Here is a 56,801-nt window from a genome sequence, read left to right on the forward strand (position 1 = left end):
GGGCGGGACCGGCTGGGCGGGTTGGGAGTGGAACCTGAGCATCGCGACGTCGGGGCAGACGCCGGTGGCGTCCGCCTCACCGGCGTGGTGAGCCAGTCCGGCGTCCTCAACCTGGCAGAGGCCGAAAGGCTCAACCTCAGCAACGGTGCGGTGGCCAACCTGCTGGGCGGTCCGTCGTCGGAATATCCCGGCCGTCACCGGTATGCGGACCCGGTGGCAGCGCTCCCACTGGGCGTTCCGGTCTATGCCGTCCACGCCACGGAGGACGAGGACGTGCCGCTGGCTATGTCCGTAACGTACGCGGAGGCCAGCCTTAACGGACAGGTGCCGGCGCAGCTGGTCACGGTGCCCGGGGACCACTTCGCACTCATCGATCCGGCCGAACCGGCATACCAAAAATGCCGAGAGCTGGTCCGGGAATTGCTGGGATGACCTGGAGCGCTAAGCCCGCACCCGAGCCGTTGATTCCCTGAATACCAACTCCATTGGCGCCAGGGACAACGCCTCAGTGGCGGGCTGCTGCCCCCGGATCCGGGCGATGAGTTCGGACATGCTCCGGGCTCCAAGCGCCTCCAGGTCCATGTGCACGCTGGACAGGGTGGGGATCAGGAACGAAGACTCGGCCATGTCATCCCAGCCGAAGACGCTCACATCATCCGGCACCGCAAGGCCATGTTCATGCAGTGCCCGGATGACGCCGATGGCCATCTGGTCGTTGGCAGCAAAAACCGCGGTGACGTCCTTGACGGCCGAGATCTTCCGCCCCGCAGCGTAACCGGAGGCCGGAGACCAGTCGCCCACTGCAACCCCCATGGATACCAGGCCAAGCTCGGCCACTGTTTCCTCGTAGACAGCCCGCCGGTTCCGCGCCGACGGCCAGGCTGTTGGCCCGGCGACGTGGAAGAAGTTCCGGTGTCCCAGCGAGGCAAGGTGCTCAACAATTTTTCGTGCCGCAGCGCCGTCCGCCAGGCTGCCCCGCGCACGCATCTTGTTGTCGTACTCGCCGGCCACCACCATGGGAACAGCCGCGGACTGCCGGGCGGCCGGGCTCCCCTTGGGCCTGGGGACGAAGGACAGGATGCCGGCGATGTCCTCGCCGCCCAGCAGGGTTTCCAGCTGGTGCGCGCGGGCTTCGGCGGTTCCCTCAATGGCCACAACGTCCACGCGGTATCCGGCCGAATGGGCGGCCGCGGCGGCTCCATTGAGCATCCGGGCGGGGAAATACAGCGAAGCTTCGGGAACTACCACTACCACCCGGTAATGCTCCCGGGACCGCAATGAGCGGGCTGCCAGGTTGGGTGTGTAGTGAAGCTCGGCGAGGGCCTTTTCCACGCGCTCCAGGGTTGCCGGCTTGAGCCCGCCAGGGGCTTTGAAGTACCGGGACACGGTTTGGTGGGACACGCCGGCAAGCGCGGCCACATCGTAGATGGTTGGCGCTTTTGCCTTGCCCTGTGTCATGGCTTCCTGTGCCACTGCTTCCTGCGCCATGTCCGGTGGTGTCCCTTCACCTGCTGCCGTTGCTGTCCCATTTTTGCAGCATTCCGCACATCCCCAGGACGCGCTCCCCGCTCGAAGGCGCGCTCCGGGTGACGGCGGCATCCTTGAAATGGCTGTACCTGCCTTCCGCAAGGTCCGCAAGCCACCCTTCCGTGCGGGCAGCCTCGGGTGCGATGGTCTCCTTCCACAGCTCCTGCCAGTCAGGTACCCGCGCCTGCACCAGGCGGACGGCGTCACGGTGGAACCGCTCGACGGCACCGACGTCACCCGCCTGCGCGGCCTCCTTCAGCCGCAGGTAGCCGGCCAGCGCTGCGTCCCTCCGGGTGCGCGCCGCAGCAGGCAGCGAGGACGACGGCGAGGCGGGGCCGGCGTCGAGCGTTGCAGCCTGGGCATACCGCTTCGCGTCCGCAACGACCTCCGGCTCGAAAGTGAGGACGGCGTCGCCGGCCTCCGGCAGTCCGCCATTTTGCATAATGGCCAGGATCTCCAGGTTGTCCTCGTTGACCAGCCGGTGGATGGTGCCCGGGCTGAACCAGAGCAGGTCATCGGGGGCCAGATCATAGGATTCGTATCCTGAGGCGCGGATCGTTTCCACGCGTCCGGACCCGGACAGCACCAGGTACGCCTCCGTGGACGCGGTATGCATGTGGGGAGAGCCGCCGCACACCCCGTCACTGGCTTCCCAGCTGTAAACGCTCAGGCGCGTCAGGCCCACGCTGCCGGGGAAGGGGAGTGCCTGGGTCTTCATGCCCTGGTCCGGTCCGCCGCGGCTTTCCGCTGGAGGGTTTCCCCGGCCAGGGTGGCGAGATGGTCCAGCCGCTCCTGGTCCGGGTCGCCGTCCGCGATCACCACGGCATACCGGTTGACCATTGTTTCGCCGGCGGCGAAGGTGACCTCAGTGCTGAAGAACGGGGCAGGACCAAAGCAGGCAAAGGGCTCGGACCGGGCAAACCATTCCGGCGGGTGTTGGGCGTTGGTGGTGGCGTCAGCGATCAGCATTGTGGAAAACCGGCAGGTGTCATCGTGCTGGCCCACGAATGCCAGCCAGGGGCCGCGGGTCCCGCGCAGCGCTTCGCCGCTGGCTCCGCCCGGGCCAACGATGCGGCCGCCGGTAAATTCGCGCGGGCCCCGCCAGAACAGTCCGCCGTACCCGGCGTTCTCCCGCCCTTCGGTGGTGGGCGAGCCGATGTGGATGTCGCCGCCGGAGACGTTCGTCATCTCCGTTTCGAAGACAAGGGTCCAGGCGGCGTCAGGGCCCGGGGTAATCCGGATGGTGCGGGTTTCGTCCACCACGTGCTTGCCGGCCTGCGTCCACCAGCCCAGCGTGTGGCTAAAACGGAACGCGCCGCCGTCGAGCCCTGCTTCGATTACGCGCCCGTGGCGCATGCTTCCGTTGTTGGGCAGCCACGTGTAATCCTTGCCGCGGCGGTAGCTGGGCCCGCCCCAGAAGTTGTCATCGCCGAAGTGGGGCAGGGACCAGGCAATGCCCTTGTGCCAGACGTGGTCCCACGGGCGGTACGCGGTGACCGTTTCGCCCGCCGTGGTGCGCAGCGGGTGGAAGAAGGGGCGCGGCGACTCGCGCTGTTCGTCCGTGGCATCGTACGTGTAGGTGGCGATCTCCACGTCACCGAGCGATACGGTCAGGGACTGGTTGTCGTCGCGCCAGCTGAGTGCGGCTTCGGTACTCATGCTTCGAGTGCTTCCTCTTGTTTCCAGGGTTCCAGGTGTCCGTCCATGCGGGTGAAAAAGGGGCTCGACTCGTCAATCTGGCCGCGCGAAACAGTGGTCCCGCTGACGCTCGACGCGTAGATAGCGGCCGCGAGTTCCATGGTGGCATAGGCGTCTGAGATGGAGACAGCAGCCGGTTCCCCGGCCTGCAGGCTCCGGATGATCGCCGCGTACTGCGCGGGGTGTCCGCTGGGGTGGTCCGCCCCCTCGTTCCAGAGGCCGACGACGGCATCCTGGCCGGGTGCCGGGGTCACCTTCCAATGGTGGTCGCTGTAGCCGTAGAGGTGTTCGAGCTCCACCGTTGCCTTCTCGTAGTCCAGCCGAAGGTAGGAGGTTTCGCGGGGGGAGATGACGGAGTTGACGACAGTGGCGATCGCCCCGGATTCGAAGCGGACCACCGCAGCTGAGGCATCCTCCGTATCTGTTGTGCGGGCCAGCTTGCCCGCGAAGGCCGTCACTTCGGACCATGGACCCCACAGGTGCAGGAGCAGGTCGAACTGGTGGATGCCGTGGCCCATGGTGGGCCCACCGCCCTCCACATCCCAGAGCCCGCGCCAGGGAACATCGAAGTATGGCTGGTCGCGGAACCAGAGGGTGTTGCAAGTGCCCACCAGCTGCCTACCCAGGGCTCCGGATTGCTGGAGTGCGAGCAGCCGCTGCGCGCCCGAGCCGAAGCGGTGCTGGAAGATGCAGCTCAGGGAGCCTGCGGACGCCTGCTCCGCGGCTTCCAGCTGCCGCATCTGGTTCAGGGACAAGGCCGGCGGCTTCTCGATCACGGCATGCAGACCGAAGGACAGCGCTTCCAGTGCCAGCGGAAAGTGGCTGGAGGGGGGAGTGCAGATGGCTGCGAGATCCAGCGCACCGCCGTCGAGCGCTTCTGCCAGGCTTGCCGCGGTCCGGGCGACGCCCCACTTGCCGGCAAAAGACTCCGAACGCGCGGGGTCCACGTCGATCGCTGCCGCGAGTTCGACGCCGGGTTGCTGCTTGAGTGCCTCGGCGTGGGCATTGGCGATGCCGCCGGTGCCGATGACAGCGACGCGAAGGGGGGTACCGGCGTCGTGATTCCTGGGGTGGGTCATATCTACTTCCGGAGTGAGGAGGACAGTTCGTCGATGAAGGGCCGGGCCGCCCTTTCGGGGGTGGTGCGTTCGAAAAGGATGTCCGAGGTGTAGCGGCTGAGGATGTCGGTGATGGTGCTGCCGCCGGCAGGCGTGATGGGCGGGGCGGGCCTGACCTCGTCGGCGATGGCGTTGGTGAACTCGATCGCGGCCTTGTCCGTGGCGTTCAGCTTGGCGGCGATGGCTTCGCGGACTTTTGCGTTGGCGGGTATGCCGCGTTCAGTGAGCATGATGTCGGCCGCGGTCTGGCTGTTGGTGAGGTAGTTCAGGAATTTCTCCGCCGCCTTCTGGTGTTTGGTGCGGGATGAGACGGACCAGAACATGGATGGCTTGTAATAGGCCCCGCGTTCTGCGGCGCTGGACTCGCCGGGCAGGCGCAGCAGCTTCAGCTCCTGCCCGCTGGCGCCCGAGTAGGCCGTGAGCTGGGTGCTGAACACACCGGAGAAGCCCATCTCGTTTTTGGCCAGGGGTGTCTGGTTCAGCGAAGCGGTGGCACTTTCGATGATGGCCGATGGCTTGGCGCCGGCGCCGGATGTGGACAGGTCCCGGACGTTCTGCCAGAACGAGACGAGCGTTTCAGGCTTGATCACCACGTTGCCCGCGTCATCGTAAAGCCGGTCGCCGTGCTGGCGCGCCCAGATATAGAGGTCCTGATCCCCGTACTGCACACCCACGCCGGTGCCTGCCCCGCTCCGGCTGATCTGCTGGCCGATTTCCCGGTAGTCCTCCCACGTCCACGTGGTGTCATCCGGCAGCGCCACCCCGGCTTTGGCCAGGACACTTGGGTTGGCAGCGATGCAGAACGTGGCGATGCCGGTGACCAGGCCAACTAGTTCCCCGTCCACCTCCCCGCTCTTGAGGGTGTCCGGGTCGATGCCGGAGGTGTCCAGGCCGGCTAGTTTTTTGATGTCCAGCAGGGCGCCGCGGTCGCCGTATTCCCGGACGTACTTCTCGTCCATCTGGATGATGTCCGGCGCGTCGTTGGCTGCCACCTGCGTTGCGAGCTTGTCCCAGTAGCCGGTCCAGTCGCTGTATTCACCCACCACAGTGATGTTGGGGTTCTCCGCCTCGAAGGCGTCGATGACTTTCTGGGTGGCTTTCTGGCGGGCATCACCGCCCCACCAGGTAAAGCGGATGGTGACGGGGCCGGACTCCTCGGCAGCGGGGGTGCCGCCGGCCGCGCAGCCGGACAGGGTCAAGGCAGACGCGGCAGCGGCGGCGGAGAGCAACAGGTAAGTCCGGCGGGTTGGTTGGTGGTTCACAGGCAGACCTTTCTTGCCGGAAGGACGGGCCACTGCGGCGTGGAGTTCTTCCCGGATTCCGAAGATGGTGCATGACATTGGGGAGGATGGGTTCCTCAGCACAAGATGTCCGATCGCCGGCCGGCCAGGAAAGTGATCGGTAACACCAGTATTAGTTATCGATCACTTTTCTGTCAACGCTTTAGCGGACTGGTTTTACGGAGCGGGGAAAAGCCGGGTCCCTGCCGTCGCTGCCCATGGCAAGGGGCTCTGCTGCCAAGGACGCTGAAGAACTGACGCGCGCCCTTGCTACGTCAGGCGGGCGACGCTTCGCCTCCCGGGACGGGGCGCTGCGCCGTCGGAGAAAAGTTCAGGGGTGGATTCCTGGATGCGCTGGACGTCCTCGAAGACGCCCCGCAGGTGGAGGCGGAGACTGCTGTCGGCATCGTTAAGGTTGTTTGTCTCCAGGGCATCCACCACGGCGGTGTGCTGCTCGATGAGCGTGGCCACCGGCCGGGTGTCCAGCAGGCTGAGGCGGCGGGCGCGGTCAAGGTGCGCCTTGGCGGAGTTGACGGCCGCCCAGGCGGACTCGTGTCCCGCCATGCGCAGCAGCTCCCGGTGGAAGTCCTCATCCAGCCGGAAGAATTCCTCCACGTCGCCGGCGGCATCGGCCTCCGACTGGGCCTTAAGAATCTCCCGCAGGCCGGCGATGCCCGCGCTGTCCACGGCAAGATCGCGCAGCGACGCGCATTCAATGGCCTCCCGGACAAACTGCGCTTCGGACACCCGGGCCAGGTCGACGAGGGAAACAAACGAACCGATCTGGGGGAAGACCTGGACCAGGCCCTCCTCGCGCAGCAGGATCAGGCTCTCGCGTACCGGGGTTCTGCTGACGCCCAGTTCCTGCGCGAGCTCGTTCTCGGACAGCGGTTCCCCCGGGGGAAGCTGCAGCGAAATGATGCGCCGCCGAAGCGTCTCAAGGGTCTGGTCCCGCACGGACAGCCGCGGGGTCGCGCCTCGTTTATCCCTAGCCATGACCTCATTCTATGCTGTTGACACACTAGAATGGTAGTGCTTGTATGGTAGTAGAACGTGCTGCTGGTCACTGCTGCAGACCCGCCGGCGTCCCCCGTTTTATCCCCTTCGTTCGCATCGCCTGCAAAGGAGCACCTGATGACCGAAAGCATTGCGCCCCCCAACACGAAAGCGGAAGCAAAACCCACCCGCGAACTGGCCAAAGTCGCCGTATCCGGCTGGCTGGGAACAGCCATGGAGTTCATGGACTTCCAGTTGTATTCGCTGGCGGCAGCCATCGTCTTCAACAAGCTCTTCTTCCCCGACGTCAGCCCGGTCATCGGCCTCATCGCCGCCATGGCAACGTACGGCGTGGGCTACGTTGCCCGTCTTGCGGGTGCCGTTTACTTCGGCCGGATGGGTGACAGGATCGGCCGCAAGAAGGTCCTCTTCATCACTATCGCCCTGATGGGTGCGTCCACAACGCTGATCGGTGTCCTCCCCACCTACGCCATGATCGGCATCTGGGCCCCCATCCTGCTGGTGGCCCTGCGCCTGGCGCAGGGCTTCGGTGCCGGCGCCGAGATCGCCGGCGCTACCGTGATGCTGGCTGAGTTCGCTCCCGCCCGCCGCCGCGGCCTCATCTCTTCCCTCGTGTCCCTGGGCACCAACTCAGGAACCCTGGCCGCATCTGCCATCTGGGCAATCCTGGCCGCAACCCTCTCCGAGGAGCAGCTCCTGGCCTGGGGATGGCGCATCCCGTTCCTGTTCAGCTTCGTGCTGATGATCTTCGCCGTCTGGGTCCGCCGGTCCCTCAAGGAAAGCCCGGTCTTCGAAGAGCGCGCCGACGTCGTCGATGGCGTTGCACTGTCCAAAAGCGAAATCGCAGCGACGCAGGAACTGGCAAAGACCAGCACCATCGAAGCTGCGCTGCACCAGCGCAAAGGCAAGGCCTTCCTCATCGCCCTCGGCCTTCGCTTCGGGCAGGCAGGCAACTCCGGCCTCGTGCAGACCTTCCTCGTCGGCTACATCGCCACCGTCCTCCTGGTGGACAAGAGCGTGGCCACCAGCGCCATCATGTACGGCTCACTGCTCGGCTTCCTCACCATCCCCGTCATGGGCCTCCTCGGTGACCGCTTCGGCCGGCGGCCGCTCTACCTGGCACTCAGCTCCCTCACCGCGCTGTTCGCCATTCCCATGATGTTGATGGTAACCAGCGGCAACACAGTCCTCATCACCGTCGCCATGGTGGGAGGCCTCAACCTGGGCGTGCTGAGCCTGTTCGCCATGGAGAGCGTCACCATGGCCGAGTTCTTCGGCGCCCGCACCCGCTTCACCCAGCTCGCGCTCGCCAAGGAGATCGGCGGCATCCTCGCAACCGCCATCGGCCCGCTGCTGGCCGCCACGCTCACCGCAATCACCGGCCACTGGTGGCCGCTGGCCGCGATGCTCGTCGCCTACTCACTGATCACCCTCATCTCGGCCTTCGTTGGTCCCGAGGTCCGCGGCCGCGACATGGTCCGCCTGGAAGACGCAGTATGAAAGCCGTTGTAGTCCACGGCGCCAACGATCTCCGGATCGATGAACGGCCCGAGCCGGTTGCCGGCCCCGGGGAAGTAGTGCTCGACGTCGAATGGGGCGGCATCTGCGGATCTGACCTTTCGTACTGGCGCCACGGCGGCTCGGGGACGGCTGTACTGAAGTCGCCGCTGGTCCTCGGTCACGAGGTGGCGGGCCGGATTGCCCAGCTCGGTGCCGGCGTCACGGACCTCGAAGTGGGGCAGCCGGTCACCGTCCACCCCGCAGAACTGGTGGGCGACGGCAGCATGCCGGAGCGCCTCGCCGGCCGCACCAACCTCTACCCGCAGATCCGGTACTTCGGCTCAGCCGCCTTCGACCCCCACACTGATGGCGGCTTCAGCGAACGCAAGCTCGCCCGCGCCTCCCAGATCCGGCCGTTGCCCGAGGGCGTGGACACCCTGCACGGCGCACTGGCCGAACCCCTCGCCGTCGCCCTTCACGCTGTCGGTCGGATTGGAAACCTGTCCGGCCGGGACGTGCTGGTCAACGGTGCCGGCCCCATCGGATCCCTGGTGGTCGCCGCAGCGAAGTACGCCGGCGCCAGGAACGTGATCGCCACTGACATCAGCGAAGCGTCACTGGCCATTGCGAAGGCCATGGGTGCCGACGAGGTGTTGAACGTCTCGGCGGGCGGCAGCCTTCCGCAGGACATGGAACTTGTATTTGAAGCCACCGGCATTCCAGCCGTCCTCGGCGGGGTCCTGCGCGCCACGGCCCGCGGCGGCACTATCGTCCAGGTGGGCAACCTGCCCGGCGCCCCCGCACCCGCGGCGCTGGGGGACCTGGTAACCAGGGAGATCACCTGGATCGGCTCGTACCGGTTCGTGGATGAGATCACCGACGCCCTCCGCGCCATGGCCGAAGGCCTGGACGTGTCACCGGTTATCACCCACACGTTCGATCTCGACCAGGCGGAGGAAGCCATGCGCGTTTCCGCAGACCCCGCCACCGGAAGCAGCAAGGTCATGCTCCGCCTCAGCACCACCTGACCACCCCACCCAACTGAGTAGCAGTAAGTGTCGTTATGGCGGCTCATAACGACACTTACTGCGACCTACTTGCTCTATCTACCACCCACCTGAAGGACCAACCAGTGAAGATCACCGACGCACGGGTAGTGGTTTCGTCGCCCGGACGGAATTACGTCACGCTCGTTATTGAAACCGAGGACGGCATCACCGGCATCGGCGACGCCACCCTGAACGGGCGCGAGCTGTCCGTGGCGTCCTACCTGTCCGAGCACCTTTGCCCGCTGCTGATCGGCCGGGACGCCCGCCGCATCGAGGACGCCTGGCAGTACTTCTACAAGGGTGCCTACTGGCGCCGCGGCCCGGTGACCATGACCGCCGTCGCCGCTATCGACGTCGCGCTCTGGGATATCAAGGGCAAGGCCGCCGGCATGCCGGTGTACGAACTCCTCGGCGGCGCAGCCCGCGAGGGCGTGATGGTCTACGGCCACGCCAGCGGCTCCACGCTGGAGGACTTGGGCGCAGACTTCCAGCACCACCTGGACCTCGGTTACAAGGCCATCCGGGCCCAGGCCGCCGTCCCGGGCCTGGAAAAGACCTACGGAATCGCCCCGGTGGACGGCAAGCTGTACGAGCCCGCCAGCGGCAACGTCCCACAGGAGGACACCTGGGAGACGACGGCGTACCTGGACTTCGCGCCGAAAATGATGGCCCACGTGCGCGAACAGTTCGGCTACAACGTGCACGTCCTGCACGACGTGCACCACCGCCTGACCCCCATCGAGGCGGGCAGGTTGGGCGCCTCGCTGGAGCAGTACCGGCCCTTCTGGATCGAGGACCCGACGCCGGCCGAGGACCAGTCCGCGTTCCGCCTGATCCGCCAGCACACCACCACGCCCATCGCCGTCGGTGAGGTGTTCAACTCGATCTGGGACTGCCAGCAGCTGATCACCGAACGGCTGATCGACTACATCCGCACCTCCGTGTCGCACGCCGGCGGCATCACCCACCTGCGCCGGATCTTCTCCCTCGCCGACCTCTACGGCGTGCGCTCCGGCTCCCACGGCGCGGGCGACCTCTCGCCGGCTTCCTTCGCCGCGGCCCTGCACGTGGACATGAGCATCCCCAACTTCGGCATCCAGGAATACATGGGCCACCGGGAACCCGCCAACGAAGTCTTCACCACCTCCTACACGTTCAATGACGGCTACATGCACCCCGGGGATGCTCCCGGCATCGGCGTGGAGTTCAACGAGGAAGCCGCCGCCCGCTTCCCGTTCGACCCCAAGTACCTGCCCATCAACCGGCGGCTCGACGGATCGGTGCACGACTGGTGAGCATCCCTACCCAACACCCGAAGCAAGAGCCGTTCGACGTCGTTGTAATGGGGGAGATCCTCGTTGAGGTGGCCACCGACGTGGCGTTCGGCCACGGCGTCCCCGCCCAGCTCGGCATCTCCGGTGACGCCCTGAATGTTGCCGCGGCAGCCGCTGCCGCGGGTGCCCGCGTGGGCCTCCTGTCCGTACTGACCGACGACGACCTCGGCAAGGCGATCGCCGCCAGGATTGTGGAACTCGGCGTTTCCCCCGACCTGCTGAAGTTCCGCCGCGGCCAGCAGGGCGTCTACCTGGTCCACTGTGACCCGGACGGCCAGCGCGAGTTCTCGTATGCCCGCACCGGCAGCGTCGGGTCCACGTTGGGGCCGGACGACGTCGACCCGGCAGTTTTCGCCGCTGCCGGCGCCGTGGTGGCGGGAGGTATCGCCTGTGCCATCTCAGAGTCATCGCGCGCGGCGGTTTTCAAGGCCGCCGCCGTGGCGAAGCGCTTTGTGTTCGATCCCAACTACCGCCCCCGCCTCACCTCCGTGGAGGAGGCGACGGCGGCCCTGCTGGAGCTCGCGCCCCGCGCCTTCCTGGTCACTCCATCCTTCCCCGGCGAAACATCGGCTCTCCTGGACTGCCCGACGCCGGTTGAGGCCGCCGCGAAGCTGCGCAGCCTGGGTGCGCGGAACGTCGCGGTCACCTGCGGTGCCGACGGCATCCAGCTGGACGGCGAAGGCCAGGACAAAACCTGGATCGACTCGATCCCGGCTCCGGCTGTGGTGGACCAGACCGGCGCGGGCGATGCCTTTGTTGGCACCCTCACCGCCCGCCTTGTCCTTGGCGACAACCTTTCCGCCGCTGCGAGGTACGGAGCAGCAGCTGCATCACTGGTGGTGGGCGGCAAGGGCGGCACCGGCTTCATCCCCACCCTGGAGCAAACCCGCGCCCACGCTTCCGTCGGGCTGGCACCGGAAGGAGCAGCGCCATCACACGCCTAAGCGCTGCCTCCCTTGCCGGCAACGACAAACACCGCGCACCCCTTGCGGACCGGACCATCCGGCCCGGCATCGTCCACCTCGGGCTGGGTGCCTTCGCCCGCGCCCACACCGCCGTCTTCACCGAAGAAGCCATGCTCGCCACCGGCGATTCCGGCTGGGGGATCATCGGAGTCACGCAGCGTTCCGACACCGTGGCACGCCAGCTGGCTCCGCAGGACGGACTCTTCTGCGTCGCTGAGCGGGGGAGCGGCGCCGCGCCGCTGCGCGTGGTGTCCAGCATCGTGGAGGCCATCTCGGGCCGGGACCGGCCGGATGCCGTGGTGGACCGCATCGCCGGGGACAGCACGCGGGTGGTGACACTGACGGTCACCGAAAAGGGCTACCGGATCGATCCGCACACCGGTTCCCTGAACCTCGCGGATGACCAGGTCCAGTCAGATCTTGCCGGGAACCCGCCGCTGACCGCCATCGGACAGGTCACGCGCGGCATCCAGAAACGGGCCATGGCCGGCGCAGGACCGCTCACCGTGGTCTCGTGCGACAACCTGCCGGGCAACGGTGAACTGACCGGCACCCTGGTCAGGGCGTTCGCCACCGCCCTGCCTGAGGATGAATCCGGGCCGCTGCTTGCTTGGCTGAAGGACAACGTCACCTTCCCCAGCACAATGGTGGACCGGATGGTGCCGGCCACCACAGCAGATGACCTTGACGCCGTCGAACGTGAACTGGGACTCCGGGATGAGGCCGCCGTGGTGGCCGAACCCTTTATGCAGTGGGTCATCGAGGACAACTTCGCGGGGGACCGGCCCGCCTGGGAAAAAGCCGGGGCGCTGTTCAGCAACGATGTGGCCGCGTGGGAGGCGGCCAAGCTGCGCCTGCTAAACGCGAGCCACTCGATGCTGGCATACCTCGGCCTGGCGAGCGGCAAGGCGACCATCAGCGACGCCATCGGCGAGGACGTATTCCGCGTGGCCTGCCAGCGGATGCTGGCCGAGGACGCGCTGCCCACCATCAGCCTCCCCAAGGGATTGGACGGCGAAACGTACTGCGCCCAGGTCCTCGAGCGCTTCGCGAACCCGGCGCTGGGCCACACCACCGCCAAGGTAGGCAGCGACGGTTCACAAAAAATCGGCCTCCGCCTGCTGACCACCGCACGCGCCGCCCTCGACGCCGGCCGTGAACCGCGCTGGGCCGCGCTCGCCGTGGCCGCGTGGATGCACCACGTGGCCACCACTGCTGCGGCAGACCTGAACGATCCCCTGGCGGACGAGCTCCAGAAGGCCCTGCCCGCTGAGCGGTCCGCCGCCACCGTGGTGCCGGCGCTCCTGGGCGTGCGCAGCATCTTTGGCGCCGAGCTAGCGGCCAACACCACCTTCGCGGACCTGCTGACGCACTGGTACCGCATCATCGACACCGGGCTGGAAGGCCTGAGAAATGAGATCACCCATGGCTGACGCAACCAGTGTCCTGCACGTTTCCCCTGTCATCCCGGTGGTTACCATCGGCGATCCGCAGCACGCCGTTCCGGTGGCGCGGGCACTGGTTGAGGGCGGAGTGCGGATCATCGAGCTGACGCTCCGCACGGACACTGCGCTTGAATCACTGAAGCGCATCGCCAATGAAGTGCCGGACATCCTGGTGGGCGCCGGCACCATCCTCACTCTTGCCCAGGCCGACGATGCCGTGGCTGCGGGCGCCCAGTTCCTGGTCAGCCCCGGCGTGACGCCGACGCTGCTGGACCACATGCTGCAGCTGGACGTTCCGGTGCTGCCGGGCGTGGCCACGGTGGGGGAGGTGCTGGCTGTCCTGGAGCGCGGCCTGACGGCGATGAAGTTCTTCCCGGCCGGACCCGCCGGGGGGCCCGATTATCTGGCCGCCATTGGTGCGCCCATCCCGGCCGTCCAGTTCTGCCCCACGGGCGGCATCAGCCTTGCCTCCGCGCCGGAGTACCTGGCGCTGCCTAACGTCACGTGCGTCGGCGGCAGCTGGCTCACGCCCCGTGCTGCGGTGGAAGGTGAAGACTGGGCGCAGATTACCCGGCTGGCGCAGGGGGCTGCCGCTCTGGCCTGACACAAACTTGCCTGACACAAACTGCTGCCGGCGCCGCTCCTCTGGCAGAGTATGGGCATGCTCACAGTTATTGGCGAAGGCCTTGTTGACGTTGTCCAGCGCGCCTCCGGGATCGAGGCCCACGTGGGCGGCAGCCCGCTCAATGTTGCGGTGGGCCTGGCCCGGCTGGACCACCCCGTGCAGTTCATCGGCCGCTACGGCCGGGACGCGTACGGCGATTCCGTCGCCGCCCACCTGCGCTCCAGTTCTGTGATGCTTCCGCTGGGCCCGGACGACCTTCCTACCAGCGTGGCCACCGCCCTGATTGACGACGACGGCGCCGCTACCTACACCTTCGACCTCACCTGGGAGCTTCCCGGCATCGCCGACCGGCTGGCGTTTATGCTGCAGGGCACCACCCTGCTGCACACGGGCTCGATCGCGACGATGCTGGCGCCCGGCGCCAAGGACGTACTGGCCGCCGTCGAATACGCCCACCCGCGCGCCACCATCAGCTTCGACCCCAACTGCCGGCCCAGCATCATCACCGACGTGGATTATGCGCGCCGCCACACGGAAAAGTTCGTCTCACTCGCTGACGTGGTGAAGGCCTCCGACGAAGACCTCGCCTGGCTCTACCCGGACACGGACGTGCTCGACGCTGCCCGCCGCTGGCTGGAACTGGGCGGCAACGAGGGCCCGGCCATGGTGGTGGTCACCCGCGGAGCAGACGGGCCGTGGGGGATAACCCGGGCCGGCGAGGCGCGGGTGGCGGCACCGCGTGTTCAGGTGGCAGACACGGTGGGCGCCGGCGATTCCTTTATGGCAGCCCTGCTGTCCGGCTTGGTGGACCGCGGCCTGGACGGTGCCCAGAACCGCAAGGACCTGCGCGAACTTCCGGCAGAGGGCATGGCCGAACTCCTTGCCCACGCGGCCAAGGCGGCGGCCGTTACGGTGTCACGGCCGGGCGCCAACCCGCCCACACGGGCCGAGCTGAACGGTTCGTCGGGGGAGGGCTAGGCCGGATTGCCCCTCGTTACCCCTCGTGGTTGTAGTAAGGCCACGGCAGGAAGCGACGCTCACCGCGACGGTCCGGTCCTTCCAGGCTGACTTTGCCCCTGGCTGCCCACTCCACGCCGCGGGGGAACATCCGGATGAACTCGATCCGCCGGAAGGTGTCAATGTCATGCCCGATGGTGATGGTGAAGCTGCGGCCTTCGCCATAGTTGTTGATCCAGGCAAGGGGCTGCAGCGTGTTGATGCCCGGGAGGCCCTCGATGCCCTCCGCCGGAATGGCCACCGGATAGTGGGGCATGGGCCACATCGGCGCGTTCTGGTACGACTCCAGGTCGTCAAACACTGAGAGAAGCACCTCCGCGCCGTCGTACAGCTGGACGCCCGTCAGGATGTCGTCCCCTGTCACCGTCCACGTGTCGCTGATGCCCTCCGTGATGGCATGGCGGGGCCGGGCCGTCTGCAGCACGGCCTCACCCCAGGGACGCGGACGCAGCCCGGTGGGAACGCTGAGCTTCGCGCCCCGCATGATGTTGTACTCCTCGGGGTAACCCCAGTCGTCCTCCTGAACAGCCGAGCCGTGGAACCAGACGATGCCTTTCCCGTCGTCGTGGACAAATTTCAGTAGGGCCGCGTCGGTTTCAGCGCCGAAACCGACGGCTTTTTCGTGGTATCCGTCGCGGCCCTCGAACACGATGATGACCACGTCGTACCTGTCGATGACGTTCGCGCCAAGCCCCCGCGGGTCCTCGATCACTCGAACGCGGAACCGGCCCGTGTCCTCAAGCACCGTGGTGAGCCACTGGTTGTGGGCCCGGAAGCTGCGGAATTCGTTGTCGTGCTCGCAGGTCATATGCCCGGAAAGGATGAGGGCGTTCAACACGTCAGCCACGCGATCTGGGCTCCTTTTATTTGGCAAGTCGGGTTAGGGAGAAAGCTTACATACTTTAGTGTGAAAGCGACATAACGATGCTACGATCGGTGTGCACCTAGAGAGAGTGAGCAACGATGCTTCTCGAAAGAGACCTCATCCAGTCCGTCGGCTTCCGCAACGTCACCGAGGGCGGGCGTGTGACCGGCTTCCAGTTCCGTGTCCGGATGCCTTCCTACCGCGGCATGGCCGCGTCGCTGATCGACGGCATCGCAGTCCGCGTGGGCAACATCGTCGACGTCGGCCCTGAGGTTCCGCTGTGGACCTTCGGCGGGCGGACCTACACGCTGCAGCAGCTCTGGGAGAGCGACGGCGTGCGCTGGCCCCTTGAGGAAGCCGCAGTGGTCACCGTTCCGTTCGACGGCGGCCTGCCGCAGGGCGTCCATGAACTCACCATCGAACTGCGGCTGCGCATGTCCTACATTCCCGTGGAGCACCAGCCCACCGTCCACCGCGTCAGCCGCGCAGTCACGCTGGCCCCGGAGGGCGGCGGGGGCACTTTCCGTTACGGCGTTTCCCTCTACAGCTACATGGGCGACTACGGCACGGTCATGGACCTGGAGACCGCGTTGGCCTCCATCGCGGACGTGGGCGCCACCGGCGTCGAGATCCTCGGCGAGGGCCACGTCCCCGGCTACCCCGAACCCGACCCTGCGTGGATCGACAACTGGTTCAGCCTGCTCGAGAAGTACTCCCTGGAGCCCACGAACTACGGGTCCTGGATCGATACCCGCCTGCACCCGGGCCGGAGCATGACGGCTGCCGAGGGTGCAGGGGCGCTGCAGCGCGACCTGCGGCTGGCCCGCCGGCTGGGCTTCGGCTTTGTCCGGCCCAAGATCGGCGTGGTGTCCAGCGACCTGGTCCCCGACCCTATTTGGACTGAATCTGTGGAGCGTTCCCTTGACCTTGCCCACGAACTGGGGGTCATCATCTGCCCCGAGATCCATTCGCCCACCCCGATCAAGCACCCCGTCGTCGAGGACTACATCAGCCTCATCGAACGGACCGGAACCAAGAACTTCGGCCTGCTCATCGATACCGGCATCTTCCAGGACCGGCCCATCCCGCTGCGCGACGGCGAGACCCGCGAAACCAGGCCCGCCTTCCTGGACGGCATCGGCGTGGACCCGGCCGACTTCGCAGCGATTGCCCAGTACGTGGTGTTCGTCCAGGCGAAGTTCCACGACATCAGCGACCAACTCGAGGACCAGCAGATTCCCTGGCTCCCCGTCCTCAAGGCGCTCAAGGACGCGGGCTACACCGGCTACCTCTCCAGCGAATACGAAGGCGACCGGACGCCGTGGCGGGCCGTCGAGCAGGTACGCCGCCAGCATGCCCTGATCCGCCGCATCACTTCCGAACTTCCCTGACCCCTCCCTCCCAGCAAAGAGAACAGACAATGCCAAACGGACTTCTTGACGATTCAAGCCTCCGCACCCACCCGGACGGCCTGGCCCTGGCCCTGACCCTGCCGTGGTATCGGAGCCTGTGGCTCTCCTCGGTCTCCAGCCTGCGGCTCAGTATCGACGGCCAGGACGTGCCTGCCGAGGACCTGGCCCTGGAACTTGGCGGCACACGCTACGCGCTCGCCGACCTCCCGGCCCAGAGCGAAACCCTCTGGTACCTGCAGGAGCACCCCCTGCTGATCGCCAAGCGGGACACCCCTGCAGCCCTGGGCGAGGAGCACACCGTACAGCTCATCGGGGAGCTGCGCCTGCCTTACATGCAGATCGCCCCGGGCCAGGACGGCGGCCCCGGGATGTATGTCCCCAACTTCGTCAACCAGACACTCAAGCTGACTGTCACGGACAGGGCCGCTGCGGCTCCTGTATTAACGACGGCGGTCACCCCGCCTCCGCCAAAGGCTGAGGACGATCCGTTCTCGCTCGGGCTCACCCTGTACTCGGCCAGCGCCGAGTTCCGGGCCGGCTGGTACGACTTCGACGGCCTGCTGAACCGCGTGGCGGAGCTGGGCATCGGCCCCGGCATCGAGATCGTGGCCTCCCAGGTCCTGCCGACGTATCCGCACGTCTCGGATGACTTCGCGCGGTCCTGGCAGGAGGCCTTCGACAAGCACGGCTTCACCGCCAGCTCCTTTGGCGCCAACCTGGACATGGGCCGGCGCCGCGACCGGGACATGACATCCGAGGAGGAATACGAGTTCACACAGACGCTCTTCCACGGCGCCAAGAAGCTCGGGTTCCCGCTGGTCCGCATCCAGAGCGCCAAGCCGGACCTGCTGCGGCGGCTGCTGCCGCTTGCCGAGGACCTGGAGCTCAAGCTTGCCTACGAGATCCATGCGCCTCTGGGTCCCAACTCGCCGGAGATCATGAAGGTCCGCGACGTGTACGCGGAGCTCGATTCACCGCTGCTGGGCTTCGTGGCCGACTTCTCCTCCACCATGCACAGCATGTCTCCCACGCTCCTGCGTGCCGTCCGCCGGGCCGGGCTCGACGACGAAGCGGTCCAAAAGCTGCAGGCCATCTGGGCCACCGACGCCCCCATGCGGGCGCGGCAGGAGGAGTTCATCGGCTACCTGCGGGCACGGGATTTCGATCCTGCCCGCCTTGGTTCCTTCGCGCACCTGGCCTTCAACATGCACGGCCATGTCAGCCCGAAGGAGTGGGCGGACATCATGCCCCAGATCATGCACGTCCATGCGAAGTTCTACGACATTGACGACCACGGCAACGAGCCAGCCATCGACTACCCCGAGCTCGTCCGTGTGTTTGTGGAGGGCGGCTACCGCGGCTACTGGTCCAGCGAATGGGAGGGCCACGCCTTCGCCGAGCTTGGCGAGGTGGATCCGCTGCTGCTGGTCCGCAAGCAGCACGACCTGATCCGCAAGAGCATGCGCTCGGCGCTGGCGTCGGCCTGACCCCCAGCGTTGTGCATCCCCGGTGCCCGTCCGTTCACCCGGCCGGGCACCGCGGCCTTTAAGCCGGGGACCCTTAACTGCGGCTTTTATGCCGGGGCTTGAGGGGCGTCCTTGGCGGCCGCGGCGGCGACGATATCGGCCGCCTCCTTGAACAGGCCCCGCATCCACTCATGCTCCGAATCGCGGTTGTGCACCGGGTGCCACCACAGGGCGTTCACCAGCGGCGTGGCATCGAAGGGGAGCGGGAGGATCCGCACGCCGCCCACCCGCAGCGCGAAGGGTATCAGCGCCGCCTGGATGAGTGCGATCCGGTTGGTTCCCACCACAAAATGCGGCAAGGACTGGAAGCTCTCCACCACCACGTCCACGCGCGGCTCAACGCCCAGCTGCATGATCTGGCGTTCCGCGGAGGTTGACGCGGACCTGGTCTGGTAGGTCATCACCCACGGAAGTTCGGCGATGTTCTCCATGGTGATGCTCTCGCCGACGGCGTCGTTGGACGCAGAGACCACCGCCACCCAGCCGTCCCGCCACAGGTCCAGGTAGGGGAGCCCGGAAAGGAACCCGTGCGGAATCACCATGCCGTCCACGGAGCGGAGCCGGTTGGCTGCGTCTTCCACCACCATCGGATTGTGCAGCATGAACCGGAACCGGACGCCCGGCGCACGCTCGGCCGCAAGCTCGGAAACCACCCGGCCAACGGTGGTAAATCCATAATCGGAGCCGTAGATGGAGAACTCGCGCTCGGATTCAGCGGGCTCCCACGTGGCCTGGCTCTCGAAGACGCGCCGGGCCGCCTCCAGCGCCGTGGTGGTGTGCTCAGCCAGCCGCAGGGCGAAAGGGGTGAGCTCATAAGCATTGCCGCGGCGGGCCAGGATGGGATCCCCAAAATGGGACCGGAGCCGCGCCAGCGAAGCACTCAGCGCCGGCTGGCTAAGGTGGAGCCGCTCGGCCGCCCTCGTCACGCTCCGCTCGGTAATGAGGGCATCCAGCGAGATCAGCAGGTTGAGGTCGAGCCGGGAAAGCAGGACATTATTCGTCACGGCTTGGCGATCTTTCAACGGTGAACTTTCGTCCCGCCAGTGTATCAGCGGCATCAATAGGGCCAGTGTGACGCATCACGTCCTCCGATGCACACCAAGGGCTTCCGCAGACCTCCGCGAAACTTATGTCTAGCATCCGCAATACTTATGTGCTTTTTCTGCACATCTCCTGCATACTGATGAGTGACCGGGGTCACGGCTCCCGGATATTTTCGACAACGAAGTCAGAAAGGCTGAACATGGCACAGCACCGCCACACCGCGGCTATGAAGGTTATCGGCGCCCTCGCCGTCCCAACCATCGCCGCCCTTGCTCTCACCGGTTGCTCAAGCTCCGCTGGCAGTACCTCATCGTCGAATGGGTCCAAGGAGTTTTCCCTGTCTTTTGCGACGTCCAACACCATTGAGAGCCCGTTCCAAAAGCTGGCCGAGGACTACATGAAGTCCCACTCCGATGTGAAAATCACTTTCAACCCGCAGCCCAACGACTCCTATGACCAGACCCTGCGCACCCAGCTCCAGGCAGGCAATGCCTCCGACGTCGTGGTGACCTCGCCCGGCTCCGGCACCGGACGCAGCATCCTGCCGCTCGCCGAAGCCGGCTTCCTTGAGCCGCTGGACGACGCCGCCAAGGAACTGCTTCCCGAGGGAAGCGGCAGCACCTTCGGCCACGATGGCAAGGTCTACGGCCAGGCCACGGAAATCACCGTCGCTGCCCTTGTCTCGAATGAGACTGCCGCTGAGGCAGCCGGCGGCTTCCCCGCCGACTTTTCCTCCCTCCAGGAGCAGTGCAAGGCTCTGGAATCGTCCGGAAAGTCCCTCTTTGCCCTCGCCGGAGCAGCGCCTCCCAATACCGGCCTGATGGCGATGTCCCTGGCGGCCTCCCGCGTCTATGCGGAAGACCCGAAATGGAACGACAAGCGCGCCGCCAAGGAGACCACCTTCGCCGGTTCCGACGGCTGGAAGTCAGCCCTCCAGGCAGTCAACACCCTTAAAGATGCGGGCTGCTTCCAGAAAGGTGCTGCGGGCGGCGGTTTCGACGCCATCACCAAGGGCCTTGCCGGCGGAACGTCCGTGAGCGGCTTCATCCCGGCCCCCAGCTGGAAGCAGCTGGAATCGGCCGCCGGCGGCGCCAAATTCGCTGTCCGGGCACTGCCGGCTGAAAGCTCGAGCAAGAGCTACGTCTTCGCCAGCGCGAACTACGCTTTCTCCATCAACGCAGCCTCCAAGAACAAGGACGCTGCCAAGGCATTCCTTGACTGGGCTGCCGAGCCGGAGCAGACCAAGGCCTTCGCCGAGATCGACGGCGCCCTTCCGGTCACCGGACTGGACAAGTACGACTTCGGAAGCGGCGCCTACAAGAACGTCGGCGACCTGATCAAGGACGGAAAGTACGGCCCGCTGCCGAACATCCAGTGGCCGAATTCCGCCGTCTACGACGCGCTGGCCACAGGGGTCCAGGGCATCATCACCGGGCAGAAGAGCCCCGACCAGGTCCTGCAGGCCATGGACGCCGCCTGGGGCCAGTAGCGTTTTTCACCATCAACGTTCCGACCACTCAAAGGGACAAGCAAGGAATACCATGACTGCGACGATGCAACCGAAAAGCGAAGCAGCAGAAGCACCCCGGCGAGGCAGGCGCACTCCGGGGGCGGGCCAGAACGCCCGCTCCCGGGGCCACGGCCTGGAATTCGGACACTGGTGGTGGGCCCTGCCCGGGATCGCCCTGGTGTTTGCCATCCACTATGTGGCAACCGGGATCGGCGGATTCTTCGCCTTCACCAACTGGACGGGCATCGGCGCGTTCAAGATCACCGGCTGGGCCAACTTTGAGGCCATCTTCAAGGACCCCACGAAAGTCGGAGCCCTCTCCAACACACTCTTCCTGGCCTTTGGCTCAGTCCTCCTGGGCAACATCGCCGGGCTGGTCATCGCGCTGGGCCTGAACCGCATCCTCAAGACGCGCTACATCCTCCGGACCCTGTTTTTTATGCCGGTGGTGCTCAGCCCGCTGGCCACGGCCTACATCTGGAAATACATCTTCGACTTCGACGGCCCGCTCAACGCCTTCCTCACCGCAATTGGCGCCGGCGACCAGGCCAAGCCGTGGCTGGCAGACCCGCAGTGGGCCATCTGGACCGTCCTGGTGGTGCTGGTCTGGTCTTCCACCGGTTTTGCCATGGTGATCTTTATGGCCGGCCTGGCCGGTGTCCCCGCGGAAGTGGAGGAGGCGGCGGCCATTGACGGCGCCAACCTGTGGCAGCGGTTCCGCAACGTCACCCTGCCCGCCATTCGTCCCGCCGTCGCCATCGCCACCACGCTGGGAATCGTCCAGGGACTGCGCGTCTTCGATCCCATCATGGCGCTCACCGGCGGCGGACCCGCCGGGGCAACCGAAACGCTGGCCACCCAGGTCTACAAGCAGGCGTTTGCACTCGGAAACTTCGGGGGCGGTGCCGCCCTGGCCCTGGTGCTCGCTGCCATCATCCTGATCTTCGCCGTAATCCAGCAGCGGCTGACGCGTTCGAACCCTGAGGACTAAGCCATGTTCCGCTACACCAAACTCACCCTGCTACGCGAAATCGGCCTGTGGGCGCTCGCCCTGCTGTTCCTCACGCCGTTCTACTTCCTGGTGACAACAGCCCTGAAGCCGGACACCGAGCTGTTCACCACCTCGGCCCTGGCTCCGCCCAAAAGCCCGGACTTCAGCAACTTCGTCGACGTCCTCACCGCCACCGGCAACTCCAACGTGGTGATGGGCCTGGTCAACAGCCTCATCATCACCGCGGGCAGCATCGTGGGACTCATCGCCCTCGGTTCCATCACCGGCTACGTCATCTCCCGCAGCACCCGCCGCTGGAGCAAGGGCGCGTACTACCTCTTCCTGGTGGCCATCATCCTTCCCGGCCAGCTCGGCGCCGTCCCCCTGTACATGGGTGCACGGGCCATGGGCCTGACCGGATCCGCGTGGGGCCTGATCGTCCTCTACACCGGCATGCTCCTGCCGCTTTCGATCTTCCTCTACGCAAACTTCTTCCGCGGGCTCGGCACCGACTATGAAGAAGCTGCGACCATCGACGGCGCCAGCAAATCCCAGATCTTCTCCAAGGTGGTGTTCCCCATGATGGCTCCCGCCACAGGAACGGTCACCATCTTCGCCGGGCTCATCGTGTGGAACGACTTCTTCACATCGCTGATCTTCCTGGGCGGCTCCGCCAACCAGACACTGCCGGTGGCCATGTACTACTACATCGGCTCCCTGGTCTCCCAGTGGAACTCGATCTTCGCCATCGTCATCGTGTCCATGATCCCCATCCTCGCCCTGTTCCTGTTCGCCCAAAAGCGCTTCATCCAGGGCTTCTCCGGCGGCCTCAAGGGCTGACCGGCCCGGCCGGAAACGCAAGAACTAATCCAGGCAAACGGCCTGCCGTGATCCTTTGCGCCCAAAAACAGGTGTATCCGGGCAAAGCCGCCCCCACATTCCTACCCATCACTTTCAACTACCCAGGAGCCACGCATGTACCAGCTCGCGCCCAACATCGACCTTTTGTTCTCAGAATCAGGCTCCAGCGCCGCCGACCGTGTCCGCGCCGCAGCCGCCGCCGGCTTCGACGCCGTCGAAATGTGGGGCCCCACGGGCAAGGACATTCCCGCCCTCAAGGAAGCCCTCGAGGAAACCGGAGTCCAGCTCACCGCCCAGCTGGCGGAACCGCGGATGCAGTTCATGATCCCGCCCAAGGACCACGCGCCGTTCTACACCGGGCTGGATGCCGGCGTCGAAGTGGCCCGCCAGCTTGGCTGCCCCCGCATCGTGGTGGGCAGCGGCACCGGCTTCGGCGGCCGCAAGCGGCAGGACCAGCTGGACGAACTGATCGAAATCTTCACCCAGGGCACAGCGCACATCGAGGGTTCCGGCATCACGCTGGTCCTCGAACCGGTGAACATCCGTGTTGACCACCCCGGGGCCCTCCTGGACCGCACGTCCGAAGCTGTCTACGTCGCCAGGGGCGTCAACTCGCCCAACTTCGGTGTCCTCTACGACCTCTACCACTCCACGGTTGAGGGCGAGGACGTGGCGGCGGAGCTCGCCAATGCCGGGGACCTCATCAAGTACGTGCAGGTCGCCGACGCCCCGGGCCGCGGCGAGCCCGGCTCCGGCTCCATCGACTGGCCTGCCCGCTTCGCGGACCTGCGGACCAGCGGTTACGCCGGTCCCATCGGCCTCGAGTATTACCCCACCATCGACTCGGCAAAGTCGGTGCGCCGCATCCAGGAACTGGTGGCGGGGCGGTGAGCAGCAACCGTTATCCGGCCTCGGTCGACGTCGCCATCGTCGGCAGCGGTCCCACGGCTTCGGCCTACGCGCGGATCCTCAGCGAGGAAGCGCCCGGTGCCACTATTGCCATGTTCGAGGTGGGCCCTACGGTCAGCAACCCGCCCGGGGCGCACGTCAAGAACATCGAGGACCCTGAGCGCCGCAGCCTTGCCCAGCGGGCGTCGGAAGGCCCCGGTGCCGGTGCCGCAACGGTGAACTCGCCGGGCGCCGTCAAGAGCGGTGAGCGCCGCGCGCGCCCGGGAACCTACCTGCTGCAGGACGGTTACGCCTTTCCGGGCGAGGACGGCATGCCCGTCGCGGCCATGTCCAGCAATGTGGGCGGCATGGCCGCCCACTGGACCGCCGCCTGCCCCCGCCCGGGCGGCAAGGAGCGCATCCAGTTCCTGCCGGACCTGGAAGAGCTCCTGAACGATGCCGACCGCCTCCTGGGGGTCACCACGCACGCTTTTGATGGCGCTCCGTTCTCGGACCTGGTCCGCGAACGCCTCGCCGGGGTAGTGGATCAGGGCCGAAAGCCTGCCTTCCGCGTCCAGCCCATGCCCCTTGCTGTACACCGGCGGCAGGATGGCGCCCTCGTATGGTCCGGCTCCGACGTCGTGATGGGGGAGGCCACCCGCGATAATCCGCAGTTTGAACTGTTTGATGAATCGCTGGTGACCCGTGTGCTGGTGGAGGACGGCACTGCTGCCGGCATCGAAGTGCAGGACCGCCGCAGCGGTGACACCTATCAGGTGGCCGCCCGTTACGTTGTGGTGGGGGCGGACGCCCTGCGCACACCTCAGCTGCTGTGGGCTTCCGGGATCCGGCCCGGCGCCCTGGGCCGCTACCTGAACGACCAGGCGCAGGTGGTGTTCGCGAGCAGGCTCCGCGATGTCCAGCCCGAGGACGCGCCGGCGGCGGCCAATGGTGCCCTCAGTGAGCAGAGCGGAGTGGCCTGGGTTCCCTATACGGACGAGGCGCCCTTCCACGGCCAGATTATGCAGCTGGATGCTTCCCCGGTTCCCCTGGCCGATGATGATCCCATCGTCCCGGGCTCCATCGTGGGGCTGGGCCTGTTCTGCGCGAAGGACCTGCAGCGCGAGGACCGGGTGGCGTTCGACGACGATACCCGCGACTCCTACGGCTTGCCCGCCATGCGCATCCACTACCGGCTGACCGAGCGGGACCACGAGGTACTGGACCGCGCCAGGCAGGAAATTGTCCGCCTGGGCAAGGCGGTGGGCGAACCGCTGGACGAGCGGCCCTTTGTCCTGCTGCCGGGTGCGTCGCTGCACTACCAGGGCACCACGCGCATGGGTGAGACGGACGACGGCGAGAGTGTCTGTTCGCCCGACAGCCAGGTGTGGCAGGTCCCCGGCCTCTTTGTGGCCGGCAACGGCGTCATCCCCACCGCCACAGCATGCAACCCCACCCTGACGTCGGTGGCGCTCGCCGTGCGCGGCGCACGGAAAATCGCGGAAAAGATCAACAGCTCTTTACTTATGTCCGAATCAGACAATAGACTGTCCAAATAATGAATAAGTGCCGGTAGTCCGGCCACTTCGTTCCAGCACAGGCATTTCACTCACGGCAAGGCATGCCGCAGACAAGGAGGTCTCGATGATCGCCGACCGCATAATCGAGCAGGGAACACTGACCACCCAGGACGGCCGCACCGCCGTCGAAGTCCGGATCCCCTGGTACCGCGCCCTTCCGGGCTCATGCATCGCCGGCGCAGCACTGACGGTTGACGGCGTTGCCGCACCGGAGGACTCCCTGCGCTGGACCATGAACAACCGGACGTTCAGCTTTGAAGAGCTCGTGGATGAAACCGGCGAGTGGTGGTACCCGCTGGACTCGGCCGTCCTTTCCGGGGACCTTCCCGTACGTGACGGTCAGGCCGAGCACGAGGTCCGGGTGGACCTGAAGCTCTACATCCCCTACATCATCACCGACCACGGCGTGCTGCACATCGAAGAGCACGACACCAAGACCATGAAGGTGGCACAGCGATGACCAGCCTCGGCACGCCGATCCAAGGCGTCACCCTATACAGCTTCACCCGGGCTTTCCACGCCCGGCAGTACGACCTCGACGGCCTCATCCGCAAGGTGGCAGCCGAAGGTTTCGGCCCGGGCCTTGAGGTTATTGGTTTCTCCAGCCTGCGCGGCTTCCCGGACCGCATCGATGACACCTTTGTGGGCCAGTTCCGCGACCTGGTGGCCGAGGTGGACCTCGTCCCCACCTCGCTGGCAGTGAACGTTGATACCGGCATCCGGCGGGACCGGCTGATGAACCACGACGAGCTGGTCGAATACATGCGCAAGCAGATCGAAGTGGCCGCCCGGCTCGGCTTCCCGATCGCCCGCGTGCAGATCTCGCTGACCCCCGACGCCATGGAAAGCCTGCTGCCCGTGGCCGAGAAGTACGGCGTCACCCTGGCCCTCGAAGTCCACGCCGACCAGCACGGCGCGCACGAACGCGTCCTGGCGCTGCGCGACCGCTACGAGAAGCTCGATTCCCCGCTGCTCGGTTTCACTGCCGACTGGGGCGCCACTGTCACCGGCTTTGCCCCCTCCCTGCTGGAGGCCTACCGCCGCCGTGGTGCTTCGGAGGACCTGCTCCGGCAGGTGGTTGACCTGTGGGACGGCTTCTATGCCGAAGGACCGCCCAACAACCAGAAGGTCCACGGCGAACGTTTCGGCGCCTTCATTGGCCTCGCCGCCCGGAACGGCCGGCCGGACCTGGGCATCGACTTCGGCATCAACGGAACGGGACTGTTCGGCCCTGCACCGCTGGACACCTGGCTGGAAATCATGCCCTGGGTCCGCCACGTGCACGGCAAGTTCTTCGGCATTGATGAAAACGGCGAAGAGCCCTCAGTGCCCGTGCGCGGCCTGGTCCGGCAACTCGTGGAAAACGGCTACTCCGGCGCCATCTCCAGCGAATACGAAGGCTGGCACTGGAACAACTGGCAGGACCCGTTCGAGATCATCCGCGGCGAGCAGGCCGTCCAGCGTTCAGCAGCCGCCAACGCCGGTTCCGCCATGATCACCGACGCAACGGAAGCTCGCCGCATCCTCAGCAGCCACCTCGCCCAGCCCGTCCGCGGCTGAAAACAAAAGGAATCAAAGACATGTCAGAAGGCATCGCAGGCTCGGGCATCGAGCTTGGCATCACCCTTTACTCACTCACCTCCGAATTCGCCGCCGGGCTCTACACCCCGGAGACCCTGATCAAGGCGGTCGCCGATGAAGGCCTCGGCCCCGGCGTCGAATTCAACATCGCCCAGATGCTGCGCACCTACCCGGACGTGGACGAGGATTTCGTCCGCCTGTGGCGGGACAGCATGGACCGCTACGGCCTGACCCCCAGCGCCGTGGGCACCAACCTGGACATGGGCCGCCGTAAAGAGCGCGACATGACGCCGGACGAGGAGTTCGACTTCTTCGCCAGGCAGCTCAAGACCGCCAACACGCTCGGCTTCAACAAGATCGTCATCCGGTCCGCGGGCAAGGAACTGCTCCGCCGGCTGCTTCCGCTGGCCGAGAAGTACGACCAGAAGCTCGGCTACGAGATCCACGCGCCCCAGGGCCCGAACGATCCCAAGATCCTCCAGATCCGCGAGATGTACGAGGAGCTTGGCAGCGACCGGCTGGGCTTCACGGCGGATTTCAGTTCCACCATGCACAGCCTGTCGCCTACGCTGTTCCGCACCCTGACCCAGATGGGCCTCCCGCAGGAGCACTTCGCTGTCATGCAGGACATCTGGCGCAAGCCCCTGCCTATGCAGGAGCGGAACCAGGAGTTCGAGGACTACCTCCGCGAAAATAACTTCGATCCCGCCCGGCTGGGCCCCTTCACCCGGCTGGCGTTCAACATGCACGGACTGGTCCCGCCGGAGGAATGGCTGGACATCATGCCGCAGATGTTCCACGTCCACGCGAAGTTCTACGACATCGACGAGAACGGCAACGAGCCCGCCATGGACATCCCGCGCATCGTGCGCCAGTTCGTCAAGGGCGGCTACCAGGGCTTCCTGTCCAGCGAATGGGAAGGCCATGCCTTCGCCGACCTGGGCGAATCGGACCCCATCGACCTGGTGAAGAAGCAGCACGCACTGATGCGCCGCGCCATCGAAGAATCCGTCGTTCCGGCCTAGGGGGTCCAAATGCCTACCATCGACACCGACCTCACAGCAGAGGTGGAGCGCCTGCGGGACGAACTTGCTGAAGCCCTGAAACTGGCCCGCCGGGCCAACGACCGGGGCGACATTGAGAACCTGTTCAACCGCTACATGTACCTGCACAATGCCTTTGAGGATGAACAGATTATCCCGCTGTGGGTGAAGCCGGGCACTCCCGGCATCCGGGCGAGGTACACCAACGCCGGCCAATACACGGACTATGAGAGTGTCATCCGCTACCACCAGGGCCGTCCGCGGCCCGAGGGCAAGCTCATCCTGCACTACACCACCACTCCGGTCATCGAAGTGGCCGCCGACGGCAACACGGCCAAGGGCGTCTGGATCATGACCGGCAACGAGTCCGGCCTGACCGACCCGGAAGTGGCCAAAGACAGCCCGGACTACATGTATTCGCCGGGCGAGGTGCAGGGCAAAAAGGTCTGGGCCCACTGGGTCTGGTGCAAGTACGCTGTGGACTTCCTGCGCCAGGACGGGGAATGGAAGATTTGGAAATTCCGCTGCTACGAGCTCCTGCGGGCACCCTTCGAGGAAAACTGGATCAGCTTCGCCGAGAAGAACCAGCATGCCTTCGCCCTGGACCTGATGTACTTCGGCGACGACGGCAAGCCGGTGTTTATGCCGCCCGCGGACGAACCCGTGCCGCAGGAATACCACCCATACAGCCCCTCCACCCGGCAGACGCTTAATCCCCTGCCGCCCGCACCCCACGACACCTTCGTCGACACGTTCAAGTAAGGAAAGCCATGGCAACTCACAACTCCCTGTTCCAGGACGCCGACGTCCGCAGGCACCCCGAGGGCATTTCGGTGTCCGTGCAACTGCCCTGGTACCGCAGCCTCTGGCTCTCCGCTGTGGACGATGTTGCGGCCACGGTCAACGGCGTGGCGATCCCCAAGGAATCCCTCCGCTTCGAACTGCAGGGCAAGTCCTATTCCATCCCGGAGCTGCCCGAGCAGTGGGAAACCCTGTGGTTCGTCGCGGACAAGCCCGATGTCATCATCCCGCTGGACCGCATCCCCGACGCCGGCGAGGAGATCGACGTCGAGGTCATCCTCACCCTCCGCCTGCTCTACATGCAGATCGCGCCCATGCGCTACGTCGGAAACCGGGTGGCGGTTGAGCGCAAGGTAGTGCTGGCATGACAACCCTTCGGGTTGCCATGATCGGTTACGGCTTCATGGGAGCTGCCCACTCCCAGGGCTGGCGGACCGCGCCCCGAGTGTTCGACCTGCCCGCCGAACCGGAAATGGCCGTCATCGTGGGGCGCAACGCCGAAGCGGTGGCGGACGCAGCCCAAAAGTGGGGCTGGGCTGAGTCCGCCACCGACTGGCGCGAGGTGATCGCCCGGGACGATATCGACGTGGTCGACATCGTAACTCCCGGCGACTCCCACGCCGAGATTGCGATCGCGGCCCTTGAAGCCGGAAAGCACGTTCTCTGCGAAAAGCCGCTGGCCAACACGGTGGCCGAGGCCGAAGCGATGGCTGAGGCTGCCGGGCGGGCCGCCGCCCGGGGCGTCCGGGCGATGGTGGGATTCACCTACCGCCGGGTTCCCGCCGTGACGTTCCTGCGGAACCTGATTGCCGAAGGGGCTGTGGGAACCATCAACCAGGTGCGGGCCTCGTACCGGCAGGACTGGCTGGTGGACCCGGAAATGCCGCTGGCCTGGCGCCTGCAGAAGGAACATGCCGGCTCCGGGGCGCTGGGTGACATCGGCGCCCACGCCATCGACCTTGCCCAGTTCGTGACCGGACTGAACCTCGAAAAGGTCTCCGGCACCATCGACACCATCGTCAAGGAGCGCCCTCTTTTGGACTCGGGTTCCGGGCTCTCGGGCACCGCCGGTTCCGGCAAGGGCCAGGTGACGGTGGACGACATCGCCATCTTCACGGGCCGCTTCGAATCCGGTGCGCTGGCGTCGTTCGAGGCCTCACGCTTCGCCACCGGCCGGAAGAACGCGCTGCAGATCGAAGTCTCGGGGGACAAGGGCGCACTGGCCTTCGACCTCGAGGACCTCAACAGCGTCCAGTTCTACGACCGGACAGCACCCGCGGACCGCCAGGGCTTCCGGAAAATCCTGGTCACCGAGGCGGAGCATCCCTACGTCTCGGCGTGGTGGCCGGCCGGGCACATGCTCGGCTACGAGCACGGGTTCTCCCATCAGGTCAAGGACCTCGTGGAAGGAATCGTGGGCGGCACCGATCCGCATCCCACGTTCGCTGACGGGCTGCGGGTGCAGCGGGTGCTCGACGCCGTCGAGCGCAGTTCCGAAAATGAGTCCGCCTGGACACGCGTCGCCGCCAGCGTCCCGGCGCAGGTTTCGTAGGAGGGGAAACAGATGGCACGACCAATTACGCTGTTCACCGGCCAGTGGGCCGACCTGCCGTTTGAGGAGGTGGCCCGGCTCGCCGGCGAGTGGGGCTACGACGGGCTGGAAATCGCCTGCTGGGGCGACCACCTGGACCCCTGGCGCTGGGACGACGATGCATACGTGCAGGGCAAACTCGACATTCTGGAACGCCACGGCCTTAAGGTGTGGACGATCTCCAACCACCTCAAAGGCCAGGCCGTGTGCGATGACCCCATCGACGAACGGCACCGCGACATCCTGCCGGACAACGTCTGGGGCGACGGCGACCCTGAAGGGGTGCGCCGCCGTGCCGCCGAGGAAATGAAGAACACCGCCCGGCTCGCCGCCAGGCTTGGCGTGAAGACGGTAACCGGATTTACGGGTTCGTCCATCTGGAAGTACGTGGCGATGTTTCCGCCGGCCTCCGAAAAGATGGTGGACGCCGGGTACCAGGACTTTGCCGACCGGTGGAACCCCATCCTGGACGTCTTCGACGAGGTGGGAGTCCGGTTTGCCCACGAAGTGCACCCGTCCGAGATCGCCTACGACTACTGGACCACCCAGCGCGCGCTGGAGGCGATCGGGCACCGTGAGGCCTTCGGGCTGAACTGGGATCCGAGCCACATGGTGTGGCAGGACATCGATCCCGTGGGGTTCCTGTGGGACTTCAAGGACCGGATCTACCACGTGCACTGCAAGGACACGAAGAAGCGCCTGACCAACGGGCGCAACGGGCGGCTCTCGTCCCACCTGGCATGGGCCGACCCGCGCCGCGGCTGGGACTTCATCTCCACAGGCCACGGCGACGTGCCCTGGGAGGACGCCTTCAGGATGCTCAACTCCATCAACTACCGCGGGCCGTTGTCCGTGGAGTGGGAGGACGCCGGCATGGACCGCCTGGCCGGCGCCCCCGAAGCGCTGGCATTCGTCCGCAGGCTCTCCAGTTACGAGCCCTCGGCGGCAGCTTTCGACGCCGCCTTCAGCACGAAGTAATTCAGCACCAACTAATTCAGCCCAAAGCCCGGCCCCGGAAAACCCCGGGGCCGGGCTTTCGGCTATTCCGGCTTGACTGCGTAGGCGCTGCTGATTGCTATCCGGTTGTAGGTATTGATCGTCATAGTCAGCCATGTCACGGCGGACACCTGTCCCGGAGTCAACTGCCCGGCCGCTGACTGGTACCAGCCCGCATTTGTGTGGGAGTCCTGGATCAGCGTGATGTATTCGCAAAGGGCCAGTGCCGCGCGTTCCTGATCGTCGAAGTACAGGCTCTCCCGCCAGGCGGGCAGCACACTCAGCCGCTCAGGGCTCTCACCTTTCGCCAGCGAGTCCTTGGTGTGGATCCGCAGGCAGAATGCACAGCCGTTGATCTGGGAGGCGCGGATCTTTACCAGCTCAATAAGCAGTGGCGAGAGTTCCTCTCCCAGGGCGGCCCGGTCCGCCCTCAAGGCTGCGGAATTGATGGTTTTGTACAGTTCCGGGTGCTGGGCACCCACATCGGTCCTGGGGAGGATTGCTGTAGCGGTCATTGTGTGTGGGGTTCCTTGGCTCGAGAGGGAGTGCGCTTCTGCGCTGGTTCCACAATCTGATCCCTGCTGCGGTGGGAACCACTGAATGGGACGAATTGCCACCAGACGTTCCACCTCTGGTGGCGCGGGAGCAGCGGCGGCCTACGTCCTTGCCCGGCCGCCGTCCAGGTATTCGGGGGTTGCCATGCCGGCAACGGCGAAGCCGGACAGGTTCCGCAAGAAGGCTCCGTCGATGTCCTGGCCTGTCGCAATCAGCCGGTGATGGATTGCCCCGTAGAGGGCATCGATAACCATGCCGGCGTCGATGTCGCCCCGCACCTGCCCCCGGTGCTGGGCCCGCTGAATGATCGTCAGGAATCCTTGCCGACGCTCCCGAAGCATTGTCTGCCGAAGATGGACGGCGAATTCTGCGTCCCTGATGGCCTCAGCCAGCAGGTTGGCGACTGTGGACGCCGCTCCGCCCACCTTCAGGCAATAGGTCAGCGCCACGAGGTAGGCATGCAGGTCCCTGGCCACATCGCCGGTGTCGTGAACGTCGGTGAGCAGGTTCGTTTTATAGGTGAATGCTTCCAGGACCAGCAGCTGACGCGATGGCCAATAGCGGTACAGCGTTGATTTGCTCACCCCCGACGCCCTGGCTACCGCGTCAATCGTGACGGCCTCATAGGTGAGCCGGTCGATCAGGTTGCTTGCTGCCCGCAGGACTTTCTCCCGCACTTCCGCCTCGCGGGAGGCCACTAACGGGTGGGCAGGATCGGCGTTACGGCGCTGCGAAGCACGAAACCCGGGAGGCTGATGGCCCGACACTGCGCTCATGGGAGAATCCTAGGGCACGTACTTGAAGCCTCCTGAAGCGGGGCCCTTCCGTCAGCAGGCCACTTTACTCACGCGGCCCCCGACAAGGGCTGCCTCGGCCAGTGCAAGGTGGCGCCGGGTCATGTCCGTGGGATCGTCCTGCAGCCACTCGTGGCCACCCCACTCACTGGTGAGCGTGCCACTGAAGCGGTTGCGGCCCAGGAGGGCGCCCAGGTCCCGCAGCGGCTGCGAAACCCGCCCGCCGTCGTCGTGCAGGTCCCAGAACTTCAGGTGGAAAGCGCCCACCATGGGGAGGATGCCCCGCAGGTCTGCCGCGTCACTGCGGCCGAAACGGATGAGCAGGTTCATAAAGAGGGTGTGGATCCGCGAGGGCACGTTTCCTGAGCGGAGGAGGCCGGTGACTGCGTCGATGGTGGCGGGATCCCGCCAGTCGTTCTCCAGCTGCCCGACGAAGTCCTCAGGCAAGCCGCCCCGGCGCAGCTCCTCGAGGTAGGTGACGGGAAGGGCGGGCATCAGCATGCTGATGTCCACGAGGACCCGCACGTGGTCATCTCCGAGGGCGGCTATCGCTTCGAGGGCAGGTTCGACGGCGGCGCTGCCGGGGGCCTGCTGCCCTTGGATCTCCTCATACAGCACCAGGTCGAGCTCATGCAGCAGCGGCTGGACCAGCCTGAGCAGTTCCGTCCCCGCCTGCCCGATCGGGAGCCGGATGCCGCTGGCTCCGACGCGGTGCGCGGCACGGATCTGGGGGATCAGGAAATCCAGGCGTTCCTGCAGGGGGCGGCGTTCCGTCGGTGTGAAGTCGTCCAGGCTGGCGCCGAGGATGCTGATGGCTCCGCCCTTCGCCGCCAGGGCATCCCGCAGCCCGTCCACTTCGGCGTCGCTGGGAGCAGGAAAGGAGCGCCATACCAGTCCGGGCTCGAGTTCGATCGTCTTCACGACTGAATCCGCGATGCCGGTGACGACGTCCTGGGCGGTCCGTCGCGCGGCGGTGATGTCAGGGGTCCAGTTGAAGGAGCTGGCGCACAGCGTCCAGCTGCTCGGAATTTCGGGAGCCATAGGGCGTCTTCCCCTTTATGCTTGTTAATGACAAACTTATGTCACTTTTAGGATAAAGGATGGAAGCCATGTTGGGAACCGCCGTGCGCGACGATGCGCTGACCGCCACTGCCGAAGGTTTTGAACTCCGCATCGGCCTGCCGTGGATCCGCTCCATGCCGCTCTCCAGCATCGCCGGCCTGGCGGTGGAGGTGGACGGCGTTCCCTTGGTGCAAGGGGAGTTGGAGGTGATGCTCGGCTCTCGTCGAGTGTCCCCGGGAGCCCTGCAGGAAGAACGGGGCTGGTGGTTTGTGCAGGACCGGCTGGTCCTGGCGGCCGGGCGCCGGCTTTCGAACGGGACGCACGCCGTCGCCGTCGACTTCCAGCTGACGGTGCCGTACCTGCAGGCGCGGCCCGGCTCGCCCCTGGTCCTGCCGTTCCATCTGGCGGCCCGGCTGGAACTGGACGGAAAGCCGGTACCCAGTGTCTCCCGCGACGTCGCCTGAGCGGGCGACGTCCGGAGCTGGTCCTAGGCGGGAACTGCGACCCGGTCCGGTGAGGGGCGGCCGTCGGCAAACCAGCGCGGGAAGGTGACATCGAAGAGCTGCTCGCGCGCCAGTTCGGCGCCGCCGCGGAGGGGTTCGCGCTCGTCGGCCACGGAGAGGGTGATGGTCAGATCGCGGGTGGCAAGGGGCAGTGACAGTTCGTAGACCCGCTGCCGCACTTCCGCCAGGAAGACCTCGCCGGCCGACCCCATGGCGCCGCCGATGACGATGACGCTGGGGTTGAACATATTGACGAGGGCAGAAATGGTCTCGCCCGCCACGCGCGCCGACTTTTGAATCAAGGTGATGGCCAGGGGGTCGCCGGACCGGACGGCCAGGGTGATCTCCTCGAGGGTTAGTGCCCTCTTTTTGACTACCGCAGCCATGGAGCTGTTGGCCCCCTCCTTGATGGCCTGTTCCGCATCCCTGACCAAGGCCCAGCCGCTGGCTACGGCTTCCAGGCAGCCGATCTTCCCGCAGCGGCACTGGGCCGTGGAATCCAGGACCCGGACATGGCCGATGTCACCGGCGGCGCCATTGGCACCGCGGTGGATCCTGCCCTGGGACAGCAGGCCTGCGCCGATTCCGGAGCCGATCTTGCAGTAGATAAGGTCCGCCAGGGAATCACGGCGGCGGGCACGCTCACCGAGGGCCAGCAGGTTGACGTCGTTATCCACCCAGACCGGCGCGTTGAAGCGGTCCTCGAACGGGGTCCGGACGTCGAAGCCGTTCCACCCGGGCATGATGGGGGGAGACACGGGCTGGCCGGAAGCAAAGTCGACCGGGCCGGGAAGGCCCACCACCACAGCCCAGACCGGCACTTTGGAGTTCTTTTCCAGCACCTCGTCCACGAGGGCCATGACTGCCTCAATGGTCTTCTCGGGGCCGCGGGAAATATCCCAGCTGCGGTGCGTGTGCTCCAGGACGTCGCCGTCGAGCGCGGTCAAACCCACCCTGATATGGGCCGCGCCGAGGGCACAGATGATGATCCGCCCCTGCTCGGAGCGAAAGCGCAGGGTCCGGGGCGCACGGCCGCCCGAGGATGCGCCGAACTCTCCCTCGCCGAGGAAGCCGAACTGGATGGCCTGGTCCACGCGCTGGCTGACAACGCCCCTGCCCAGGCCGGTAACCTTGCCGATTTCGGGGCGGGTGGTTGCTTCGCCCGTCCGCACCAGGTTGACGATCCTCAGCAGGCTCGTCACTTCATCGGTCTGGGCTCCGAAGCGGAGGGTGGACTCTGTCGTCATAGTTTCCAATTCTCACACATCAGGACCCACTAAGGCGCGGTTTGCCGTGACTATAGCCAGATGTTCCCGCACTTATGAATAATAGTGACAGAAGAAGGAGGGTGACGATGCCTTTGAACGTGGGGATTATTGGCTCCGGCCCCGGTGTCGCGGCCCTTCACCTGCCGGTGCTGGGGCGGCTTGACGACCTGTTTAATGTGGTGCACGTTGCCGATGCGGGAAGCGGGCGCGCCCGGGTCCTGGCTGAACGGCATGGTGCACGCTGGTCGGAGGGGGAGGCGGACCTGCTGGCAGACCCCGCCGTGGACCTGGTAGCCATCTGCAGCCCGCCCGGTGAGCACTCCCGCCAGATCCTGGCGGCACTCGCCGCGGGCAAACGCGCCATTTTCTGCGAGAAACCGCTGGCCACCAGCAGGGAGGAGGCCGGCCGCGTTGTCTCAGCATGCCGCGAGGCAGGCGCCACACTGTTGGTGGGGACGAACCATCTGTTCGACGCCTCATGGGGGCGCGCCAAGCATCATCTGGTGGCCCTGGAGGGCAGGGTGCAGGCCATCTCGGTGACGCTGGCGCTTCCGCCGAATGACAGGTACCACCGGCTGGTGGGCGAGGGCGGTCCCTTCCCGGGAGCCGGGCGGGGACGCCCGGACCTTGGCAACCCTGCCGTGGCGGCAGGAGTTCTCCGGCAGTTGCTGACCGGCCTCGCAATTCATGATCTTCCTGCGGTGAGGGACATCGCGCCGGGCGTCGATGAAGTGGTCTACGCGCGGCTCGCTTCGCCGATCGGCTACCTGGTGGGGTACCGGGCCGGTGAAGTCCTGGTCCAGTTGGCGCTCACCATGCTTCCGGAGGGGCCGGATGCCCTGTGGCGGATGAGTATCGCCACGTCCCATGACCGCATCGAGGTCAATTTCCCGCCCGCCTTTGTCCACGCCGGAAGCGCTGCCACCAGGGTGCGGAGCGTTGACGGATTGTGGACGGAGTATCCGCGGGATGATGAGGACGGCTATGTGGCCGAGTGGCGACTGCTGGCTTCGCTCCTTGAGGGAGATGCCCCCGTGGAGTACGACGAACTGTTGGCTGACGCTCTGTACGCCATCGATCTGGCCGACGCCGCTGCGGCCAAAGTTCTTGAAGGGGTGCCGCAATGAGTGAAGGTTTGGGGTTCAGCGTTTTCACCGAATTGCCCGCCTATACGGCGGCCGTCGCCGAGCTTCCCGTGAGTGCCGCCCTGGCGGAAAACGCGCATGGTGCGGTGGCGGTGGTGCCAGGAGCCGGCGACTGGTGGCAGGCGATGCTGGCCGCCCGCGCCGGGGGAGCGGCGGCCGTGGTGCTGGCGGATCCTGCTGTTCTTCCGCGGGGAGCCGTTGAGTCGGAGCGTTGGCCCGGGGACATCCCGGTGATCGTTGAACGACCCCGCATCCGCCCGGATCTTGTAGCCGCCGCGGTTGCGGCACGACGCGGCAGCCCCGCCCGGATCATCACCGTGGAGTGCGCCGCCCCCGCTGCGGGCCTCGGTGCGCTCATCTGCGACGGCTTCGGCTGGATGCGGTCCCTTGCCGGCGGAGCGGTGGCATTTCAGTCAAGCATTGCCACAGTGCACAGCAGGATCGCACTCCTGCACGCAGGCGACTCCCAAGGCGGGACTGTTCCTGCCACCCTTTCGGCAACCGCCATCGGTGGTCCTCATGCCGGAGGCCTGCTCCAGGTGCTGGCCCTCGGCGAGGTGCGGACGGAGGTCACCGTGGACCAGCCCGCCGGGCTCGCCCGGGTGGAAACCGTCACTGAAGAAGGGTCTTTACGGGCTCCGGAACGCTACGAATCGTCAGCACGCCTGGCGCTTCGCCGGGCCTTCGATGCCTGCTTGGCGGACGACCCGGCAACGGACCTCGCGGAGCTGCTGCAGGACATGGCGCTGACCCGGGCCCTGCTCGATGCGTAGGCAGAGCGTCCCCATGTCTGATACATACATTCTTATGTTGTTTTCTGACTAAAGTGCAGTATCATGGATAACGGCGCCGGGGTTCCTTCCGGACCCGTTCTCCGGTGTGATGGTGCGCCGGGGGCACACCACGTCGCGTCGACGGCCCGATCGTTCGGGTAGATCACTATGCCACTTTCGCCTTTGAGGCTCCGCCTCCTTGTTGTTGCCCTGCTCTCGGTCTCCTTCCTCGGGGCCCTGGACCATACCGTCGTGTCCACTTCGCTGGCCACCATCGCCGGTGAACTGGGTGCATTGACGCTCATGAGCTGGGTTGTGGTGGGCTACACCCTCGCCAGCACCGTGCTGCTGCCAGTACTCGGCAAACTCGGTGACGTGCTGGGAGCCCGCCGCATCTTTCTCTGCTCGCTGGTGATGTTCCTGGCCGCCTCACTGGCCTGCGGCTTCGCCACAGATATGTACTGGCTCATTGCCGCCCGTGTCCTGCAGGGCATGAGCTCCGCGGGCCTGCAGCTGATGTCCCAGACCATCATTGCCCGCGTCACCACCCAGCGGGAACGGCCCCGCTATATGGCCATCATCGGCGCGGCGTTCCCGATCGCCATCCTGGTAGGCCCCGTCCTTGGGGGTGCCATCACCGACTTTTGGGGCTGGCAGTGGGTCTTCTGGATCAACATCCCGGTGGGGGCTGCGGCGCTGGGCCTGGCGCTCATCGCCGTACCCCATCTGGAGCCCGGCCCCATGCCCCGCCACTTCGATGTTGCCGGGGCGGCGGTCTTCACCACCGCCCTGGTGGCACTGGTGCTCGCCGTTACCTGGGCCGCCGAACGCAGCGCAGGCTTCGCTATGGCCGCCGCGCTCGCGGTAAGCATCGCCGGCTTTGCCGCCTTCTTTTTCATCGAGCGGCGCGCACCCGAACCCATCGTGCCGATCCACTTCTTCGCCAACCGCACCATCGCTGCAGGCACGGCACTCTCGGCGATTATCGGCGTCGGCCTCTTCTCCATCACCGCCTACCTGCCCACGTACTTCCAAATGGCCTACCAGACCACCGCCACCGTCTCTGGGCTGGTTCCCATCGCCACGGTGTTCGGCATGCTCATCAGCAACCTGCTGACCGGATGGCTGGCCAGCCGGACGGGGCAGTACCGGATTTTCCCGATCGTTGGCACCATGATGGGGGCGGCCGGGCTTCTGGTGATGGCCATGCTGCCCGCGGGCCTTCCGCTGTGGGTTCCCATGATGGTGATGGCCGTGGTGGGGATGGGCACCGGGGCGTTTATGAGCCTGATCGTGGCGGTAGTCCAAGGCGCCGCCCCGGCCAGCCAGACCGGCACCATCACGGCAACCATCAATCTGGTGCGGCAGGTGGGGTCCACCGTGGCGACGGCGGTCATCGGCGGAGTGGTTGGCTTCGGCGTCGCCGCGCTCCTGCCGGCAGGCCTTGACGCTTCCACCCTGACGCCGCAGCTCGTGCATGCGGCCGCGCCTGCCATCCAGGCCAGCGTGGCACAGATCTACAGCTCAGTCTTCACTCCGATCTTCATTGCCTTGGCAGCCACCTACGCGGTGGGGATTGTCGCGGCGGTCCTGCTTCCGCACGGCCGCCTCTCCGACGACCCCGTTCCCGCTTCCACCACTTCCGAATCCCTCTCGGCCTGATTTCAAAGGAGACATCATGTCCAACCCCACCATTGCCATCGTCGGCAGCGGACCCATCGGCTCCACTTACGCACGGGTGCTCCTGGAGCAGGTCCCAAACGCGCACGTGGTGATGTTCGAAGCCGGACCGCAGCTCACCGGTGTCCCCGGCGAGAGCGTCCGCAACATCCCCGATCCTGCCGAGAAGGCGCGTGCCCGGGAAATGTCCCAGGGGCCGCAGGCCGGCGCTTACCGGGAATCGCTGGGCATTCCGGCAGGCACCGTTACCGAGGGCATGTTTACCGCCCGGCAGGGCACCCATCTCCTCGACTTCGGCGGTGCGGGCTCCGCCCACGCCCCCTCCTTCCCGGCCGCGGCTGCGGCCACCAATGTGGGCGGCCAGGGCGCCCACTGGACCTGCGCGACGCCGTCGCCCGCCTTCAGCGAAAAGCTCCCCTTCATCGCCGACGACGAGTGGGACGGCCTGGTTGAGGACGCCAAGCAGCTGCTGCACGTCCACAGCGCCGCGTTCGCGGACTCCAAGGTGGGCGAAGCCATCCGGTCCCTCCTCGACGAAGAGTTCGGCGCGGAACTGCCGGACGGCTACGGGGTGGGCACCCTTCCGGTGGCCGGGGACCCGCAGCCGGACGGGTCCGTGCGCTGGGCGGGTGCCGACGTCGTCCTCGGACCGCTGATCGACAAGGACAGCCCGCTCTCGAAGCAGTTCGAACTCCGCGACCTCACCCTGGTCCGCCGGGTGGAGCTGGACGGACAGCGCGTCACCGGCGTCACGGTGCAGGACCTGCGCACGGGGGAGACCTCCTTTGTGGCAGCCGACATCGTGGTGGTGGCCGCCGACGCCTTCCGTTCCCCGCAGCTGTTGTGGGCCTCGGGCGTCCGGCCGCAGGCCCTGGGCCACTACCTGACCGAGCACCCCGTGGTCATCTCCACGGTGGCGCTCGACGCCGAAAAGATGCGCCGCTTCGCCACGGACGAGGACCTCAAGGCTGAGCTGGCCCGGCGTGCGCTGAATTCCGCCGACCCGGTGGCAGCCGTGAACCGCATCCCGTTCTCCGAGCCCGAACACCCCTTCTCGGTCCAGGTGATGTACACCGAGACCACGCCGTTCCCGATGGAGCCGGGCACCCCGTACTCCGAGAACCGCTGGGGCTACGTCAACATGGGCTACGGCTTGCGCAAGCACCCGCGCTTCGAGGACGCCGTCACCTTTGACGACAACGAGCCGGACTACCGCGGCTTCCCGAACATGACCATCGACTACGCGCTCACCGAGCGGGAGGAAACGGAGATCGCCCAGGCCACGGAACGGCTGCGCCGCGCCGGCAAGGCCCTCGGCGTCTTTGTTGCCGAGCCTCGGCTGATGCCCAACGGCTCCAGCCTGCACTACCAGGGCACCATGCGGATGGGCGCCACCGACGATGGCACCTCGGTGGCGGATCCGTGGTCCAGGGTCTGGGGCTACGAGAACCTGGTGGTGGGCGGCAATGCCCTGATTCCGACGGCGACGGCGATGAACCCCACCCTGATGAGCGTCGCCATCGCCGTGCGCGGCGCCCGGAAGGTGGCCGAGGAACTGGGTTCCTGACCCATGCGAATCGTAGAAAGGCGGCCGCTAAAAGGGCGGAACGGCGGGCACGGATAACCTGTGGGTATGAAGAACCTGGACCTGAACCTGCTGCCCCAACTTCAGGTCCTGCTGGAACTGCGCAACATCTCCCGGGCGGCGGAGCGGCTCCAGCTCAGCCAGCCGGCCACCAGCGCGGCGATGGCCAGGCTCCGGCGCCATTTCGACGACGAGCTCCTGGTCCGCAACGGCCGCACCTATGACCTCACGCCCTTTGCCCAGTCGCTGGTCCCGCTGGTTGATGAAGCCATGCTTCACATCCAGCGGGCCACGCGCGTGCGGTCCGGGTTCGACGCCGCCACGAGCGAGCGGGAGTTCATCATTGCCGCCTCCGACTACGCTGCGGCGCTTATCGTGGGGCCGCTGCGCGGGATCCTGCGGGAAGAAGCGCCGGGCGTGTCCGTGGACTTCGTCCCCACCGCAGGCTCCGGGATCCAGGGCCAGATGACCGACTACTCCAAGATCGACCTGCTGGTGGGGCCCACGGGGTACCAGATGCAGGGAGCCAGCAAGCAGCTCTTCCGTGACAGCTTTGTGGCCGTGGCCGACGCCGGGAATCAGCTGCTCCAGCAGCCCCGCCTGACCCTCGAGGACCTGACCGCGGTGCCGCACGCCGTCGGCTATTTCGGCGAGGGCATCAGCACCCCGGCGGACAAGCTGTTTGAGTCCCGCGGCATCCAGCGCCGGGTGGCTGCCGTGGTGGCAGGCTTCCTGTCCCTGCCGCTCCTGGTCGAAGGCACGGACCTTGTGGCACTCGTCCCGCGGATGCTGGCCGGACGGGCGCAGCGCGGTGCGGACATCGCGGTGCTGGAGTTCTCCGGCGGAACCGAAGCGTCACTGGTGGAGGCGATGTACTGGCACCCGTCCCAGGCGGAGGACCCGGCGAGCGTGTGGCTGCGGTCAGTGGTCCAGCGCTCCTGCGCCCGGCTTCACGAGCTCTTCCCCGTCACTGCCCATCCGGTGGCTATCCATGCGGCGGATGCCCCGTAGACCCACGGCGCGTACCCGCTGCCGGAGGGGGTACCCTGCATCATTCTTCCCCTGTGACGGGTGGTTGCGCAGCCGTAGACTCGTGCTGAAACGAGCCGTGCAGCGACTCAAACACCCCAAGGAGGACTGTTATGAGCAATGTAACCACCAGCCCTGAGGCGGCGGCCGCCGCGCAGACCCTGTTCCGGGTGGCACTGGGAGGAGTGCTCGTGGCCCACGGATCCCAAAAACTCTTCGGCTGGTTCGGCGGGGGAGGCGTCGAAGGCACCAGTAAGGGCATGCACGCCATGGGGTTCCGCCCCGCTAAAACAAGCGCCGTCCTTGCGGGCGTAGGTGAAGCAGGAGCCGGGCTCGCCTTGGCCCTGGGTTTGGCCACCCCTGCCGCCGGCGCCGCTGCCGCAACCACCATGGGCGTCGCGGCCAGCGTCCACGCCCCGAACGGATTCTTCGCCCAGGAGGGCGGCCTTGAGTACCCGGCCGTGCTGGGCCTGGCAGCCGCCGCGTTCACTATCGGCGGCTCCGGCCCGTTCTCCCTGGATGCGCTTACCGGCCATGTCCTGGACCGGCCGTGGATGCGGATCACCGCTTTGGCCGCGATCCCCACCGCCATCGCCATCCAGGTTTCCCGCCGGCGCAAGGCCCTCGCCGCAGACGCTGCGGCCCCGGCCGCCGGCACTGCGGCGGAAGATGCCTGAGCCCGTGGCCCTGACTATCTGCGGGACTATCCGCGCGGCGGATACCACCTAGACCTAGGACGCCGTTCCCCTTCCGGCCCATCCCTGCGAAAGTCGAGGAAACACGCTTTCGGAAGGATCTCCCATGCCCGCTTCCAGCCAGCGCCTGGCCGGCAAGACCGCCGTCATCACCGGAACGGCCAGCGGCCAGGGCAGGGCTGCCGCGCTCGCCTTCGCCGCGGAAGGGGCCTTCGTGGTGGGCTGCGACATGGACGACGACGGCGCCGCGGCCACGGTTGCGGCGGTCACCGAGGCCGGGGGCCGGATGAGCAGCAGCCGGGTTGATCTCACGGATGAGGCAGCCGTGGCGGCCTGGGCTGCGGAGGTCGCCGCCAACCACGGCCAGGTCCACATCCTGTACGCCAACGCCGCAGTCACGCGCTTCGCCCCGGTGGAGGAACTCACCTTCGATGACTGGAAGTGGAACATTGAACACGAGATGGACGTGGTGTTCCTGCCGGTCAAGTACTTCTGGCCGCAGCTGATCCAGGCTGCCGACAGCGCCATCGTCCTGGTGGGCTCCACGGCGGGGGTGACCGGTTCCATGACCAACGGCCGGCTGGCCCACACCGCCACCAAGGGGGCGGTGGTGGCCATGACCAAACAGCTGGCCGCCGAAGGTGCGCCGCACGGACTGCGGGTTAACGCGGTCAGCCCGGGGATGATCCGTACCGCGGCCACCGAGGGCAACCTCCTCGCTCCCGACCATCCGATGCGGACCATCGCCGGCAGCATCCCGCTGGGCCGGATCGGGGCGCCCGAAGAAGTGGCAAAGTGCGCCCTGTTCCTGGCGTCGGACGAGGCCTCATATGTCACCGGCGCCAACTTGATGGTCGACGGCGGCTGGTCGGCCGTGCTGCCGGGCTAATTGTTTGGTTACCGCAGGGCGTCGGAGACCGACTTGGCACCGCCGTGGGATGTCTGGCCGCCGTCCACCGGGATCTCGGCACCCGTCACGAAGGAAGAGAGCGGGCTGAGCAGGAAAAGCACGACGGCGGCCACCTCCTCCACGCTGCCGGTACGTCCCAGCGGGGTTTCGGCCAGGGTGGCCTGCCGGAACTCAGGCTTGGCACCCGCCGTCATGGGTGTTTCGATAAAGCCCGGATGGACCGTGTTGACCCGGATCCCGCGCGGGCCAAGTTCCATGGCTGCCACCTGGGACAACCCGCGGAGCGCCCACTTGCTCGCGGTGTAGGCCACTGGATAGTGCGCCGTGAGCCCGGCAACGGAGCCGACATTAACAATCGAAGTGCCGCTTCCCATCAAGGGTGCGAGCGACTGGATTCCCAACAGGCTGCCGGCGACGTTGACCTCGTAGACCTTCTGCAGGTCGGCAACTGACGCCTCCAACAGCCGGCTTCGCTGGGTGATGCCGGCGTTGTTGACCAGCCCGTCCACCTGCCAGCCCTGGGACCGGATCCAGGAAGCGAGTCCGGACCAGCCGGAGGCATCGCCCACGTCCAGCTGCCGGTACACCAGGGCGCCGGCCGAGGCCGAAGACCCCGCGCTTAGCCCGGCGGGCATTTCCGCCGCCAGGTCCGTTGCGATCACCCGCGCCCCGGCCTCCGCCAGCAGGCGCGCCTCCGCGGCACCCTGGCCCTGGCCTGCTCCGGTGACCACCACCGTCCGGCCCTCGAGCTGGAGGGAAACCACCTAGATTCCGGAAGGAGCCGCAGCGGCCACCCGGTTGCGCGGACGGGTCCGGGCGGGAACCCGGGTCACGGCCTCGCGCCGGGTACCCACGGTGTTCTCGATGATTCCGATCCCTTCCACCGTCATCTTCACCACGTCGCCGGTTTTCAGCGGCGGGGGAGTGTGGGCGCCGTTCCGGCCCCAGAGTTCGGCCAGGCAGCCGCTGCCGCAGGTGCCGGAGCCCAGCACGTCGCCCGGCCGCACCACTGAGTCCTGCGAGGCATAGGCCACCAGCTCCGCGAACGGCCAGCCCATGTTGGAGAGCAGATCCTGGCCGATCGCTTCCCCGTTGACCTCAACAGCCATGGAGATGGGCAGGAAGCCCTCGGCGTCGTGCCGGTCCTCGAACTCGTCCGCCGTGACAATCCAGGGGCCGAGCGTGTTGGCGAAATCCTTGCCCTTGCACGGCCCCAGGCTGACCTTCATTTCCCGGCGCTGCAGGTCCCGCGCCGACCAGTCGTTGAGCACGGTGTACCCGAAGATGTGCCGGTGCGCCTCCTCCGCGCTCAGGTTCCGCCCGTCGCTGCCCGGAACGCGTCCGACGACGGCGGCCACTTCCGTTTCAAAGTCCAGGTCCGTGCAGCCAGCCGGAATACCGATGACCTCGCCGGTGCCCGTCACCGTGTGCGGGTTGGCGAAGTAGAAGGTGGGCGCCTCGTACCATTCGGGCACCACGCCGGCCACACCGTCGATGCTCTTCCGCACGCCTTCGACGTGTTCCTCGAAGGCCACGAAGTCCCGGATGGTGGCGGGCACCAGCGGGGCGAGCAGGCGCACGTCCGCGAGCGGAACGGCAGCAGCGGAGGCGATGACCTGACGGGCAAGTGCCAGCGTCTCCTCGAGTCCGGCGTCGAGCAGGGTCTGGACGGATTGGCCTTCGGGCAGGGCATAGCAGTTTCCGTCGTCCACAAAGCCGGACTGCGTCCCGCCGTCGTGATCCCAACGGGCAATCTTGACCATGTAAGTGTTCCTTAAGCGTTGCGTCGGGCGGCCAGGGCGGCCGCCGCGGTGATGCCCAGCGTGCGTGCGTTGCTGCCCAAAACCCGGGTTTCGTCGTCGGCAGGAAGTCCGGCGGCCTGCACCTCGTCCACCGGGAGGTCCGATCCCATGTCGAACGGGTAGTCCGAACCCAGCAGTACCTGCTCCGGACCGGCGGCGGCCACGAGTGCCCGCAGTTCAGCGGGGCTGTGGACGAGCGAGTCGAAATACAGCTTCTTCAGATACGAGGACGGCGGCTGGACGCAGCCGTGTGCCTCGGGGCGGACCTTCCACGCGCGGTCGGAACGGCCCAACGTCGTGGGAAGATACCCGCCGCCATGCGCTGCCACAACCTTGAGCTCCGGGTGCCGGTCCAGGACGCCGCTGAAGATCAGGTGGGACAGGGCCACCGCGTTCTCGGCCGGCTGGGACACGGTGTTGGCCAGGTAGAAGCGGTCCAGCCGTTCATCCAGCGAGCAGCCGAACGGGTGCAGGAACACCAGGGCGCCCAGTTCCTCCGCGCGGCTCCAGAACGGCTCAAGCCGGGGGTCGGACAGTTCCACGGTGCTGCGCTCCGGATCGTTTGGGGTGGCGGCGAACGAACCGATCTCCACACCCAGCAGCCCACATTCGAGCACGGCATGGTCCAGGCCTTCCACCATCAGGGCAGGGTGCTGGAGCGGGACCAGGCCCAGGCCATTGAGGCGGCCCGGCGCGCGGTCCACAAATTCGCGGACCGCCTGGTTGGCTGTCTTTGCCACCTGCAGGGCCAGTTCCTCGCCGGCGAAGTAATAGAAGTGCGACGGCGACGGGGAGACCAGCTGCACGTCCACGCCTTGAGCATCCATGTCCGCGAGCCGGCGGTCCAGGTCCGTCAGCTGAGGCCAGCGCTCCTTGATCATCCGGCCCGAAGCCGCCATAGATTCGGGTCCGTTGCGCCGCACCTCCAGGGCCTGCTGCGCGCCGAAGCCCTCGGGATCGGCCTCGGCCACGAGCTGCTGCAGGGCCGGAAGCAGGATGTGGGCATGGACATCCACGGTGGGGGCTTGAACAGAATCGGTGCTCATGCGGGTTCCTTAACGAGGCTGGAGATTGAATGCATGAGGCCGGGCACATTGGCATCCCGGACGCCGTCGAGCATCCATTGGCCCAACTGGACGGACGCGTTAACAACTGCCTTTGCCCTGTCCAGGCGGCGGTCGGTGAACTCTTTCCAGAGCGTCTCCGTAACGTCGTCGGCACTGATCAGGAGTTCGGCAAGCACAGCCGCATCCTCCATCGCCATGGCAGCACCCTGCGCAATAGTGGGCGGGCAGCTGTGCGCGGCGTCGCCGATGATGACGCTGCGGCCGCGGTTCCAAGGGCCGTCCACCAGGTGGGTGGTGAACCACGTGTAGTTGATGCGGGCGCCGTGGTCCAGGTTGGCGCGGATCTCGTTCCACGGTCCGCCGTAGGCTGCGGCGAGTTCAGCCATGATGCGGGGGCCGTCCTCGTGCTTGCGCTCCTGGGCCTTCTCCACCAGGTAGGCGTAGATGGTGTCAGGACCGGTGGGGCAGTAGCCGGCGATGAAGCAGGGGCCGCCGTAGGTCAGGTCCGTGCGGATCACTTCCTCGGGGCGCTCCACGAAGGCACGCCAGATTCCCATGCCCGTGGACTGGGGTTCGACCTCGATGCCGATGGCCTTGCGGACGGCCGAGTGCAGGCCATCGGCGCCGATCAGCAGGTCGTAGGTGGCGCTGCCGCCGTCGGCGGTGCCCACGGTGACGGACCCGCCGTCGTCCGTTATTCCGGTGACGGTCCTGCCGTAGCTGATGCGGGCGCCGGCCTCCTCGGCGCGTTCGCGGAGGATGGCGGTGAGGTCCGGGCGGTACATGCCCATGGTGGCGGGAAGGTCCTCGCCGCCGGTCCGGATGTCTTCGAGGACAGCGATGACGGTGCCGGCGGGGTCCGGGGCGCGCAGGCCCAGGGTGCTGAACCCGTAGCCCTTCGCCTCCACCTGGTCCCAGACGCCGAGCTGCCGGAGCACCCGCAGGGCGTTGCCCTGCAGGGTGATGCCGGACCCGAGGGTCTGCGGGGCGTCCGCCTTTTCGAGGATTTCAACTTGGATTCCGGCGTCGGCCAGGAGGATGGCTGCGGCCAGCCCAGCGGCTCCCGCCCCAACGATTCCGACGTTCTGTACTGCTGCCATCGCTGACTCCTTTGTATTGACGGCGATACTGCTGGTGATTGTTGCTGTTTTAACTGAAGCTACCGGACGGCGATCGGGTTGACCGGTGATCCGACTGCCCCGGTGATGGGGAGCGGGGCTGCCGTCAGCAGGAAGTCGTACCTGCCGTCCGCCGCGCACGCCTCGGCCAGTCCGTCCGGGTCCCACATCTCGCCCAGGAACAGGCCAAGGTTGGGGATCGCGATCTGGTGCAGGGGCTGGAAGGCGGCGTCGAACTCGTTCGGACGGACCTCGAAACCCCAGGTGTCGGTGGCGATCCCGGCAATTTCGCTGCGGTGCAGCCAGGGCGCGGCAGTAAAGGACAGCCCCGGGGCCGACCCGCCTGCGTAGTCGCCCCAGCCGTCACGGCGGACACGGGTGTACTGGCCGGTGCGGATTATCACGATGTCGCCCCGGCCCACGGCTGACCTGGGGCCTTGGAGTTCGATGGTCCGCTGGAGGTGTTCGGGGGTGATCGCGAATCCGTCCGGCAGTTCGCCGTCGTTCCTTCCCAGTTCGGGGCCGAGCGCCCGGCCGACGTCGAGCAGCACGCCGCGGGTGACGATCTTGGCGGCGGCGGTTTCGATGCCGGTCACCAGGTCGCCTTCGGAGGTGACCACGTCCCCGGCGGCGCGGCCGTTCCAGGCCTTGCCCTGGTCGAAGATGTGGCCCAGGCCGTCCCACTGGGTGGAGCACTGCAGCGGCATGGCGATGACGTCGTCCGCTCCGCCGAAGCCGTGCGGGAAGCCCTGGTTGCCGCGCTCTGCGTCCACGCCCGTGTCCGTCATGGTGTGGACGGGGTTGGTGCGGCGGCGCCAGCCCTTCTGCGGGCCGTTGGTGTCGAACGGCTGTGACAGCGAGAACGCCTCGCCGGTTTTCACCAGTGCTGCGGCTTCGATGCGCTTTCCGGCGTCGATGAAGTTGAGGGTACCCAGGACGTCGTCCTGGCCCCAGCGGCCCCAGTTGTTGTGGGCCTGCGCCATGGCCCGGATGCTGCCGAGCGGGTCTTCACGCCGGATGACCGGGGAATCAGTTGATTCCCCGGTTCCGGTTGGTGCTGTGTCCTGGGTGGTCACTGGACACCTTCACGTGTGGTTTCGTCCTTGCAGTGGATGAGCTGGGTGCCCAGCCCGGTGATGGTGCCTTCCATAACGTCCCCGTCCTGGAGCAGGCGGCCCCAGTGCTGGCCGTTGCCGGCGGGGCTGCCGGTGAGCACCAGGTCGCCCGGGCGCAGCGGCATGATCTGCGACGCTTCGCTGACCAGCTTCGCCACACCGAAGATCATGTCCTGCGTGGACTCGTCCTGCATGGCTTTTCCGTTGACCTTCAGGGTGACCTGGACGTCCTGCGGGTCGCCGAAGAACTTGGCCGGGACCAGCAGCGGGCCGGTGGGCAGGAAGCCCGGGGCGTTCTTCGCGCGGTACCAGTCCGAGCCGATGGCGGGCATGTCCTTGCGGAAGACGTACTCGCGGGTGGTGATGTCGTTGACCATGGTGTAGCCGAACACGTGCTCCAGGGCCTCCTCGGGGGTGACCCGGAACGCCGTCTTCCCGATCACCGCCGCCAGTTCCAGCTCCCAGTCGTGGGACTTGGAGTAGGACGGCAGGGTGAGGTCGTCCGTGGCGGACGCGATCGCCGTCGGGAGCCCGATGAAGAAGTACGGCGTGCCCTGGCCTGCGCGTTTGTCCATCATGGCGGCGGTCTTGGCGCGCACTTCCTCCTCGTCCTCGCCGGGTTCGCGGTGGGCTGCGGCAAGGTCGATGACGTGCTTGCGGTAGTTCGCGCCGGTCTGCAGGACCTGCGCGGGCTCCACCGGAGCAAGGATTTCGACGGCGGCCAGCGCCAGGCCGGTGTCCTTGCCTGCCGAGGCGGCCAGGCTGTCCAGCTGGGGTTCAGTGGTGTCCCAGTGCTCGATCAGGGAGTTGATGTCCCCGTCCAGCGGCAGGACCCGGCCTTCAACCAGCAGGCCGGCGCGTGCCTTGGCGTCGCCGGCTTCCTGGAACCGGATGAGTGCATAGGTTTCAGCCATGGTGTCTTAGCCCCGGCCCTGCTTGGCGTAGGGGTTCAGGAGGGCTTCCTTCATTTCCGGTGAGGCGCCTTCCTCGGTGGCGGTGAAGCCTTCGGCCGGCGGGAAGGATTCGGTCATGGAGTGCGGCATGGCGCCGTTCTTGTAGAAGTTGTTGGAGCCGAGCGAGGGCTTCCAGGTGTTGGCTTCCCAGTCCGGGACGTAGTTGCGGTAGCCGCCGGAGTTGAGCTCCACGCGCAGGCCGGAGGGGTCGCGGAAGTAGAGGAAGTTCTGCTCGCCCACGCCGTGGATGGAGGGGCCGTATTCCATGGGGGTCCCGTTTTCCATCATGACGTCGGCGGTGCGGAGCAGGTCTTCGGTGGCGTCAACCCAGAAGGCGATGTGGTTGACGCGACCGGCACGGCTGGAGGTGTCCAGGACAACGCCGAGGTCGTGGGACTTTTCGTTGGTGGTCAGCACGGAGAACACGGTGATGGGGGCTTCGTCCAGGTCCACGAACGCCATGACGCGGAAGCCCAGGGCTTCGTTGTACCACTTGGCGAAGCCGCGGACATCGGAGGACGCAACGGTGACGTGGTCCAGGAAGCGGGGGGCGGCGGCGTGGCTGCTGCGGCGCTCCGGGCGGTCCGGGTAGGTGGACTCGAAGCTGGGCTCGGCCACGAACTTTTCCACGTCATAGAAGAGGCGCATGTGGTGGCCGTAGGGGCCGGTGAATTCGTAGGCCTTGCCGTAGCCGTGGCCGCCGGCGGTCCAGGTGCCCTGCACGCCGGTCGCTTCGACGCGCTGGGCTGCGGCTTCAAGTGCTGCCTGGGAGTTGGTGCGCCAGGCCATCCGGCCCAGGGACGCTTCGGGGCCTTCGGTGATCACCAGGCTGTAGCGGTAGTAGTCGCCCCAGCAGCGCAGGTAGACGTTGCCGTCCACGCGGTCGATGATGCGCATGCCGAACTTTTCCTCGTAGAAGCGCGCCGAGGCTTCGACGTCCGGAGTGGTGATCTCGAGGTGGGCAAGATGGGAGAGGGGAGTTTCCACGTTGAAGTCCTTTTGGTTACTGGCTGCTGTCGGTTTGGTGCAGGTCCTGTAACTACTGTGAGGCACTTCATATATTTGGGGAAGGCGAGTTTTTCGATATCAACTATCCGTCGCGCCGATACCTCCCGGCTGGGACGCTCTCTCACTTAATGCGCTTAAACGGCCAACGCCCGCTCACTTTCTTGGGGAAAGTGAGCGAGCGTTGGCCAAAATGGCGCATCCAGTGAGAGGGCGTTCCGGCGGCTACTCCTTGCCGAGCTTCGCGGCCGAGGTCTTTTCGCCGGAGACGCTGTTGAGCGCCCGTAGGTCGAAGATGCCGTTGATGTCCGCCTGCTTGGTGGTGCCGGCAGTGACGCCGTCGGCCAGGAGCTTCTGGTAGGTTCCGGCGAGCGGGTCCACGGTGAACACGATGTTCTTCAGCGACCGGTCGATCACATCGGCCTTCAGCTCGGCCCCGGCGGCTTCCTTGAGTGCTGCGTTGATGACGGTGGCCTTCTCGCCGTCGGCGGCCTTGTTCAGCCACTCAACCGACTTCACGTGGCCCTTCAGCAGTGCCTTCACGGTGTCCGGGTGGTCGGCGGCAAACTTCTGGTTGACGATCAGGATGGTGGTGGGGAACTCGCCCGGCTTGCCGGACAGCGAACCGTCCCACAGGTCCTTTTCGTCCACCAGCACCTTGGCGCCGGCGGTCAGTACCAGGCGGGAGGCCCAGGGCTCAGGCAGCCACGCGCCGTCGAGCTTTCCGTCCTGGAACAGCTTAAGGGTCTGCGCGTTTTCGGTGGGGTTGATGGCGACGTCGCCGCTGCCGTCCACGTTGGTCTTGTATCCCTGGGCGGTGAGCCAGGCGCGGAGGGCCACGTCCTGCGTGCCCCCGAGCTGCGGGGAGGCCAGGGTCTTGCCCTTGAGGTCTGCCGCGGAGTTGATCTCCGGCTTGACCACCAGCTGCGCGCCGCCGGCTGCAGCGCCGGCGACGATGTTGATCGACTCGCCGCCGCTCTTGACGAAGGAGTTGATGGCCGGGTTCGGGCCGATGTAGGTGGCGTCGATGGCGCCGGCGTTCAATGCTTCGATGGCGGCGGGGCCGGCGTTGAAAACCTGGGTGGTCAGTTTGGTGTCGCCGAGTTCGTCGGCGATGTAGCCCTGGCTGACGCCGACCAGGGCGGGGGCGTGGGTGACGTTGCCGAAGTAGCCGAGCTTCAGTTCGGCGGCGGGGTTGCCGGAAGGAGCGGTTTCCCCGGCGGCGGCCGGTGCACCGCTGCCGTTGTTCACGGTGGCGGCGACGGCCGCGCCGCCTCCCACCAGGGCGAGGAGGACGGCGGCGATGCCGATCTTCTGCCCGAGCGGACGCTTGGGGCGGGAGGACTGGCCGGCCACGATGCGGGTGGAGCCTTCGTGGCTCTCCGGGCTCTTGTTCGAGGGGTCTGACATGGGAAATTCCTTTGCTGGGGCGGGTGCTGAAATGAGAGTACGGAGCACCCGCCGGCGCCACAATCAATCCCGACGCAGGCGTTCACGCAGCGTCGCGAACGCTCAACAGGACGTAGCCCGGCGTTAAGGAACGTCTTAGGAAGACACACAACAAAGGACGTACGACGGCGGCCCGCGGCTTGGCAGCGGCGCGGACGTCCCGGCAGCAAGGCTCTTAAACGCCAGTGGAGCGGTACCGCCCGTGGACAGGGCTGGTACCGCTCCACTGTTGCTCTCTTCCCGCGGCTGCTGCCCGGATCAGTTCCCTGCGGCCGCCAGCCGTGGCTGCTGTACTGCTCCCTGCTGTACCGCCGCCGGCGTGAACCTGGCCCCGGTATCCGGGAAAGAAGGCACCTCGATCCGGGCGTGGGTGTGGACCTCCTGGACGGTCCTGCGCGTGTGCTCGGCGATCTCTTCCATGGTGGCCACCCACATGCCGTCCATCCCCTTGACCCGCTCGATGAGCCGTTCCAGGGCCACGGCCTTGGAGGGCCGGCCGGAGATGAAGGGGTGGTTGGTGAGGACGAAGCAGCTGCCCTGGGCGTGGTGGGCCTCCGCCTCGAGGGTCCACATTTCGAGGACCTTGGCGGGGCTTTCGATCACGCCGCTGCCGGTCACGCCGGGGTAGAACGCGTACTGCTCCCAGTCGTCCAGCGTCCAGTCCACGGGAATCTCCACGATGTCCCGGGAATCGCCCGGGGCGACGCTGAAGCGGTAGGGGGCGTCGCCGTCGAGCAGGCTGGAATCGTAGAGGAAGCCGCGGTCCGCAAGGAGTGCGGGGGAGTGCCAGTTCAGCTCCCACCAGGGTGCCCGGTAGCCTACCGGCTCCACGCCGGCGGCTTTGGCGAGCGCCTCCAGCCCGCGGTCGATGTAGCGGGCCTCCGTTTCGGCGGCGATACCCTGCATGGGCTCGTGCAGGTAGCCGTGGTGCGCCACCTCATGTCCGGCGTCCACGATCCGCCGGACGGTGTCCGGGTAGCATTCGGCCGTGAAGCCGGGAACGAAGAACGTGGCGCGGATGTCCTGGCGCTGGAGGATCTGCAGCAGCCGGGGAACAGCCACCTTGGGTCCGTAAGACTGGTGCGTCATCAGGGACATCCGGCGGGTGCTCTTCGGATCGTGGGCGATGGTGCAGGATTCTGCGTCGACGTCGAACGTGAAGGATGCGGCCGCGCGCTTGCCCTCAGGCCAGGTGATCGGGTGGGCGGAATCGGCGAATGCTTCAAGAGTCATGATGGTCCTAGCGTTACGGGAAGTGCGGACGGGAAGGTCAGAGCGCTGCCGGTGTGCCGGGAGCGGATGCTCCGGTCAGCTCGGGGGAAAGCTCGGCTGCGGGAGCCGGGGCATCGATGAATTTCCGGTGCATCTTCGGACCCAGGATGGCGTAGCTGGCGGCGCTGGCAAGGCCGCCGGCGAGCCAGGACAGGTCCCAGCCGCCCAGGGCCACGGCGATGGGGCCCTGCATGGCGGGAACGAGCCCGTACATAAACAGCCAGGTGGCGAAGATGCCCACCAGGAGGGAGGTGACGCCTGCCCAGTTGACGCCGGGAAGCCGCCTGGTGCCGACGCCGTCGAACAGTCTTTCGGGATTGCCGGGCCAGCGCTTGTCAACCCAGAAGTAGTGCACCAGCATCACGCCGCCCCAGGCGGCCACCCAGGCCACCAGGCCGATGAGCCAGGCGTCCAGGACTGCAGCGAAGTCCTCCTGGAAGATAAAGAAGACGACGGCGGCGAGCGAGAAGACGCCGACGAACAGGTTGAGCTTGCGGCGGCTGATGGTGATGTCCAGTGCCTGCGTGGCGACGGAGAAGGTGTAGATGTTCAGGATGTTGGTGGCGATGGGGCCGTGCAGCACCATCAGCAGCACCGGCAGCGCCATGACGCCGAAGTTCTGCACGATGAGCTTGCCGGGATCGATCTCGCCGCTGTTGGTGGCCAGGCTTGCGCCGAGCACCCCGAGCCAGACGACGGGGATGAACTGGCCCAGGACGGAAGCCAGGTAGACCTTCTTCTTGGGAACTTCGGTGCCGACGAACCGGGAGTAGTCGGCCGCGTAGGTGAACCAGGTGATACCCCAGCCGATGCCGATGGCGGTCATCACCGCGCTCATGGCGGCGATGCGTTCGGACCCCTCAAGGATGTTGCCTGCGGGGCCGGCGTAGCCCCAGTCGATCTTCATGCCGAACCAGGCCACGGCGGACATCACGGCGAGGATGATGATGGTGGGCGGGACGGTCCACTTTTCAAAGGCGGCGATTGCCTTGTAGCCGAACCAGGCGATGGCCACCTGCGCTGCCATGATGGCCGTGGCCACGCCGATCTTCCAGGCATAGTTATGGGCGGTGGGATCCACCCAGCCGAGGGTGCCGAACAGTGCCATGACGAGGTCCAGGATGATCCAGGTGTTGACCGCGCACCAGCCGATCACCAGGAGGGCCTGGATGGCTGCGGGAAGGTAGTTGCCCCGCCGGCCGAAGGCGGCCCGGGCGAGCACCATGCCGGTGGCGCCGGTCTTCTGGCCGAGCAGGACGAAGCAGCCGAAGAGCAGCATGCCGATCAGGTTGCCCAGCACCAGGACCGTCACGGTATCAGCGAAACCCAGCCCCAAGTGGATTCCGAGGGCGCCCAGGACCCAGTTGATCGGTGCCAGGTTGGCGCCGGCCCAGATCCAGAACTGGCCTGAAACCTTGTGCGTGCGCTGGGATTCCGGGATTGGCTGGAGCCAGGCTTCGACGTCTTCCACATGGGTGGACTGCTCGATTCCTGGGCTTGTGGGTTTTTGTTGCATCGGGGCCTCTTCGTTGAGGGGATGGGGATTCCTCAAGATTATGTGTCCGGAGCCACATCCACCATCTACAATGTGTCTTGAGCTTTCCCCTTCTATATGACGGAGTGTCATGCCAGTCCGATTGGAAGATGTGCTTCGGCACTCCACCGTTGTTGCCGCCGATCCTGTGGTCCGTGCGGCGGCTGGAGCTGTCCCGCAAACCCAGCTCCGCTGGATCCACTCGAGCGAGGTTTTGGACATTGCGTCGCTGCTCGGCGGCGGGGAACTCCTGCTCACGGGAGGCCAGGCCCTTGCCTCTGCCTCCGATGAGCGCCGGATGGGCTACATCCGTGACCTTGCTGAGCGCGGGGTGGCGGCGCTCGCCGTCGAGACCGGAAGTGTGCTGCCATCTATTCCTTCCTCGATGATTGCCGCCGCTGAGGAGGCCGGCCTTCCGCTCATTGAACTGCGCCGTGTGGTGCCCTTCGTCGCGGTGATGGAGGCCATCAACTCACAGCTGGTCAGCCAGTCAGCCGCCCAGCTGCAGCAGGCGGACCAGGCAAGCCATGCCATGGCGGTGGAGCTCGCCCACGGAAGCGGCCTTGACCGGATCCTGGCGGTCCTCGCAGCAGCGACGGGCTCTGACGTGCTGCTCATGTCCACTGCGGGAGTGGCACTGGCCAGTGCAGAGCCGAACGGGCACTCGGATGATCCAGGAGTGCCAGTTCTCCGAGACGCCTCGGGGGAGGCCGGAAAGACCATCCACATCGAGGTCCCGGTGCGCGGGATCCCGTCTGCCCGGTTGACGCTGCACGTCCGGGGTGACGCCGATGTGAATCTCGCGAGGATAGCCGGGAACAGGTCCGTGGACATTCTTGCCCTGGCGCTGTTGCAGCGGATGCCGCCCGGTTTGAAGGAGATGGCCGGGGCGGCCTTGATCCGGGCCATAGATTCCGGCAAGCAGAACTGGCGGCTGCAGGAGCTGGGGCCGGCAGCAGGCATTCCCGTGTCTGCGCAGGTGGTGGCTGTAGTTGTCCGCTCGCCTGCTTCCAAACAGCTGCGAAGGAATGTGGAGCACCTCCTGGATCCGGGCGGGCAGCACGGCGCCAGCTACGCGGACAACGCGGAACTGCTGGCGCTCGCTGTCCTCCGCCCGGGGAACGCGCAGGATGAACGGCAAAAGATTGTTCACGGCCTGCAGTCACTCGAAGTGCCGGAGGGCACTGTCAGTGCAGTCGGCCCGGTGGCTTCAGGGATTTCCGCGGCCCCTTGGTCCCTGACTGAGGCGAGGCTCACCCTGGAACTTGCAGCCGACGTCGGCCGGTCCAGGTCCTCGGCAAGCACACCCGGGCACGTGCTGGACGCGCAGGCATTCGCCGTGGAACGGCTGGCGGTCCAGGCCATGGATGAGGGCCGGCGCCGGGACTTCGTCAGCCAGCAGCTGGCCGCCGTTCTTGCGCACGACGCCGAGCGGCACTCCCAGCTGGTGGAGACGCTGCGGGTCTGGCTGGACTCCGGGTGCAACACGGCGCAGGCGGCGCGGGAGCTCCATGTGGAGCGCCAGTCCATGCACCAGCGGCTGCAGCGGATCTTCTCCTTGTGCGGAGGCGATCCCCGGGGAACGGGCCGGCTGGCGGCCCTGCACCTGGCCACCCGCCTGGCCGCGCTCGAGTCGAAATAACTGGGACGCCCCACCAGCCCGGACGCTCTCTCACTTAATGTGCGTTTCGGGCGGACGCTCGCTCACTTAACGCGGGTTTTGGACCAACCCTCTCTCACCTGCCATCGCGCCGTCGGCAGGCCTGTGGATAACTTCTGCAGCGTTCCGCCTTATCAAGGCACAATGCCAGCATGCGAAAGCAAAATTTGTTGCCCCCGCCGTTGGCTGAGGCTCCATTTACCTTCGGCTCGGCAAGGGCTTCGGGCGTCACGCTGGACAGACTTCGGCGCAAAGATGTAGTTAACGTGGGCCGCGGTCTCTACCGCCCGGCGGACTGGGACTTCGATCTGGAAGGCGCCGCCAGGGCGTTGTCCGCTGCGTCGCCCGGTGCCTGGATCTCACACGTGACTGCGGCCCGGCTACGGGGCCAGGTGCTGCCACCCTGGCTGGCAGATTCCACAGAGCTCCACCTCAGCAAGCCGCGCGCCCTGCCGTCGGTCCGCCGAAAGGGCATACTCGGGCACACGGTCGTGGCTCGTGAAGACGAGATCGAACTGGTCGATGGCATCCGCCTGAGCACGAGGTCACGTACCTGGCTCGAT

54 protein-coding genes (1 of these 54 running past the window's edge) are annotated in these 56,801 nt (G+C 66.4%); 32 read left to right on the top strand and 22 right to left on the bottom strand.

Annotated elements, in window-relative coordinates:
* On the top strand, positions 1-432 hold a 432-nt coding region (locus FNL14_RS16730), incomplete at its 5' end, for an alpha/beta hydrolase family protein (protein WP_370455873.1).
* A gap of 9 nt (positions 433-441) precedes the next feature.
* Here FNL14_RS16730 and FNL14_RS16735 read toward each other — a convergent pair.
* The 6 genes from FNL14_RS16735 to FNL14_RS16760 all read right to left on the bottom strand — a co-directional run bounded on the left by FNL14_RS16735 (position 442) and on the right by FNL14_RS16760 (position 6,619).
* Positions 442-1,488: a LacI family DNA-binding transcriptional regulator gene (locus FNL14_RS16735; protein ID WP_181762683.1), complete on the bottom strand. Its 1,047-nt coding sequence runs from the start codon at positions 1,486-1,488 to the stop codon at positions 442-444.
* A gap of 16 nt (positions 1,489-1,504) precedes the next feature.
* Entirely contained in the window at positions 1,505-2,245 is a 741-nt protein-coding gene (locus FNL14_RS16740; RefSeq protein WP_142062150.1) for a cupin domain-containing protein, read from the bottom strand.
* The gene (locus FNL14_RS16745; protein ID WP_142062153.1) at positions 2,242-3,186 is read right to left on the bottom strand and encodes a PmoA family protein; all 945 of its coding nucleotides are present in this window, start codon (positions 3,184-3,186) and stop codon (positions 2,242-2,244) included. Before FNL14_RS16745 ends, FNL14_RS16740 begins: the two co-directional genes overlap by 4 nt.
* On the bottom strand, positions 3,183-4,304 hold the full coding sequence (locus tag FNL14_RS16750; protein WP_142062157.1) for a Gfo/Idh/MocA family protein: 1,122 nt from the start codon (positions 4,302-4,304) through the stop codon (positions 3,183-3,185). The genes FNL14_RS16745 and FNL14_RS16750 overlap by 4 nt, the downstream gene beginning before the upstream one ends.
* A 2-nt stretch (positions 4,305-4,306) precedes the next feature.
* A complete protein-coding gene (locus FNL14_RS16755; RefSeq protein ID WP_142062160.1) occupies positions 4,307-5,605 on the bottom strand; it encodes an ABC transporter substrate-binding protein in 1,299 nt (432 codons plus the stop codon).
* A gap of 288 nt (positions 5,606-5,893) precedes the next feature.
* Positions 5,894-6,619: a GntR family transcriptional regulator gene (locus FNL14_RS16760; RefSeq protein WP_142062163.1), complete on the bottom strand. Its 726-nt coding sequence runs from the start codon at positions 6,617-6,619 to the stop codon at positions 5,894-5,896.
* Between the two features lie 138 nt (positions 6,620-6,757).
* Between FNL14_RS16760 and FNL14_RS16765 the strand changes: the two genes are divergently transcribed.
* From FNL14_RS16765 to FNL14_RS16795, 7 genes are all read left to right on the top strand, one after another.
* Positions 6,758-8,140: an MFS transporter gene (locus FNL14_RS16765; protein ID WP_142062166.1), complete on the top strand. Its 1,383-nt coding sequence runs from the start codon at positions 6,758-6,760 to the stop codon at positions 8,138-8,140.
* Positions 8,137-9,168, top strand: coding sequence for an L-idonate 5-dehydrogenase (locus FNL14_RS16770; RefSeq protein WP_142062169.1), 1,032 nt, complete (start codon positions 8,137-8,139; stop codon positions 9,166-9,168). The genes FNL14_RS16765 and FNL14_RS16770 overlap by 4 nt, the downstream gene beginning before the upstream one ends.
* 104 nt (positions 9,169-9,272) lie before the next feature.
* On the top strand, positions 9,273-10,484 hold the full coding sequence (gene manD, locus FNL14_RS16775) for a D-mannonate dehydratase ManD (RefSeq protein ID WP_142062172.1): 1,212 nt from the start codon (positions 9,273-9,275) through the stop codon (positions 10,482-10,484).
* A gap of 47 nt (positions 10,485-10,531) precedes the next feature.
* On the top strand, positions 10,532-11,467 hold the full coding sequence (locus FNL14_RS16780) for a PfkB family carbohydrate kinase (protein ID WP_091419133.1): 936 nt from the start codon (positions 10,532-10,534) through the stop codon (positions 11,465-11,467).
* Positions 11,468-11,535: 68 nt separating this feature from the next.
* Positions 11,536-12,921, top strand: coding sequence for a mannitol dehydrogenase family protein (locus tag FNL14_RS16785; RefSeq protein WP_255470889.1), 1,386 nt, complete (start codon positions 11,536-11,538; stop codon positions 12,919-12,921).
* Complete coding sequence (gene eda / locus FNL14_RS16790) at positions 12,914-13,537, top strand: bifunctional 4-hydroxy-2-oxoglutarate aldolase/2-dehydro-3-deoxy-phosphogluconate aldolase (protein WP_142062178.1); 624 nt, start codon at positions 12,914-12,916, stop codon at positions 13,535-13,537. Before FNL14_RS16785 ends, eda begins: the two co-directional genes overlap by 8 nt.
* A gap of 57 nt (positions 13,538-13,594) precedes the next feature.
* A complete protein-coding gene (locus tag FNL14_RS16795; RefSeq protein ID WP_142062181.1) occupies positions 13,595-14,536 on the top strand; it encodes a carbohydrate kinase in 942 nt (313 codons plus the stop codon).
* A 16-nt stretch (positions 14,537-14,552) separates the two neighbouring features.
* Here the strand turns inward: FNL14_RS16795 and FNL14_RS16800 are convergent, their stop codons facing one another.
* Positions 14,553-15,422: a ThuA domain-containing protein gene (locus tag FNL14_RS16800; protein ID WP_142062184.1), complete on the bottom strand. Its 870-nt coding sequence runs from the start codon at positions 15,420-15,422 to the stop codon at positions 14,553-14,555.
* A gap of 116 nt (positions 15,423-15,538) precedes the next feature.
* Between FNL14_RS16800 and FNL14_RS16805 the strand changes: the two genes are divergently transcribed.
* Both FNL14_RS16805 and FNL14_RS16810 read left to right on the top strand, forming a co-directional pair.
* On the top strand, positions 15,539-16,831 hold the full coding sequence (locus tag FNL14_RS16805; protein ID WP_142062186.1) for a DUF6379 domain-containing protein: 1,293 nt from the start codon (positions 15,539-15,541) through the stop codon (positions 16,829-16,831).
* 29 nt (positions 16,832-16,860) lie between these two features.
* Positions 16,861-18,339 (top strand): DUF6379 domain-containing protein, encoded by a 1,479-nt coding sequence (locus FNL14_RS16810; RefSeq protein WP_142062189.1) that lies wholly within the window; start codon positions 16,861-16,863, stop codon positions 18,337-18,339.
* An 86-nt stretch (positions 18,340-18,425) separates the two neighbouring features.
* Here the strand turns inward: FNL14_RS16810 and FNL14_RS16815 are convergent, their stop codons facing one another.
* The gene (locus FNL14_RS16815) at positions 18,426-19,382 is read right to left on the bottom strand and encodes a LysR family transcriptional regulator (RefSeq protein WP_142062192.1); all 957 of its coding nucleotides are present in this window, start codon (positions 19,380-19,382) and stop codon (positions 18,426-18,428) included.
* 239 nt (positions 19,383-19,621) lie between these two features.
* Here FNL14_RS16815 and FNL14_RS16820 point away from each other — a divergent pair, with 239 nt between their 5' ends.
* The 12 genes from FNL14_RS16820 (at position 19,622) to FNL14_RS16875 (ending at position 31,246) form a co-directional block, all read left to right on the top strand.
* On the top strand, positions 19,622-20,911 hold the full coding sequence (locus tag FNL14_RS16820; protein WP_091419146.1) for an ABC transporter substrate-binding protein: 1,290 nt from the start codon (positions 19,622-19,624) through the stop codon (positions 20,909-20,911).
* 52 nt (positions 20,912-20,963) lie between these two features.
* On the top strand, positions 20,964-21,923 hold the full coding sequence (locus FNL14_RS16825) for a carbohydrate ABC transporter permease (RefSeq protein WP_142062195.1): 960 nt from the start codon (positions 20,964-20,966) through the stop codon (positions 21,921-21,923).
* Between the two features lie 3 nt (positions 21,924-21,926).
* Positions 21,927-22,763: a carbohydrate ABC transporter permease gene (locus FNL14_RS16830; RefSeq protein ID WP_142062198.1), complete on the top strand. Its 837-nt coding sequence runs from the start codon at positions 21,927-21,929 to the stop codon at positions 22,761-22,763.
* 135 nt (positions 22,764-22,898) lie between these two features.
* Positions 22,899-23,675, top strand: a complete 777-nt coding sequence (locus FNL14_RS16835) for a TIM barrel protein (RefSeq protein WP_142062201.1) — start codon at positions 22,899-22,901, stop codon at positions 23,673-23,675.
* Entirely contained in the window at positions 23,672-25,231 is a 1,560-nt protein-coding gene (locus FNL14_RS16840) for a GMC oxidoreductase (protein WP_142062204.1), read from the top strand. Before FNL14_RS16835 ends, FNL14_RS16840 begins: the two co-directional genes overlap by 4 nt.
* Before the next feature lie 85 nt (positions 25,232-25,316).
* Entirely contained in the window at positions 25,317-25,712 is a 396-nt protein-coding gene (locus FNL14_RS16845; protein ID WP_142062207.1) for a DUF6379 domain-containing protein, read from the top strand.
* Positions 25,709-26,812: a sugar phosphate isomerase/epimerase gene (locus FNL14_RS16850; protein ID WP_142062210.1), complete on the top strand. Its 1,104-nt coding sequence runs from the start codon at positions 25,709-25,711 to the stop codon at positions 26,810-26,812. Before FNL14_RS16845 ends, FNL14_RS16850 begins: the two co-directional genes overlap by 4 nt.
* Positions 26,813-26,832: 20 nt before the next feature.
* On the top strand, positions 26,833-27,858 hold the full coding sequence (locus tag FNL14_RS16855) for a sugar phosphate isomerase/epimerase (RefSeq protein ID WP_091419157.1): 1,026 nt from the start codon (positions 26,833-26,835) through the stop codon (positions 27,856-27,858).
* Positions 27,859-27,867: 9 nt separating this feature from the next.
* Positions 27,868-28,638: a nuclear transport factor 2 family protein gene (locus tag FNL14_RS16860; protein ID WP_142062213.1), complete on the top strand. Its 771-nt coding sequence runs from the start codon at positions 27,868-27,870 to the stop codon at positions 28,636-28,638.
* Positions 28,639-28,646: 8 nt separating this feature from the next.
* Positions 28,647-29,045 carry a DUF6379 domain-containing protein gene (locus tag FNL14_RS16865; RefSeq protein WP_142062216.1) on the top strand — a complete coding sequence of 133 codons (399 nt, stop codon included), beginning with the start codon at positions 28,647-28,649 and terminating at the stop codon, positions 29,043-29,045.
* The gene (locus FNL14_RS16870; RefSeq protein WP_181762684.1) at positions 29,042-30,229 is read left to right on the top strand and encodes a Gfo/Idh/MocA family protein; all 1,188 of its coding nucleotides are present in this window, start codon (positions 29,042-29,044) and stop codon (positions 30,227-30,229) included. The genes FNL14_RS16865 and FNL14_RS16870 overlap by 4 nt, the downstream gene beginning before the upstream one ends.
* 12 nt (positions 30,230-30,241) lie before the next feature.
* Entirely contained in the window at positions 30,242-31,246 is a 1,005-nt protein-coding gene (locus tag FNL14_RS16875) for a sugar phosphate isomerase/epimerase (protein WP_142062219.1), read from the top strand.
* A gap of 62 nt (positions 31,247-31,308) precedes the next feature.
* Here the strand turns inward: FNL14_RS16875 and FNL14_RS16880 are convergent, their stop codons facing one another.
* The 3 genes from FNL14_RS16880 to FNL14_RS16890 all read right to left on the bottom strand — a co-directional run bounded on the left by FNL14_RS16880 (position 31,309) and on the right by FNL14_RS16890 (position 33,654).
* Entirely contained in the window at positions 31,309-31,779 is a 471-nt protein-coding gene (locus tag FNL14_RS16880; protein WP_142062222.1) for a carboxymuconolactone decarboxylase family protein, read from the bottom strand.
* Positions 31,780-31,920: 141 nt separating this feature from the next.
* Complete coding sequence (locus FNL14_RS16885) at positions 31,921-32,595, bottom strand: TetR/AcrR family transcriptional regulator (protein WP_142062225.1); 675 nt, start codon at positions 32,593-32,595, stop codon at positions 31,921-31,923.
* Positions 32,596-32,646: 51 nt separating this feature from the next.
* Positions 32,647-33,654 carry a restriction endonuclease subunit R gene (locus tag FNL14_RS16890; protein ID WP_142062228.1) on the bottom strand — a complete coding sequence of 336 codons (1,008 nt, stop codon included), beginning with the start codon at positions 33,652-33,654 and terminating at the stop codon, positions 32,647-32,649.
* A 68-nt stretch (positions 33,655-33,722) separates the two neighbouring features.
* On the opposite strand from FNL14_RS16890, the gene FNL14_RS16895 reads away from it, so the two are divergent.
* Positions 33,723-34,139: a DUF6379 domain-containing protein gene (locus tag FNL14_RS16895; protein ID WP_142062232.1), complete on the top strand. Its 417-nt coding sequence runs from the start codon at positions 33,723-33,725 to the stop codon at positions 34,137-34,139.
* A gap of 23 nt (positions 34,140-34,162) precedes the next feature.
* On the opposite strand, the gene FNL14_RS16900 is transcribed toward FNL14_RS16895, so the two are convergent.
* The gene (locus FNL14_RS16900) at positions 34,163-35,425 is read right to left on the bottom strand and encodes an ROK family protein (protein ID WP_142062234.1); all 1,263 of its coding nucleotides are present in this window, start codon (positions 35,423-35,425) and stop codon (positions 34,163-34,165) included.
* Positions 35,426-35,532: 107 nt separating this feature from the next.
* On the opposite strand from FNL14_RS16900, the gene FNL14_RS16905 reads away from it, so the two are divergent.
* The 7 genes from FNL14_RS16905 (at position 35,533) to FNL14_RS16935 (ending at position 43,242) form a co-directional block, all read left to right on the top strand.
* Positions 35,533-36,573, top strand: coding sequence for a Gfo/Idh/MocA family protein (locus FNL14_RS16905; protein WP_142062237.1), 1,041 nt, complete (start codon positions 35,533-35,535; stop codon positions 36,571-36,573).
* A complete protein-coding gene (locus FNL14_RS16910) occupies positions 36,570-37,364 on the top strand; it encodes a hypothetical protein (protein ID WP_142062240.1) in 795 nt (264 codons plus the stop codon). Before FNL14_RS16905 ends, FNL14_RS16910 begins: the two co-directional genes overlap by 4 nt.
* 168 nt (positions 37,365-37,532) lie before the next feature.
* On the top strand, positions 37,533-39,026 hold the full coding sequence (locus FNL14_RS16915) for an MFS transporter (RefSeq protein WP_142062243.1): 1,494 nt from the start codon (positions 37,533-37,535) through the stop codon (positions 39,024-39,026).
* A gap of 16 nt (positions 39,027-39,042) precedes the next feature.
* Positions 39,043-40,611, top strand: a complete 1,569-nt coding sequence (locus FNL14_RS16920) for a GMC oxidoreductase (RefSeq protein WP_142062246.1) — start codon at positions 39,043-39,045, stop codon at positions 40,609-40,611.
* Positions 40,612-40,677: 66 nt separating this feature from the next.
* A complete protein-coding gene (locus FNL14_RS16925) occupies positions 40,678-41,640 on the top strand; it encodes a LysR family transcriptional regulator (RefSeq protein ID WP_142062249.1) in 963 nt (320 codons plus the stop codon).
* 131 nt (positions 41,641-41,771) lie between these two features.
* Positions 41,772-42,335 carry a DoxX family protein gene (locus FNL14_RS16930; RefSeq protein WP_142062252.1) on the top strand — a complete coding sequence of 188 codons (564 nt, stop codon included), beginning with the start codon at positions 41,772-41,774 and terminating at the stop codon, positions 42,333-42,335.
* A 124-nt stretch (positions 42,336-42,459) separates the two neighbouring features.
* On the top strand, positions 42,460-43,242 hold the full coding sequence (locus FNL14_RS16935) for an SDR family NAD(P)-dependent oxidoreductase (RefSeq protein WP_142062255.1): 783 nt from the start codon (positions 42,460-42,462) through the stop codon (positions 43,240-43,242).
* An 8-nt stretch (positions 43,243-43,250) separates the two neighbouring features.
* On the opposite strand, the gene FNL14_RS16940 is transcribed toward FNL14_RS16935, so the two are convergent.
* From FNL14_RS16940 to FNL14_RS16985, 10 genes are all read right to left on the bottom strand, one after another.
* Positions 43,251-44,027, bottom strand: coding sequence for an SDR family NAD(P)-dependent oxidoreductase (locus tag FNL14_RS16940; protein ID WP_142062257.1), 777 nt, complete (start codon positions 44,025-44,027; stop codon positions 43,251-43,253).
* On the bottom strand, positions 44,028-45,026 hold the full coding sequence (locus FNL14_RS16945; protein WP_142062260.1) for a fumarylacetoacetate hydrolase family protein: 999 nt from the start codon (positions 45,024-45,026) through the stop codon (positions 44,028-44,030).
* An 11-nt stretch (positions 45,027-45,037) separates the two neighbouring features.
* A complete protein-coding gene (locus tag FNL14_RS16950) occupies positions 45,038-46,111 on the bottom strand; it encodes an amidohydrolase family protein (RefSeq protein WP_142062263.1) in 1,074 nt (357 codons plus the stop codon).
* Positions 46,108-47,232 (bottom strand): FAD-dependent monooxygenase, encoded by a 1,125-nt coding sequence (locus FNL14_RS16955; protein WP_142062266.1) that lies wholly within the window; start codon positions 47,230-47,232, stop codon positions 46,108-46,110. Before FNL14_RS16955 ends, FNL14_RS16950 begins: the two co-directional genes overlap by 4 nt.
* Positions 47,233-47,291: 59 nt before the next feature.
* Positions 47,292-48,326, bottom strand: coding sequence for a cyclase family protein (locus FNL14_RS16960; RefSeq protein ID WP_181762685.1), 1,035 nt, complete (start codon positions 48,324-48,326; stop codon positions 47,292-47,294).
* On the bottom strand, positions 48,323-49,279 hold the full coding sequence (locus FNL14_RS16965) for a fumarylacetoacetate hydrolase family protein (protein WP_142062269.1): 957 nt from the start codon (positions 49,277-49,279) through the stop codon (positions 48,323-48,325). The genes FNL14_RS16960 and FNL14_RS16965 overlap by 4 nt, the downstream gene beginning before the upstream one ends.
* 6 nt (positions 49,280-49,285) lie before the next feature.
* Positions 49,286-50,305, bottom strand: a complete 1,020-nt coding sequence (locus tag FNL14_RS16970; RefSeq protein ID WP_142062271.1) for a VOC family protein — start codon at positions 50,303-50,305, stop codon at positions 49,286-49,288.
* 243 nt (positions 50,306-50,548) lie between these two features.
* Complete coding sequence (locus FNL14_RS16975) at positions 50,549-51,733, bottom strand: ABC transporter substrate-binding protein (RefSeq protein ID WP_142062274.1); 1,185 nt, start codon at positions 51,731-51,733, stop codon at positions 50,549-50,551.
* A gap of 297 nt (positions 51,734-52,030) precedes the next feature.
* Positions 52,031-53,005 (bottom strand): polysaccharide deacetylase, encoded by a 975-nt coding sequence (locus FNL14_RS16980; protein WP_142062277.1) that lies wholly within the window; start codon positions 53,003-53,005, stop codon positions 52,031-52,033.
* Positions 53,006-53,042: 37 nt separating this feature from the next.
* On the bottom strand, positions 53,043-54,560 hold the full coding sequence (locus tag FNL14_RS16985; protein ID WP_142062280.1) for a cytosine permease: 1,518 nt from the start codon (positions 54,558-54,560) through the stop codon (positions 53,043-53,045).
* 109 nt (positions 54,561-54,669) lie between these two features.
* Here FNL14_RS16985 and FNL14_RS16990 point away from each other — a divergent pair, with 109 nt between their 5' ends.
* Positions 54,670-56,220, top strand: coding sequence for a PucR family transcriptional regulator (locus FNL14_RS16990; RefSeq protein ID WP_142062284.1), 1,551 nt, complete (start codon positions 54,670-54,672; stop codon positions 56,218-56,220).
* Positions 56,221-56,390: 170 nt separating this feature from the next.
* Positions 56,391-56,801, top strand: partial view of a DUF559 domain-containing protein gene (locus FNL14_RS16995; protein WP_142062287.1) — the start only. It continues 549 nt past the right edge of the window; only the first 411 of its 960 coding nucleotides appear in the window; it begins with the start codon at positions 56,391-56,393; its stop codon lies off the right edge, out of view.

The organism is Pseudarthrobacter sp. B4EP4b, assembly GCF_006680095.1.
Classification (GTDB): domain Bacteria; phylum Actinomycetota; class Actinomycetes; order Actinomycetales; family Micrococcaceae; genus Arthrobacter.

Bases quoted from the DNA above. Each gene is read 5' to 3' on its own strand.
- FNL14_RS16735 (WP_181762683.1), bottom strand. From the start codon at position 1,488: ATGGCGCAGGAAGCAGTGGCACAGGAAGCCATGACACAGGGCAAGGCA.
- FNL14_RS16740 (WP_142062150.1), bottom strand. From the start codon at position 2,245: ATGAAGACCCAGGCACTCCCCTTCCCCGGCAGCGTGGGCCTGACGCGC.
- FNL14_RS16745 (WP_142062153.1), bottom strand. From the start codon at position 3,186: ATGAGTACCGAAGCCGCACTCAGCTGGCGCGACGACAACCAGTCCCTG.
- FNL14_RS16750 (WP_142062157.1), bottom strand. From the start codon at position 4,304: ATGACCCACCCCAGGAATCACGACGCCGGTACCCCCCTTCGCGTCGCT.
- FNL14_RS16760 (WP_142062163.1), bottom strand. From the start codon at position 6,619: ATGGCTAGGGATAAACGAGGCGCGACCCCGCGGCTGTCCGTGCGGGAC.
- FNL14_RS16765 (WP_142062166.1), top strand. From the start codon at position 6,758: ATGACCGAAAGCATTGCGCCCCCCAACACGAAAGCGGAAGCAAAACCC.
- FNL14_RS16770 (WP_142062169.1), top strand. From the start codon at position 8,137: ATGAAAGCCGTTGTAGTCCACGGCGCCAACGATCTCCGGATCGATGAA.
- FNL14_RS16780 (WP_091419133.1), top strand. From the start codon at position 10,532: ATGGGGGAGATCCTCGTTGAGGTGGCCACCGACGTGGCGTTCGGCCAC.
- eda (WP_142062178.1), top strand. From the start codon at position 12,914: ATGGCTGACGCAACCAGTGTCCTGCACGTTTCCCCTGTCATCCCGGTG.
- FNL14_RS16795 (WP_142062181.1), top strand. From the start codon at position 13,595: ATGCTCACAGTTATTGGCGAAGGCCTTGTTGACGTTGTCCAGCGCGCC.
- FNL14_RS16805 (WP_142062186.1), top strand. From the start codon at position 15,539: ATGCTTCTCGAAAGAGACCTCATCCAGTCCGTCGGCTTCCGCAACGTC.
- FNL14_RS16810 (WP_142062189.1), top strand. From the start codon at position 16,861: ATGCCAAACGGACTTCTTGACGATTCAAGCCTCCGCACCCACCCGGAC.
- FNL14_RS16820 (WP_091419146.1), top strand. From the start codon at position 19,622: ATGGCACAGCACCGCCACACCGCGGCTATGAAGGTTATCGGCGCCCTC.
- FNL14_RS16825 (WP_142062195.1), top strand. From the start codon at position 20,964: ATGACTGCGACGATGCAACCGAAAAGCGAAGCAGCAGAAGCACCCCGG.
- FNL14_RS16830 (WP_142062198.1), top strand. From the start codon at position 21,927: ATGTTCCGCTACACCAAACTCACCCTGCTACGCGAAATCGGCCTGTGG.
- FNL14_RS16835 (WP_142062201.1), top strand. From the start codon at position 22,899: ATGTACCAGCTCGCGCCCAACATCGACCTTTTGTTCTCAGAATCAGGC.
- FNL14_RS16845 (WP_142062207.1), top strand. From the start codon at position 25,317: ATGATCGCCGACCGCATAATCGAGCAGGGAACACTGACCACCCAGGAC.
- FNL14_RS16850 (WP_142062210.1), top strand. From the start codon at position 25,709: ATGACCAGCCTCGGCACGCCGATCCAAGGCGTCACCCTATACAGCTTC.
- FNL14_RS16855 (WP_091419157.1), top strand. From the start codon at position 26,833: ATGTCAGAAGGCATCGCAGGCTCGGGCATCGAGCTTGGCATCACCCTT.
- FNL14_RS16860 (WP_142062213.1), top strand. From the start codon at position 27,868: ATGCCTACCATCGACACCGACCTCACAGCAGAGGTGGAGCGCCTGCGG.
- FNL14_RS16865 (WP_142062216.1), top strand. From the start codon at position 28,647: ATGGCAACTCACAACTCCCTGTTCCAGGACGCCGACGTCCGCAGGCAC.
- FNL14_RS16870 (WP_181762684.1), top strand. From the start codon at position 29,042: ATGACAACCCTTCGGGTTGCCATGATCGGTTACGGCTTCATGGGAGCT.
- FNL14_RS16875 (WP_142062219.1), top strand. From the start codon at position 30,242: ATGGCACGACCAATTACGCTGTTCACCGGCCAGTGGGCCGACCTGCCG.
- FNL14_RS16880 (WP_142062222.1), bottom strand. From the start codon at position 31,779: ATGACCGCTACAGCAATCCTCCCCAGGACCGATGTGGGTGCCCAGCAC.
- FNL14_RS16885 (WP_142062225.1), bottom strand. From the start codon at position 32,595: ATGAGCGCAGTGTCGGGCCATCAGCCTCCCGGGTTTCGTGCTTCGCAG.
- FNL14_RS16890 (WP_142062228.1), bottom strand. From the start codon at position 33,654: ATGGCTCCCGAAATTCCGAGCAGCTGGACGCTGTGCGCCAGCTCCTTC.
- FNL14_RS16895 (WP_142062232.1), top strand. From the start codon at position 33,723: ATGTTGGGAACCGCCGTGCGCGACGATGCGCTGACCGCCACTGCCGAA.
- FNL14_RS16900 (WP_142062234.1), bottom strand. From the start codon at position 35,425: ATGACGACAGAGTCCACCCTCCGCTTCGGAGCCCAGACCGATGAAGTG.
- FNL14_RS16905 (WP_142062237.1), top strand. From the start codon at position 35,533: ATGCCTTTGAACGTGGGGATTATTGGCTCCGGCCCCGGTGTCGCGGCC.
- FNL14_RS16910 (WP_142062240.1), top strand. From the start codon at position 36,570: ATGAGTGAAGGTTTGGGGTTCAGCGTTTTCACCGAATTGCCCGCCTAT.
- FNL14_RS16915 (WP_142062243.1), top strand. From the start codon at position 37,533: ATGCCACTTTCGCCTTTGAGGCTCCGCCTCCTTGTTGTTGCCCTGCTC.
- FNL14_RS16920 (WP_142062246.1), top strand. From the start codon at position 39,043: ATGTCCAACCCCACCATTGCCATCGTCGGCAGCGGACCCATCGGCTCC.
- FNL14_RS16925 (WP_142062249.1), top strand. From the start codon at position 40,678: ATGAAGAACCTGGACCTGAACCTGCTGCCCCAACTTCAGGTCCTGCTG.
- FNL14_RS16930 (WP_142062252.1), top strand. From the start codon at position 41,772: ATGAGCAATGTAACCACCAGCCCTGAGGCGGCGGCCGCCGCGCAGACC.
- FNL14_RS16935 (WP_142062255.1), top strand. From the start codon at position 42,460: ATGCCCGCTTCCAGCCAGCGCCTGGCCGGCAAGACCGCCGTCATCACC.
- FNL14_RS16945 (WP_142062260.1), bottom strand. From the start codon at position 45,026: ATGGTCAAGATTGCCCGTTGGGATCACGACGGCGGGACGCAGTCCGGC.
- FNL14_RS16950 (WP_142062263.1), bottom strand. From the start codon at position 46,111: ATGAGCACCGATTCTGTTCAAGCCCCCACCGTGGATGTCCATGCCCAC.
- FNL14_RS16955 (WP_142062266.1), bottom strand. From the start codon at position 47,232: ATGGCAGCAGTACAGAACGTCGGAATCGTTGGGGCGGGAGCCGCTGGG.
- FNL14_RS16965 (WP_142062269.1), bottom strand. From the start codon at position 49,279: ATGGCTGAAACCTATGCACTCATCCGGTTCCAGGAAGCCGGCGACGCC.
- FNL14_RS16975 (WP_142062274.1), bottom strand. From the start codon at position 51,733: ATGTCAGACCCCTCGAACAAGAGCCCGGAGAGCCACGAAGGCTCCACC.
- FNL14_RS16980 (WP_142062277.1), bottom strand. From the start codon at position 53,005: ATGACTCTTGAAGCATTCGCCGATTCCGCCCACCCGATCACCTGGCCT.
- FNL14_RS16985 (WP_142062280.1), bottom strand. From the start codon at position 54,560: ATGCAACAAAAACCCACAAGCCCAGGAATCGAGCAGTCCACCCATGTG.
- FNL14_RS16990 (WP_142062284.1), top strand. From the start codon at position 54,670: ATGCCAGTCCGATTGGAAGATGTGCTTCGGCACTCCACCGTTGTTGCC.